Below are 55,163 nucleotides of genomic sequence, written 5' to 3' on the forward strand. Positions count from 1 at the left end.
CGCCAGAACGGCCGGAAGCCGCCCGGGCGGAACTGGACGCCGGAGACCCGGCCGACGCCGTGCAGCGTGATGGCGAACAGGCCGGTGTCGACGCCCGCGATCTCACCGTGTTCGGCCGCGCCGTCCTGCGCCTGGAACACCACGTTCACGGTCGGGTGCGGCACCACCCGTTGCTCGAACGGCTCGTCCAGGTCCCAGTCGATCAGCCAGTAGTGCTCCACCCACCGACGCAACGCCGGGGCGGCCATCCGGCGCCGGAACCGGACCTGCCGGCGCAGCCGGCCCGGATCGAGGATGCCCCGGTTGTCACGCCGCGGTTCGTGTCGCATTTCTTCAATACCACCCTCCTAGGCTGCCCCTATGAGCACGAAGACTAGTGAGCTGCTCGCCGTCGCGGCGCCGCGTACGGTCGCTGTGGTTCGCGGCATCTCCGACGAGCAGCTCGGCCTGCCCACCCCATGCCCCGACTACACGGTGCGTGACCTGCTCGGTCACCTGTTCGACGTGGTGGTCAACTTCCAGGCGCTGGCCCGCCGGGAGACGGTGGACTGGTCCGGCAAGACCGACCACCTGACCGAGGGCTGGCGCGACCGGTTCGCGGCCGAGGCGGCCCGGCTGATCGAGGCATGGTCCGACCCGGCCGCGCTGGACGGCGTTTCACCCGGCATGGGGCTACCCCAGGAGACGGTCGGGTCGATGGCCCTGATCGACCTCACGGTGCACGGGTGGGACCTGGCCCGGGCCACCGGCCAGGAGCTGACAGTGGACCCGGCCGTGGTGTCGGCGGGGCACGAGTTCATGGACCGCATGGGCGACACGGGGCAGAAGATGGGCGCGTTCGGCCCGCCGGTGCCCACCGAGGCGGCGCCGACCAGCATGGGCGCGCTGCTCGGCCGGGCCGGGCGGAACCCGGCCTGGACCCGCTGACCCGAACGGCCCGCGTGGTCCCGCGCGGGCCGTTCGGCCGCGGCGTGCCGGTCCGCGTACCGGATGGCTCGGTGGCCCGTACTTCCGCTGTTGCTCGCCGGCACGGGGCGGCGAGCGGCACGGACGGCCGCGCCCGCCGGGCCGCGACGGCCGGCGTCCGGCCCGGCGGTCAGCGGCCGAGCAGGCCGGCGGAGCCGGCGACCACCAGCCCGATCACCGTCGAGCAGCAGCAGACGACAAGCGCGGCGGCGACCACCACGAGGACCAGCCAGGTGGGTCCCCGTCGCGCCACCGAGGGCTCCTCGTCGCTCATCCCGGCAGTCTAGGTTGATGCGATGGAGCTGATCTCGATCGCCGACGTCCGGGCCGCCGCCGAGGACGTGGCCGGCACCGTGCTGCGGACTCCGTTGATGCCGGTGCTCTGGGACGATCAGCTGTGGCTCAAGCCGGAGAACCTGCAACCGGTGGGGTCGTTCAAGCTGCGCCCTGGCCGCCCGGCTCTTCCACAGTGGCGAGCTGCCGGCCGGCCGTACCGTCGCGGTCGTGACCGGTGGCAACGCCGACCTACACGGCGCGGCCGACGCGGTCCAGGATCCAGGCGTTGACGAACGCCTCCTCGCGCCACGAGTCGTACCGGCCGCTCGGCCCGCCGTGACCCGCGCCCATCTCGGTCTTGAGCAGGTAGTCGCCCTGCGGCGCGGTCGCGCGCAACCGGGCGATCCACTTGGCCGGCTCGTGGTAGAGCACCCGGGTGTCGTTGAGGCTGGTCACCGCCAGGATGGCCGGGTAGTCGGCGGCGGTGACGTTTTCGTACGGCGTGTACGACTTCATGTACGCGTAGACCTCGGGGTCGTCCAGCGGGTTGCCCCACTCCTCCCACTCGGTGACCGTCAGCGGCAGCGACGGGTCGAGGATCGAGGTGAGCGCGTCCACGAACGGCACCTGCGCGACGATCCCGGTGAACGCGTCCGGGGCGAGGTTCGCCACCGCGCCCATCAGCAGGCCACCGGCCGACGCGCCCCGGGCGACCAGCCGGTCGCCGGCCGTCCAGCCCGCCTTGACCAGGTGCCGGGCGCAGGCCACGAAGTCGGTGAACGTGTTCTTCTTGGCCAGCAGCTTGCCCTCGTCGTACCAGCGCCGGCCCAGCTCACCGCCGCCCCTGATGTGCGCCACCGCGAAGATCACGCCGCGGTCGAGCAGGCTCAGCCGGGCGATCGAGAACCACGGGTCCATGCTCGCCTCGTACGACCCATAGCCGTAGATGACGGCGGGCGCCGAGCCGTCACGCGGGGTGTCCCGGCGGCACACGAGCGAGATCGGCACCCGGGTGCCGTCGTCGGCGAGCGCCCAGTCCCGGTGCTGCTCGTAGTCGGCCGGGTCGTACGGCCGCCCGTCCGGCCCGGGGCGTACCGGCTTCTGCCGCCGCAGCGTCAGCTCCCGGGTGACCAGGTCGTAGTCGTAGACCGAGTCCGGCGTGACGAGCGAGGTGTAGCGCAGCCGCACCTCGTTCGTGCGGTACTCCGGGTTGGCGTCCAGCCCGACGCTGTAGATCGGCTCGGGGAAGTCGATGTCCCAGCTGTCGTCGCTGCCGACCGGAAGCACCCGCAGACCGGTCAGCCCGTTGACGCGCAGGGAGACCACGAGGTGGTTCTCGAACGCGTCGACCGCCTCCAGCCGGGTGCCGGGCGTGTGCGGGATCAGCGGCGTCCAGTCGCCCGGCGCGTCCGCCGAGGTGTACGCGAGCGCGAAGTCCTCCGCGCCGTCGTTGTGCAGGATCAGGAAGCGGTGGCCGTGGTGCTCCACCGCGTACTCGATGCCCTGACGCCGCGGGGCCACGACGGCGGGCTCGCCGGTCGGGTTGGCCGCCGGGATCACCCGCACCTCGCTGGTGATCTTGCTGTGGATGTCGATCACCACGAAGCGCTCGGAGCGGGTCAGCTCGACGCCGACCCAGAACCGCTCGTCGTCCTCCTGGTAGACCACCACGTCCTCGGTGGACGACGTGCCGACGGTGTGCCGCCAGACCCGGTTCGGCCGCCACGCCTCGTCCACGGTGACGTAGAACAGCGTCGAGGCGTCGCTCGACCACGCGGTGCCGTAGAACGTGTCCGGCACCTCGTCCGGCAGCGACTCGCCGGTGGTCAGGTCCTTGATCCGCAGCGTGAAGCGCTCGTCGCCGGAGAAGTCGGTGGAGTAGGCCAGCCAGCGGCCGTCCGGGCTGACGTCGAACGCGCCGAGCGAGAAGAAGTCGTGCCCCTCGGCGAGCTGGTTGCCGTCGAGCAGCACCTCCTCGCCGTCGAGCGGCGCGCCGTCCGCGCTGACCGGGGGCGCGGTCTCGCCGGGGCGGACCGCGCGGCGGCAGTGCACGCCGTACTGCTGCCCCTCGACGGTGCGGGTGTAGTACCAGTGACCGTCCTTGCGGGTCGGCACCGACAGGTCGGTCTCCTGGGTGCGCCGGCGCGTCTCCTCGAACAGCTCCGCGCGCAGCTCGGCCAGGTGGGCGGTGCGCGCCTCGGTGTACGCGTTCTCGGCGTCCAGGTAGGCGATCGTGTCCGGGTCGTCCTTGGCGGCGAGCCAGGCGTACTCGTCGAGGACTGTGTCACCGTGATGGACGCGCTCGGTCGGGACGCGCTTGGCGACGGGCAGTGGGGTTTCGGTCACGGCGCCACGTTACCGGGCGCCGGGCCGCCGCCGGGACCGCCCGCCGCGCGAATCCGACGACTCGCCGCCAGGGCTTTCGAACATGTGTACGATGACCGCCATGGCGGATGCAGCTCGTTCCACCAACCGACCCGGAGCCCTCGACATCACCCGGAAGCTGGCGGAGATCTGCGGTTCGCCGTTCGCCCGCTTCGCCGGCCCGGCCGACGAGGTGGCCGGGCGTACCGCCCGTTGGGTGGCCGTGCCCGGCGGCCCGCATGCCGCCGCAGAGGTGTTGCGGCTGGCCGCCGCGTACGACCTGACAGTGGTGCCGCGCGGCGCCGGCACGAAGATCGACTGGGGCGCCGCTCCGGCGCAGGTGGACATCATGCTCGACACCGGCCGCCTCGCCGGGGTCTGGCACGAGCCGCGCGACGCGGCGGTGGCCGAGATCGGCGCCGGTACGCCGATGCGCGCGGTCCAGGCAACGCTGGCGCGCACCAACCGGCGGCTGCCGGTCGACGTGCCCTCGCCGGGGGCGACGCTCGGCGGGGTGCTCGCCGCCGACGAGTCCGGCCCGCTTCGCCACCGGCACGGCAGCCCGTGCGCCCAGCTCATCGGCGTGCGCTACCTCGACGCCGACGGCGAGCTGGTGAGCGTCGGCGAGTCCGGCACGGCGGCGCTCGGCCGGGCCGCCCCGGCGGGCGGAGGCCGGTCGGCTGGTGGCGTTCCGGCGGATGGCGGTGGCCGGGCGGGTGCAGTGGGCGGCGCCTGGTCCGGCGTCGGCGGGCCGGGCGGCGGTGGGTCCACGGGCGATCCCGGTGGCGGTCGGGGCGGGGACGTCGCCTGGGCGCGTGACGCGGACGCGATCCTCGGTCGTGGCGAGGTGCCCGGGCTGGACGTGGCCCGGCTGCTCTGCGGCTCACAGGGCGGGCTCGGCGTGCTGGTCTCGGCCACCATGCGGGTGCAGGCCGTGCCGGCGAGCCGGGTCTGGGTGTCCCGCCCGGTGTGGACGCCGCTGGAGGTGCACGACCTGGTCCGGGCCGTGCTGGCGTCCGGCGTCGGCCCGGCCGCCGTCGAGCTGGACCTGCCGGTGCCGGTGCCGCTGCCCCGTCGCCGGATTCCGGCCACGCACCCGTCGGTGATCAACCGTCCCGATCACCCGGCCGTGACCGGCCGGCCCGCGGCGGGCAGCCTGGTGGTGCTGCTGGAGGGCGGCCCGGCCGACGTGACCGAGCGGGCCGAACGGCTGACCGCAGTCCTCGGCGCCCCGGCGATGGTCGGCCACCACGCGCCGGAGTGGTGGGGGCGCTACCCGTTCGCGCCCGGAGACACCGCGCTGCGCATCGAGGTGCCGATCAACGACCTGCACGCCGCCGTCTACGCGCTGCGTGACGCCGCCGGCGCCCCCGTGCCGGTACGCGGCTCGGCCGGCACGGGCGCGGTGCACGCAGCCCTGCCCGGCGCGCTGCCGCCGGAGCGGGTCGCCTCGATCCTCACCGCTGTCCGCAGCGTTCTGATCGCCCGGCAGGGCCGGTGCGTGGTGGTGGCCGCGCCGACGGCGGTGCGCCGCACCGTCGACCTCTGGGGCGAGCTGCCCGCGTTGCCGCGCCTGCGCAGCGCCAAGGCTCACCTGGACCCGCACCACCGCCTGGCTCCCGGCCGCCTCCCCGGCGGCCTCTGAACACGGTGGCCCAGGCCTGCTCGCCCCGAGGCTCCAGGCTGTCTCCGCACCGGATGCCATTCCAGCGGGCGCGGCAGCAGCAGGCACCAGTTCGGCGTGGTGGTTGTGTCCGCGTGCCCAGGATGCCGCCACTTCGGCGAACTGGTGCCGCCCACCCGCCAGCCCACCGACCGCCCCGCGGACCCGGCCCACCTACCCGCCACCGACAACCCGCACCGCCGCCCGCACTCCCACCACTGTCGTGATCAAGGAGTTTGTGTCACGTTTCGCGCCTCTCCAAGCCCCAAACTCCTTGATCACCGCCGGAGTCGGGGTGGGCGGACGTGAGAGGGGGCGCCGCGGGGAGGGGGTCAGGGGGTGTCGTTTCGGAGGACCAGGATGGCTATGTCGTCACGTGGGGGCTCGACGGAGAAGGCGATGGTGGCGGCGCGCAGCCGGGCAGCCACCACGTCGGCGGAGTACCCGGCCAGCGGCGCCGCCGACTCGCGCAGCCGTTCGGTGCCGAACAGCTCGCGTCCACGCCGCCGTTCGGTGACCCCGTCGGTGTAGAAGATCAGCGCGTCGCCGGGCTTGAGCGCCAGCTCGGCGGTGGGCGTGCTGATGGCGTCGAGCAGGCCCAGCGCCGTACCGCCGGTTCCGATGAACGTGGCGCCGCCCCCGCCGTGCAGCAGCACCGGGCGGTCGTGGCCGGCCAGGTGCAGCGAGACGTCGAGCTGGTCGCCGTCGCCGGGCGAGACCGCCGCCAGCGCCAGCGTGCAGTAGCGCCCGCCGCCGCGCTCGACGAGCGTCTCGTTGAGCCGGCTGAGCACCTCGGGCAGCGGCTTGCCGTCGCCGACGAGAACCCGGATCACGTCCCGGACCAGGCCGGTCACGGCGGCGGCCTGCACGCCCTTGCCCGACACGTCGCCGACCACCACGAGCCAGCGGCCGTCCGGCAACGGGACCACGTCGTAGAAGTCGCCGCCGACCTCCGCGTCGTCGCCGGTGGGGACGTACTCGGCGGCGAAGCCGATGCCCTCGACCACCGGGAGCACGGGCGGCAGCAGCGACTGCTGGAGCGTCTGGGCGACCCGGCGGCGTTCGGCGTGGATGCGGGCGTTCTCGATGGCGAGCGCCGCGCGGCGGGCCACGTCCTCCAGCACGGAGACCTCGTCCGGGTCGTGCCGGTGCCGCTGGTGCCGGCCCACGGCGAGGGTGCCGAGCCGTTGCCCGCGGGCGATCAGCGGTACGGCGAAGCCCTCCATCGGTCCGCCGAACGGCACCTGGGCGGCGCTGCGGGACGCCTCGCGCAGCCGGGACTGGAGCGAGTCCGGGCCGGTCTCCTGGAGGATCCGGTGCAGCTGCGGCAGCATGGCCTCGTCGGCGTGGCTGGACGCGGCGAGGCGCAGCCGTCCCCACTCGTCGGTGGTGTGCACGGCGCACCACTGGCCGAGCCGGGGCACCACGAGCTGCGGGATGAGCGCCATGGTCAACTCGACGTCCAGCGACTGGGCGAGCAGTTCACTCGCCTCGGCCAGGAACGTCAGCCAGGCGGACCGGCGCACGTCGGCGCGGCGCAGGCGGTCGTTCTCCAGGTGCAGCGACAGCCGCTCGGCGGCCAGCACCGCCAGCGGTCGGGCGTACGTCGAGGGCGCCGCGTCCAGTTCCAGCTCACCGGTGTACGGGCGGTGCACGGCGAGCGGTACGCGCAGCAACTCGTTGTCCTCGCGCGGCTGCCGGCCGTACCGGGCGAACATCTGGGTGCCCAACCCGTCGCCCCGGTCCAGCCGGACCGTGCCACCGGCGGCGCCCACCATCTCGCCGACCCGGGTCAGCAGGCCGGTGGCGAACTCGGCCAGCGGCTCGTCCGCGTACGGGTCGGGGGTGATCTGCATCAACTCGCTCATCGCGGCGGCGCTGGGCGCACTGTCGCCGGTCCGTTCCGGCTCGGTCACCGGCGGCGGGCCGGCCGACGGGCGGGCGGGCCCGCCGGGGCCGGGCCGGTCCAGGCGGAACCAGACGCCCTTGCCGGTGGGCAGGTACGTGGTGCCCCATCGGCTGGAGAAGTGGTCGACGAGCAGCAGCCCGCGCCCCCGCGTGGCGACCTCGGCGATGTCGGAGGTGGTGTTGCGCACGCCGACGATCAGCTCGTCGACCGGCCCGGAGGCGAAGTCGGTGACGGTGACGGTGAGGCCGTTCGGGTCGGCTTCGACCTCGATGTCCAGTTCGGTGCGCGCGTGCTCGACGGCGTTCGTGGTCAGCTCGGTGGTGAGCAGCAGCGCCTCGTTCAGCAGTTCGGGCAGCCGGGCTTCGAGCAGCATGGTGCGCACCACGGCGCGGGCCGCCGCCGGGGTGCGGCGGTCGGCGGGGAGGCGGACCCGGCGGACGTGCTCGTCCGCACCGCCGCTCCGAGTGGCCCCCGCCTCTGCTGACACCTCCGTATCCTCCACCGCCCCGACCCCGGGTGCCAAGCGTCCGGCGAACCGGCCAGTCAGGCTGATACGGCGCGTGACGCGGGGTTGCACGCCGTGACCTCGACGGATTACGCGGCAGAATGATGGGATGGCCGCGTGACGGCACGAGCCCGAGCGGAGCGAGGAACCATGACCACGGCAAAACAGTCGGTGACCGCGGACCCGTCCGCGTCCGACCACGAGGTGCTCCTCGGCGAGCTGGTCGACGCGTTGCGCCGGGTGGCGCACGGTGACCTGCGGGTACGCCTGCCGCGCCGGGCCGGACTGCCCGGTGAGGTCGCCGACGCCTTCAACGACGTGGTGTCGTTGCAGGAGCGGCAGCACCTGGACCTGCGCCGGATCAGCCGGATCGTCGGCCGTGACGGCCGGCTCACCGAGCGCCTGGACGACGAGGGCCTGGACGGCTCCTGGGCGGAGGGGCAGCGGGCGGTCAACTCGCTCATCGACGACCTGGGCCGGCCCACCACGGAGATCGCCCGGGTGATCGTGGCGGTGGCCGACGGCGACCTCTCCCAGCACATGGCGCTGGAGATAGACGGTCGTCCGCTCCGCGGTGAGTACCTGCGCATCGGCCGCACGGTGAACACGATGGTGGATCAGCTGTCGTCGTTCGCCGACGAGGTGACGCGGGTGGCCCGCGAGGTGGGCACCGAGGGCAAGCTGGGCGGCCAGGCCGATGTGCGTGGGGTCGCCGGCACCTGGAAGGACCTCACCGACTCGGTGAACACCATGGCGTCGAACCTGACCGGTCAGGTGCGGTCGATCTCGCAGGTGGCCACCGCCGTCGCGAAGGGCGACCTGTCGCAGAAGATCACGGTCGGGGCGCGCGGCGAGGTCGCCGAGCTTGCCGACACGATGAACTCGCTGACCGACACGCTGCGGCTGTTCGCCGAGCAGGTGACCCGGGTGGCCCGCGAGGTGGGCACCGAGGGCAAGTTGGGCGGCCAGGCCGAGGTGCCGGGCGTGGCCGGCACCTGGAAGGACCTGACCGACAACGTCAACTCGATGGCGTCGAACCTGACCGCGCAGGTGCGCAACATCGCGCAGGTGTCGACGGCGGTCGCCAAGGGTGACCTGTCGCAGAAGATCACGGTGGCCGCGCAGGGCGAGATCCTGGAGCTGAAGGACACCGTCAACACGATGGTGGATCAGCTGTCGTCGTTCGCCGACGAGGTGACGCGGGTGGCCCGCGAGGTCGGCATCGAGGGCAAGCTGGGCGGCCAGGCGCAGGTGCGCGGCGTCTCCGGCACCTGGCGCGACCTCACCGAGAACGTCAACCAGCTCGCCGGCAACCTGACCAGCCAGGTCCGCAACATCTCCCAGGTCTCCACGGCTGTGGCCAAGGGCGACCTGGGTCAGAAGATCACCGTGGACGCGCAGGGCGAGATCCTGGAGCTGAAGAACACCGTCAACACGATGGTGGACCAGCTCTCCTCGTTCGCCGACGAGGTGACCCGCGTCGCGCGCGAGGTGGGCACCGAGGGCAAGCTGGGTGGTCAGGCCCAGGTCAAGGGCGTCTCGGGTACGTGGCGGGACCTGACCGACAACGTGAACTCGATGGCGTCGAACCTGACCAGCCAGGTGCGGAACATCGCCTCGGTCACCACGGCCGTGGCGAAGGGTGACCTGTCGCAGAAGATCACCGTGGACGCCCGGGGTGAGATCCTGGAGCTGAAGTCCACTGTCAACACGATGGTGGATCAGCTGTCGTCGTTCGCCGACGAGGTGACGCGGGTGGCCCGCGAGGTGGGCACCGAGGGCAAGCTCGGTGGTCAGGCCCAGGTACGCGGCGTCGCCGGCACCTGGCGGGACCTGACCGACAACGTGAACTCGATGGCGTCGAACCTGACCGCGCAGGTGCGCAACATCGCCCAGGTGTCGACCGCCGTCGCCAAGGGCGACCTGTCGCAGAAGATCACCGTGGACGCCCGGGGTGAGATCCTGGAACTGAAGTCCACTGTCAACACGATGGTGGACCAGCTGTCGTCGTTCGCCGACGAGGTGACGCGGGTGGCCCGTGAGGTCGGTACCGAGGGCAAGCTGGGTGGTCAGGCGCAGGTCAAGGGCGTCTCGGGTACGTGGCGGGACCTGACCGACAACGTGAACTCGATGGCGTCGAACCTGACCAGCCAGGTCCGCAACATCGCCTCGGTCACCACGGCCGTGGCGAACGGTGACCTGGGTCAGAAGATCACCGTGGACGCGCAGGGCGAGATCCTGGAGCTGAAGAACACCGTCAACACGATGGTGGACCAGCTCTCCTCGTTCGCCGACGAGGTGACCCGCGTCGCGCGCGAGGTGGGCACCGAGGGCAAGCTGGGTGGTCAGGCCCAGGTCAAGGGCGTCTCGGGTACGTGGCGCGACCTCACCGAGAACGTCAACCAGCTCGCCTCCACCCTCACCACGCAGTTGCGCGCGATCGCGCAGGTCTCCACGTCGGTGACGCGCGGCGACCTGACCCAGCGGATCAACGTGAAGGCGCAGGGCGAGGTCGCCGAGCTGAAGGACAACATCAACCAGATGATCGTCACCCTCCGGGAGACGACGAAGAAGAACGCCGAGCAGGGCTGGCTCGACTCCAACCTGGCCCGTATCGGCGGTCTGCTCCAGGGCCAGCGCGACCTGGGCGAGGTCTGCCGCATGATCATGATGGAGGTGACCCCGCTGGTGGACGCGCAGCTCGGCGCGTTCTTCCTGGCGGACAGCTCCGAGGGCAGCATGCGGCTGCGGCTCACCGCCTCCTACGGCTACGTGGCCCGCGGCCACGACGTGACGTTCGGTCCGGGTGAGGGGTTGGTCGGGCAGGCCGCGCTGTCCCGCCGGACGATCCGGGTCAAGGCGCAGCCGGACGGGCGCCTCGTGGTGCGTTCCGGGCTGGCCGACACGCCGCCGGCCGACCTGGTGGTGCTCCCCGTCCTGTTCGAGGGCGAGCTGCTCGCCGTGATCGAGTTCGCCGGCGTGGCCACGTTCTCCGACCTGCACCTGGCGTTCCTGGAGCGGCTGGTGCTCACCATCGGCGTCGCGGTCAACACCATCCAGGCCAACCGGCGTACGGAGGAGCTGCTGGCGCAGTCGCAGCGGCTGGCACACGAGATGCAGGACCAGTCGGCCGAGTTGCAGCGCACCAACGCCGAGCTGGAGGACAAGGCGAAGCTGCTGTCCGAGCAGAAGGCGAACATCGAGACGCAGAACCGGGAGATCGAGCTGGCCCGGCTCGGCCTGGAGGAGAAGGCGCAGCAGCTCACCCGGGCGTCGGCGTACAAGTCGGAGTTCCTGGCCAACATGAGCCACGAGCTGCGTACGCCGCTGAACTCGCTGCTCCTGCTGGCCCGGCTGCTGGCCGAGAACCCGGAGCGCAACCTCAGCGCGAAGCAGATCGAGTTCGCCCGGACCATCCACGGCGCCGGGTCGGACCTGCTGTCGCTGATCGACGACATCCTCGACCTGTCCAAGATCGAGGCGGGCCGGATGGACGTGGAGCCCACCGAGATCCAGTTCGCCGAGATCCGGAGCTATGTGGAGCAGGCCTTCGCGCCGCAGGCCGAGGAGAAGGGCCTGGACTTCCAGGTACGGGTCAGCAGCGACCTGCCGCCCGCGCTGGTGACCGACGCCCAGCGGTTGCAGCAGATCCTGCGCAACCTGCTCTCCAACGCGGTGAAGTTCACCGACAACGGCGCGGTGACGCTGCGCATCGGTCCGGCGGCCGAGAACGCCGTCTTCGACGTGCCCGCGCTGACGAACGCGCAGCGGGTGATCGCGTTCACAGTGATAGACACCGGGATCGGGATCTCCGACGACAAGCTGTCGCTGATCTTCGAGGCGTTCCAGCAGGCGGACGGCACTACTAGCCGGCGGTACGGCGGAACCGGCCTCGGGCTGTCCATCAGCCGCGATCTGGCCCGCCTGCTCGGCGGCACGATCACCGTCTCGTCCGCGCCCGGTCAGGGTTCGACGTTCACTCTCTTCGTACCCGATGTGCTGGCGCCGGACGCGGTGGTGGCGCCGGCGCCGCCGTCGCCGAGCCGCGCGGGCCTGCCGTCGTCGCTGCTCATGCCGATGGAGCTGCCGCAGCCGCAGGAGACGCCCGCCACCCGGCGGCTGGACGGCGTGACCGTGCTGATCATCGACGACGACGTGCGGAACGTGTTCGCGCTGACGTCCGCGTTGGAACTGCACGGCATGACCGTGTTGTACTCGGACAACGGGGCGGACGGCGTCCGCCAGCTCGCCGAGCACCCGGAGGTGGACATCGTCCTGATGGACGCCATGATGCCGGACCAGGACGGGTACGAGACGACAGGGCAGATCCGCCGCAACCACCGGTTCGCGGACCTGCCGATCGTCTTCCTGACCGCCAAGGCGATGCCCGGCGACCGGGAGTCGGCGCTCAGCGCCGGCGGCAGCGACTACATCACCAAGCCGGTGGACCTGGACGAGCTGATCGAGCTGATGGCGTCCTGGATCGGCCGCAGCCGAGGCGAGGAGAACCCGTGACGCAGACGGCCAAGGCCCTGCTGGTGGACGACCGGCGGGAGAACCTGATGGCGCTGGAGGCGATCCTCCAGGGCCTCCCGGTGCAGTCGGTCGCGGTGGAGAGCGGCGAGGCCGCGCTCAAGCAGCTCCTCGTGGACGACTTCGCGGTGATCCTGCTGGACGCCCAGATGCCGGACATGGACGGCTTCGAGACGGCCACCCACATCAAGCGGCGCGAGCGCACCCGGCACGTACCGATCATCTTCCTGACCGCCGCGGACAAGGACGCACAGCTCGCGCTGCGCGGCTACGCGGCCGGCGCGGTCGACTACCTGACCAAGCCGTTCGACCCGTGGGTTCTGCGGGCGAAGGTGACAGTCTTCGTCGACCTGTGGGTGAAGACCCGGCAGCTCGCCGCCCAGTCGGACCTGGTGCGGGAGCGGGATCTGCAGTGGCGGCACCTGACCGACGCGGTGGACGAGGCCACAGCGCTGCTGCGCGCCGACGACGACCCGTCTGCCCGGGACCGCGCGGTGGACCTGCTGGAGCAGGCCCGCTGGGGCAACACCCGCTGACGGCTCAGCCGCCGGCCGGGCCACCGTGCCCGGTCGCGGCGCGCCGGGCCCGCCACCGGTCGCCGAGCGATTCCAGTTCCTCCTGTACGAAGAGGAAGAAGTCGCGCATCTCGGCGACCCGTTCCCCGGCCGGGGTGCTCCGGCCGCGCAGCGCGCCGACCCCTCCGGCGGCGATGTCGATGAGAGTCTTGTAGAGCGTGGACTTGGTGATCGTCGCCTCGTACCAGGGGTTGTCCGGCATCCGGTAGCGGTCGCGCCGGGAGCCCTTGACCGGCTCGCGGACCAGCATGGCGAACTGGGTCAGGTAGCGCACCGCGCCGGAGACCGCCGCCGCGCTGACGCCCAGCCGCTCGGCGATCTCGCCTGCGGTGAGCGGCTCGTCGGCGCTCATCACAGTGAACAGGACCCGGGCGGCCATCCGGGGGAAGCCCACGTCGGCGAAGGCCATCGCCATCCGCTCGACGAAGAGGTGGACCTCCTCCTCGTCGCGGTTGGTCGGCACGTTCATGGTCGGCTCCTCGACACTCACCCCGTGACCTTACAGTCTTCACAAGTTTGTGAAACGAGCGTAGCTTCTGAACTATGGAAACGGCAATCGATGTGTCCGGCCTGGTGAAGACCTTCGGCCGCACCCGGGCTCTCGACGGGCTCGACCTGACCGTCCGCACCGGGGAGGTGCACGGCTTCCTGGGCCCGAACGGCTCCGGCAAGTCGACGACCATCCGGGTGCTGCTCGGCCTGCTGCGGGCGGACGCGGGGGCCGTCCGGCTGCTGGGCGGCGACCCCTGGCGGAACGCGGTGGCGCTGCACCGCCGCCTCGCGTACGTGCCAGGAGACGTCACGCTCTGGCCCAACCTCAGCGGCGGCGAGGTCATCGACCTGCTCGGCCGGATGCGCGGCGGGCTCGACCCGAAACGCCGCGCCGAACTGCTGGAGTCGTTCGAGCTGGACCCGCGCAAGAAGGGCCGCACCTACTCCAAGGGCAACCGGCAGAAGGTCGGCCTGGTCGCCGCGCTCGCCTCCGACGTCGAACTGCTCATCCTCGACGAGCCGACCTCCGGGCTCGACCCGCTGATGGAGGAGGTCTTCCAGCACTGGGTCCGCCGGGCCGTCCACGACGGGCGCACCGTGCTGCTGTCAAGCCACATCCTGGCCGAGGTGGAGGCGCTCTGCGACCGGGTGACGATCATCCGGGCCGGGCGGGCCGTGGAGTCCGGCACGCTCGGCGACCTGCGCCACCTGCACCGCACCGCCATCGACGCCGAGGTCGCCGCGCCGCTCGACGGCCTGGCCGACCTGCCGGGCATACACGACCTGCGGGTCGACGGGCGGCGGGTGCGCTTCGACGTCGACACCGCGGCGCTCGACGCCGCGCTGCGCCGGCTCACCGAACTGGGGGTACGCAGCCTGGTCAGCACGCCGCCCACGCTGGAGGAACTGTTCCTGCGGCACTACGAGACGGCGGCCTCCTCCGACGCGGCGTCCTCTTCCGAAGCGGCGCGCCCCGAGACGGCGGACCGGTCATGAGCACGCTCACCGGCACCCGTCACCTGGTCCGGCTGATCCTGCGCCGGGACCGTCTCCTGCTGCCGCTGTGGGTGCTCGTGCTCGCGGTGCTGCCGATGACGTACGCGGCCAGCTTCTTCGAGCTGTTCCCGACCGCCGCCGAGCGGGCCGCGTACCTGGAGGGCACCGCCCGCAACCCGTCCATCGTCGCGCTGCTCGGCCCCGCCTACGGCGACAGCGTCGGCGGGCTGACCGCCCAGCGCAGCGGCTTCCTGCTGCTGATCGTCGCGCTGGCCAGCCTGCTCACAGTCATCCGGCACACCCGCACCGAGGAGGAGGCCGGTCGGCGGGAACTGCTCGGCGGCAACGTGCTCGGGCGGCACGCCGGGCTGACCGCCGCGCTGCTCGTCACGTACGCGGCGGATCTGCTGCTCGGCCTGCTCACCGCCGCCGGGCTGGTCGCGACCGGGCTGCCGGTCGGCGGCTCGGTGGCGTACGCGCTCGTCACCGTGCTGACCGGCGTCGTGTTCGCCACGCTCGGCGGGCTGGCGGCGCAGTTGACCGAGACCGCCGGTGGGGCGCGGGGCATCGGGCTCGCCGGTCTGGGCGCCGCGTTCGGGCTGCGCCTGGCCGGGGACACCGCGAGCAACGACTGGCCGAGCTGGCTCTCCCCGCTGGGCTGGGCCGCCCGGGCCCGCCCGTACCAGGGGGAGCGGTGGTGGGTGCTGCTCCTGCCGCTGGCCGCCACGGCGCTGCTCGCGGCGCTCGCGTACCCGGTCTCGGTCCGTCGTGACCTGGGCGCGGGCGTGCTGCCGCCCCGACTCGGCCCGGCCACCGCCGGTGGTGGCCTGTCCGGCCCGTTCGGCCTGGCCTGGCGGCTGCACCGGGGGCAGATCCTCTGGTGGTCGGTCGGGTTCGGCCTGCTCGGCCTGATTCTCGGGGGCGCGGCCGAGGCGGCCGGCCGGTCCGTCGAGGGGAACCCGCGGATGGAGGAGATCGTGGCCCGGCTCGGCGGGGCGTCCGGCATGGCCGACGCGTACCTGGGCGTGACGCTGAGCCTGGCCGGGCTGGCCGCCGCCGGTTACGGCATCCAGGCCGCGCTGCGGATGCGCGCCGAGGAGTCCGCCGGGCACGCGGAGCCGGTGCTCGCCACCGGCACCCGCCGCTCGACCTGGCTGCTCTCGCACGTGACGTTCGCGCTGCTCGGCCCGGTGGTGGTGCTCGCGGTGACCGGGCTGGCCACCGGCCTGACGTACGGCCTGAGCACCGGCGATGTGCCCCGGCAACTGGGCCGGATGCTCGCCGCGGGCCTGACCCAGGCGCCTGCGGTGTGGGTGCTGGCCGGGCTCGCCGTGCTGCTCTACGGTCTGCTGCCCCGGCTCGCGCCGGCCACCTGGGCGGTGCTGGCGGTCTGCGTGCTGCTCGGGCAGCTCGGCGCGGTGCTGGAGCTGGACCAGTGGCTGCTGGACCTGTCCCCGTTCACGCACACCCCGCAGGTGCTCCGCGACGCCTGGACCCCCACCCCGCTCTACGTCCTGACCGCCCTGGCGGTGACCCTGGCCACAACCGGCCTGCTCACCTTCCGCCGCCGCGACCTCCCCGTCCTCTAGCGGCGTTGATCTTGCACTTGTGGCCCCGACAAAGGGTGTGAATCACCCGAGCGGAGGGCCGCAAGTGCAAGATCGCGAGGTCAGGGGGTGGCTTCGTTGCGGATCATCAGGGCGCTGCGCAGGCCGGTGATGTCCAGGACGCGGATCAGGAAGTCGCCGACGTTGCTGAGCATCAGCAGGCTGCGCGCGTGACTGGCCTTGCGGCTGAGCACCACGAGCGTGCCGAGGCCCTGCGAGTCGCAGAACGTGACCCCGGCGAGGTCGAGCACGATGCGCGGGGGCGGATCCGCCAGCACCTCGTTGACCACCGTCGAGAGCTGGGCGGCCGTGAGCATGTCGATCTCACCGGCCAGACGAAGCACGGCTTCGTCACCGGTCCGCTGTACGGTGATGGACAGTTCGGCACGATCCACCCGGTCAGCCTATCGCGATCTCGACCATCGGGCCTGTCGAGCGGATCGCGGGCGGCCTGCCGCCGCTCACCGGGGTGAGCCTGGTAACCCCCGTCGCGGGGTGCGTGCCAGGCAGTACTCCGACGCTGACACAATGGGCCCATCGTGACCGAGACGCTTTCCGCCGGATCCGGCCGCTACCCGGCCGACGCCCCGGCCTCCGAGGCCCTGTTCGACCGCGCCAAGGCCCTCGTGCCCGGCGGGGTGAACTCCCCCGTGCGCGCGTTCCGTGCCGTCGGCGGCACCCCGCGCTTCATGGTCCGGGGGGAGGGTCCCTGGCTCTTCGACGCCGACGGTCGTCGGTACGTCGACCTGGTCTGCTCCTGGGGCCCGCTCATCCTCGGCCACGCGCACCCGGCAGTGGTGGAGGCGCTACGTGAGGCCGCCGCGCTGGGCACGAGCTTCGGCACGCCCACGCCGGGCGAGGTGGACCTGGCCGAGGAGATCGTCGCGCGGACGCCGGTGGAGCAGGTGCGCCTGGTCAACTCCGGCACCGAGGCGACCATGTCGGCGATCCGGCTGGCCCGCGGCTTCACCGGCCGCGCCAAGATCATCAAGTTCGCCGGCTGCTACCACGGCCACTCGGACGCGCTGCTCGCCGCCGCCGGCTCCGGCGTGGCCACGTTCGGCCTGCCCGACTCGCCCGGCGTGACCGGGGCGGCGGCCGGCGACACGATCGTGCTGCCGTACAACGACCTGCGCGCGGTCGAGGAGGCGTTCGCCGCCCAGGGCCCGCACATCGCCGCGATCATCACCGAGGCCGCCGCCGGCAACATGGGCGTGATCGCGCCCCGGGACGGCTTCAACGCCGAACTGGCCCGGATCGCGCACGCGCACGGCGCGCTGCTCATCGTCGACGAGGTGATGACCGGGTTCCGGGTCTCCCGCGCCGGATGGCACGGCCTCGACCCGTCGGACGCGGACCTGTGGACGTACGGGAAGGTCATGGGTGGGGGCCTGCCCGCCGCGGCGTTCGGCGGGCGCGCGGAGATCATGGCGAAGCTCGCCCCGGCCGGCCCGGTCTACCAGGCCGGGACGCTCTCCGGTAACCCGCTGGCCTGCGCGGCCGGACTGGCCACGCTGCGGCTGGCCGACGACGCGCTCTACCGGCGGCTCGACGAGACCTCCGCCGCGCTGGGCAAGCTCACCACCGAGGCGCTGTCCGCGGCCGGTGTGCCGCACCGCCTCTCCACCGCGGGCAACATGTTCTCGGTCTTCTTCACCGACGCGGACGTGCGTGACTACGACAGCGCCCGCACCCAGGTGGTGCCGGCGTTCAAGGCGTTCTTCCACGCGATGCTCGCCGGTGGCGTCTACCTGCCGCCGAGCGCGTTCGAGTCGTGGTTCGTCTCGACAGCGATCGACGACGCCGCGTGGGAGCAGATCTCCGCCGCCCTGCCGGTGGCGGCGCGGGCGGCGGCAGCGGCAGGACACGGGGGGTAACCAATGGCGGAGACCGTGGTGCACGTGCTGCGGCACGGCGAGGTGCACAACCCGGACGGCATCCTCTACGGCCGTCTGCCCGGGTTCCGCCTCTCCGAGCTGGGCGTGCAGATGGCCAAGGCGGCGGCGCAGGCGCTCGCCGACCGGACCGTGGTGCACGTCGTGGCCAGCCCGCTGGAACGCGCCCAGCAGACCGCCGAGCCGATCGCGGCCCAGTTCGGCCTCTCCGTCGGCGTCGACGAACGGCTGATCGAGAGCGCGAACTGGTTCGAGGGCAAGAAGGTCTCGCCCGGTGACGGCTCGTTCCGTGACCCGCGCAACTGGTGGGTGCTGCGCGACCCGGTGACCCCGTCCTGGGGTGAGGCGTACCGGGTCATCGCCGAGCGCATGTTCGCCGCGCTGCACGCCGCCCGCGTCGCCGCCGAGGGCCGCGAGGCGGTGCTGGTGTCGCACCAGCTCCCGATCTGGACGCTGCGCCGGCACGTCGAGCGCAAGCGGCTCTGGCACGACCCGCGCCGCCGCCAGTGCGGCCTGGCCAGCCTCACCTCGTTCCACTTCGACGGCGCCAAGATCGTCGGTATCGGGTACTCCGAGCCGGCCGCCCACCTCGTCTCGATCTCGCCGACCGCCCGGACGGCCAAGGGGGCCTGATGCTCACCCGGAGGCTCGCCGCCGCCCTGCTCGCCGCCGTCACCGCCGGTACGGCGCTGGTCGGCTGCACCTCCGGCAGCGAGGAGAGCCGTTGCGCGGCCGATGGTTCGGTCGTCACGTGCGAGCCGGGCCAGCGCTCGAAGACGCCGAAGGTCAGCGGTGAGCTGCTCACCGGCGGCGGCTACGACATCTCCCGGGACCGCGGCCAGGTCGTCGTGGTCAACTTCTGGGGCTCCTGGTGCGCGCCCTGCCGCGCCGAGGCCGACGACCTGGAGGACACCTACCAGGCCACCAAGGGCTCCGGCGTGTCGTTCCTCGGCATCAACGTGCAGGACAGCAAGGACAAGGCGCTCGCCTTCGAGGAGGGCCGGGTCACGTACCCGAGCATCTTCGACCCGGCCAGCCGGCAGGCGCTCAACTTCGACATCCCGCCGAACACCACCCCGGCGACTGTCGTGCTCGACCGCGAGGGCCGGATCGCCGTGGTGATCCGCCGGGCCGTCACCCGCGACGAGCTGCGGCCGATCGTCGAGAAGATCGCCGCCGAGTCGCCGGCGCCGAACGGCGCTCGCTGATGGGCGAGACGTTCCGCCAGCTCGCCGAGTCCGGACCGCTGCTCTTCGCGGTCGGCGCGGCGGCCCTGGCCGGTCTGGTCAGCTTCCTGTCCCCGTGCGTGCTCCCGCTCATGCCCGGGTACCTGTCGTACGTGACCGGCCTGGCCGGCGCCGACCTGGAGGGTGTAAGGAAGGGCCCCCTGTTAACGCCTCCGGTAGAGGAAGGGCCCCTTGTTAACAGCGGCGCCGGCGCGAGCGGCACCGCGGGTGGCGGCGGCGGGGGTGGCGTGGGCGTCGCCGAGCGGGCGGCGCCGCAGCGGACCACCGCGGCCGTCAAGGGCCGCGTGCTCGCCGGCACGCTGCTGTTCATCGCCGGCTTCACAGTCGTGTTCGTCGCCACCGCGATCCTCTTCTCCGGCGTCGGCAAGCTCTTCTTCCGGTACGAGCGCACGCTGGAGATCGTCATCGGCGCGCTCGTGGTGGTGCTCGGGCTCGGCTACCTCGGGGTGATTCCCGGAATGCAGCGGGAGTTCCGGATCCGCTGGCTGCCCTCCGCCGGGCTGCTCGGCGCGCCGGTGCTCGGCGCGGTCTTCGCGCTCAGCTGGCTGCCCTGTACCGGCCCCACGCTCGGCGCGGTGCTCGGCATGGCGGCCACCGAGGGCGGGACCGACCGGGCCGTGGTGCTCGCCGTGGCGTACTGCCTGGGGCTGGGGATACCGTTCGTCGTCTTCGGGCTGGGCTTCCAGCGCCTGCTCGGGGTGTTCCGTGCAGTCCGGCGCAACAGTCGCTGGGTCACTCGTATCGGTGGCGCCCTGCTGATCGCGATCGGCCTGGCGCTGATCACCGGCGGCTGGGTGAACGTGGTGATCTGGTTGCAGACGAACGTGGGCGTGGGCGAGGTGAGCATCTGATGACGACCGTTGACGACCGGCCGTCGACCCCTCCGGCGCAGGCGCCCCGGCGGGTCAATCCGGTGCTGGCCCTGCTGCGCAACTCGTGGCGGCAGCTCACCAGCATGCGTACCGCGTTGATCCTGCTGTTCCTGCTCGCCGTCGCGGCCATCCCCGGCTCGGTGCTGCCGCAGCGCGGCGTCAACCCCGAACGAGTCAACCAGTGGTTCGTCGACCACCCCGACCTCGCGCCCCGGCTGGACCAGATCGGCGCGTTCGAGGTCTTCGGGTCGGCCTGGTTCTCCGCGATCTACCTGCTGCTGTTCACCTCGCTGATCGGCTGCATCCTGCCCCGGGCCCGCGACCACGTCCGCGCGCTGCGGATGAAGCCGCCGGCCGCGCCGAAGCGGCTCGAGCGGCTGCCCCAGCACGCGGTGCTGGAGGCCCCGGCCGCCGCCGATCCCGAGGCGATCGCGGCGGTGCTGCGCCGCCGCCGGTGGCGGGTCACCGTGCGCGGCAACGAGGTCTCCGCCGAGAAGGGCTACCTCAAGGAGACCGGCAACCTGCTCTTCCACGTGTCGCTGGTCGCCGTCCTGCTCGGGGTGGCGCTCGGTTCCTGGTACGGCTGGCACGGCAACCGCATCCTGGTCGCCGGCGAGGACAACGCGTTCTGCAACACCCGCCAGCAGTACGCCGAGGCGTCGCTCGGCCCGCGCGTGGACAGCTCCGACCTGCCGCCGTTCTGCCTGACGCTGGAGAAGTTCGAGGCCGACTACCTGCCGTCCGGGCTGGCGTCCCGCTACTGGGCCACCGTCACGGTGGACGAGCCGGGCGGCGCGGAGCGGACCGCCGGTTTCTCGGTCAACTCGCCGCTGCGGCTCGGCTCGGCGAACGTCTACCTGCTCGGCAACGGCTACGCGCCGCTGCTGAAGTACACCGACAAGTACGGCCGTAGCCAGACCAGCGACGCGCCGTTCCTGCGTACCGGCGACTCCAACGCGACCGAGGAGGGCGTGGCGATCTTCCCGGACGCCAACGTCGACCCGAAGACCGGCGCGCGGGCCCCGGACCAGCAGATCGCCTTCGACGGGCTCTACCTGCCCACGGGGCCGGAGAGCGCGCCGTACGTGGCGTCGCAGTATCCGGCCGAGCGGAACCCGATGGTGAACCTGACCGCGTACCGGGGGAACCTCGGCATGGACGCCGGCATCCCCGGCTCGGTCTACGCGCTGGACCGGCGGCAGATCGACGACGGCAAGCTCAAGGAGATCGGCACCAAGCTGCTGCGGCCGGGGGAGAAGTGGACCCTCGACGACGGCAGCACGCTGGAGTTCGTCGGCACCAAGCCGTACATCACGCTCGCGGTCCGGCACGCGCCCGGGCAGACGCTGCTGCTGGTGGCCAGCGGCACGCTGCTGCTGGGCCTGATGGGCTCGCTGTTCGCCCGGCGTCGCCGGGTGTGGTTCCGGGTTTCGCCCCCGGAGGGTGGATCTCCGACGGGCGGTAGTAGTTTGGTGGAGGCCGGTGGGCTGCCGCGCACCGAGCACCCAGGGTTCGCCGACGAGTTCGCGCAGCTCGTCGCCGCGGTGAGCGGCGACGCGCCGGACGCGCGGCGGGCGCGAGAAGGAGACGAGTGATGTCCGCACTCTCCGACCAGCTGGTCGCGTACGCGATCCTGGTGTACCTGATCGCGATGATCAGCCACGCCGTGGAGTTCGCGCTGGGCAACGCGCGGAAGGCTCCCGCGGCCGCACCGGCGAGGGAGCTTGTCGGCGCGGGCGTCGGCGGGGCCGGCGGCACCGTCGACGAGCCGGTCGTCCCGGGCACGCCGCCGCGGCCGGACCGCTCCGCCGCGCGGGCCGTGCTGGCCGGCCGGATCGCCGGCTGGCTCACAGTGCTCGCCGCCGCGCTGCACCTGGGCGCGGTGGTCACGCGGGGCGTCGCCGCCGACCGGATGCCCTGGGGCAACATGTACGAGTTCGTGCTGACCGGCACCTGGATCGGGATGGCGGCCTGGCTCGTCGTGCTCTGGAAGCAGCCGTGGCTGCGCCGGCTCGGGCTGTTCCTGACGCTGGTGATGGTGCTGCTGCTGGCGTTCGCCGAGCTGAAGCTCTACGTGCCGATCGAGCCGCTGATGCCGGCGCTGCAGTCGTGGTGGTTCATCATCCACGTCTCGACGATCATCTTCGCCTCGGGCATCTTCCTGCTGGGCGTGGTGCCCGCTGCCGCGTACCTGATGCGGGCCGGCTGGGAGCAGGGTCGCCGCAGTTTCCCGTACACCCTGGCCCGCCGCCTTCCGGAGGCGGCCGGGCTGGAGCGGTTGACCTTCACCCTGCACGCCTTCTCGTTCCCGATCTTCACCTTCGCGGTGATCGCGGGCGCGATCTGGGCCGAGGCGGCCTGGGGTCGCCCCTGGGCCTGGGACCCCAAGGAGACCTGGGCGTTCATCTCCTGGGTGGTGTACGCGGGCTACCTGCACGCCCGGGCCACGCCGAGCGTGAAGCGCAACGTGGCCACCTGGATCGCCATCGTGGGCTTCCTGACCGTGATGATGAACCTGTTCGGCGTGAACTTCTTCTTCACCGGTCTGCACTCGTACGCCGGGGTGGAGTGACCGGGCGCGCGCTCAGCACCTCGTCCACCCGGCGCGTGACCTGGTAGGCCACCTCCGGCAGGTCGGCCAGTTCGAGGCGGTCGGCCCGGAGCGCGAACTGGGAGTGCAGTTCGCGGGCCACCGCGTCGCGGATCTCTGCTTGGAGCGGGCTGAGGCCGTCCGGGTCACCCACCATGTACGCGTCATCCATCCGCCGATGATGACCCGCCGTCGGCGATCCTGTCAGTGACGAAGAACGTAGGACTACACTTCTTAGAACTGTAGTTATAAGAAGTGTGAGCCTGTATGCCGCTGCTCGGAAAGCCCGCAGAGATCTTCGACCGGGATGTCGAGTGGGCCGAACTCGCCCGGTTCGTGGCCGACGACCGGCCCGGCGCGACTCTCGGCGTGGTCAGCGGCCGCCGGAGGCAGGGCAAGACCCTGCTGCTGTACCAACTGGCGCAGGCGAGCGGCGGCTTCTACTTCGGCGCGACCGAGGCGACGTCGACGGAATCGCTGCGCCGGCTGGGTGAGGCGCTCGGCGCGTACTCCGGGGCGCCGGGACCCGTCCACCTGCCGGACTGGGCCGCGGCGGTCGACGCGTTGCTCGCGCTGGGACGGGACCGTCCCGTCACTGTCGTCCTCGACGAGTTTCCGTACCTGGTGCGGGCGGCGCGTGACCTGCCGTCGATCATCCAGCATGCGCTGACACCGGGGCGTCCGGAACGGACCGGGTCCCGGGCGCGGTTGTTGTTGTGCGGCTCGGCGCTGTCCTTCATGGGAGGACTGCTCGCCGGGTCGGCGCCGCTGCGCGGGCGCGCCGGGCTGGAGCTGCCCGTGCAGCCACTGGACTTCCGCGCCGCGGCGGCCTTCTGGGAGATCGACGACCCGCTGCTCGCGGTGCGCGTCTTCTCCGTCGTCGGCGGCACGCCGGCTTACCGCCGGGAGTATGTGCAGGACGACACTCCGGCCGGGCCGGACGACTTCGACGCGTGGATCGTGCGTACCGTCCTGAACCCGGCCCGGCCGCTCTTCCGCGAGGCCCGATACCTGCTGGCCGAGGACCCGGACCTACGGGACACGGCGCTGTACCACTCGGTTCTCGCCGCCGTCGCGGAAGGGAACGCCAGTCGTGGCGGCATCGCCGGCTACATCGGGCGGAAGGCGACCGACCTCCAGCACCCGCTGACCGTGCTGGAGGATGCCGGACTGCTGCTGCGTGAGCCCGATCCGTTGCGCAGCGGTCGTAGCAGTTACCGGATCACCGAGCCGTTGATCACCTTCTACCAGGCCGTGATGCGCCCGGCGTGGACGGCTCTGGAGCAGCGGCGCGGCCCCGACGTCTGGCGTCGCTCGCAGCGTCGCTACGCCAGCGCGGTTCTCGGGCCCCGGTTCGAGGAGATCGTGCGGCAGTGGTCGCTGCGCTTCGCCGAACCGGAGTTGCTCGGTGGGCACGTCGCCGAGGTGAGCGCCGCGACGCTGACCGATTCGGACACCCGGACGCGTCACGAACTCGACCTGGTCGCGATGGGAGAGCCGCCCTCGGGCGACGGCCCCCGCCCGCTGCTGGCGATCGGTGAGGTGAAGTGGGGCCGTCGGCTTGGTCGGGCCGACCTCCAGCGGCTGGAGCGGATCCGCGCCGTGCTGGTACGGCGACCCGGCTTCGACGCGTCCGGGGCACGGCTGCTGCTGGCGAGCGGCCACGGCTTCGATGACGATCTCGTCGACACCGCCGACGGACGGCCGGACGTGGTGCTTGTCGACCCGGCTCGCCTCTACCGGCGCTGAGCGGGCCTCAGCCGCCGAACCAGCCGGGGACGTCGAGGCGGAACACGTCGGCGGGGACCATCCGGCGCAGGTCGTCCTCGATGGCGGCGACCCGGTCCGCGCCGAGCGTGGCCGCCCAGCGGTCGCGTAGCTCGTCGAAGACCACCGCCGAGCGGTGCAGCCCGTCGCGGCCCTTCGCGGTCGTCCGGACCAGCTTGCGGCGGGCGTCGCCGGGGTCGTCCACGCGTTCCAGGTAGCCGAGCGCGACCAGCCGGTCCACCGTCTTGCCTGCGGCCTGCTTGGAGACGCCGAGGCGCTGGCCGAGGTCGGAGGCGGTGGTGCCGGCCGGGCCGACGGCCTGGAGGACGAAGCCGTGGGCCGGGCGCAGCTCGGGGTGCCCCTGGCGGGCCAGCTCGGCGTGCAGGTCGTCGACGAGCGTACGGAAGCCGGCGAGCAGGAGCAGCGGCAGCGCGAAGCCGGGGCGGTCAGGCGTTGCCATGTTCGACAACCACGTTTACTATTTCGTCAACCACGTTGACCATCTTACGAGAGGGGCACAGTCATGTCCCGCTTCACCGCGTACGAGCCGGACACCGCGCCTGCCGCCGCCCGCCCGGTCATGGCCGGCGTACGCCGCACGCTGGGTCACCTGCCCGCCGCCGTCGGCCTGATGGCCGGCTCGCCCGAACTGCTCAAGGGCTTCCTCGCCGCCAACGCCGCGTTCGAGGCCACCGACCTCGACCCGGTCGCCCGGGAGGTGGTGGTGCTCACCGTCGCCACCCGCAACTGCTGCCACCTCTGCGTGGCGATGCACACCGCGACGCTCGTCCGGCACGCCGCCGCGCCCGAGCTGATCGAGGCGCTGCGGACCGGTACGACGCTGCCCGATCCCCGGCTGGAGGCGCTGCGCCGGTTCACCGTGGCCGTGCTCGACCACCGGGGCGCGGTCCCCGACGCCGACCTGGACGCGCTGCTCGCCGCCGGATGGCAGCCCCGGCACGCGCTGGACGTGGTGCTCGGCGTCGGCACGTACACCATCTCCACGTTCGCGAACCGGCTCACCGAGGCGCCGCTCGACGCGCCGCTGGCCGCGTACGCCTGGACGCCGGCGGCCTGAGCTGCGGGTGTTAAGAAGGGGCCCCTCCTCTACCGGAGGCGTTAAGAGGGGGCCCGTCCTTACCTCCGCAGGAGGGTGCGGGAGGATGGCGGCATGGCGGCTCGCTTCCCGTACACCGATCTCAAGGATTTCCTGGCGGCGCTGGAGCGCGCGGGCGAGCTGCGGCGGGTGAGCACGCCGGTCGACCCCACGCTGGAGATCAGCGAGATCGTCACCCGCACCGTCCGGGCCGACGGGCCGGCGCTGCTGTTCGAGCGTCCCACCCGGGGTGAGATGCCGGTGGCGATCAACCTGTTCGGCACCGAGAAGCGGATGGCGATGGCGCTCGGGGTGGAAGACCTCGACGAGATCGGCGCGCGGATCGGCGACATGCTCAAGCCGGAGCTGCCGCAGGGCTTCTCCGGGATGATGGGCGGCCTCGGCAAGGTCATGCAGCTCAAGTCGATGCCGCCGAAGAAGGTCAAGACCGCTCCCTGCCAGCAGGTCGTCTACCGCGGCGACGACGTCGACCTGAACCGGCTGCCCGGGTTGCAGGTGTGGCCCGGCGACGGCGGGATCTTCCACAACTTCGGGCTGACCCACACCAAGCACCCGGAGACCGGCAAGCGCAACCTCGGGCTCTACCGGCTCCAGCAGCACAGCCACAACACGATCGGCATGCACTGGCAGATCCACAAGAACTCCACGGCGCACCACGCGGTCGCCGAGCGGCTCGGCCAGCGGCTGCCGGTGGCTATCGCGATCGGCGCGGACCCGGTGGTCGCGTACTCGGCCAGCGCGCCGCTTCCGGCCGACATCGACGAGTACCTGTTCGCCGGGTTCCTCGCCGGTGAACGGGTCGAGATGGTCGACTGCCTGACCGTTCCGCTGCAGGTGCCGGCGCACGCGCAGATCGTGCTGGAGGGCTACATCGAGCCGGGCGAGCGGCTTCCCGAGGGCCCGTTCGGCGACCACACCGGCTTCTACACGCCGGTCGAGCCGTTCCCGGTGATGCACATCGAGTGCATGACCATGCAGCGCGACCCGGTCTACCACTCGATCGTCACGTCCCAGCCGCCGCAGGAGGACCACGGCCTCGGCAAGGCCACCGAGCGGATCTTCGCGCCGCTGCTGCGCTTCCTGATCCCGGACATCGTCGACTACGACCTGCCCGCCGCCGGTGTGTTCCACAACTGCGCGATCGTGTCGATCCGCAAGCGCTACCCGAAGCACGCGCAGAAGGTCATGAACGCGATCTGGGGCGCGCACATGATGTCGCTGACCAAGCTGATCGTGATCGTGGACGAGGACTGCGACGTGCACGACTACAACGAGGTCGCGTTCCGCGCCTTCGGCAACGTCGACTACGCCCGCGACCTGCTGCTCACCGAAGGGCCGGTGGACCACCTCGACCACGCCTCGTACCAGCAGTTCTGGGGTGGCAAGGCCGGCATCGACGCGACCCGCAAGCTGCCCGAGGAGGGCTACACCCGGGGCTGGCCGGAGGAGATGCGGATGTCGCCCGAGGTGGTCTCGCTGGTGGACAAGCGCTGGAAGGAATACGGGATCTGATGACGGCGGCGGTACAGGAACGGCCCGGCCGGGTCGCGTCCTTCCTCAAGCTCGTCGCCATCGAGCACTCGGTCTTCGCGCTGCCGTTCGCGTACCTGTCGGCGCTCACCGCCATGCAGCTCAACGGCGGGCGGGTGGACTGGCTCGACCTGCTGCTGATCACGGTGGCGATGGTCGGCGCGCGGACGTTCGCCATGGCCGCGAACCGCATCCTCGACCGGCGGATCGACGCGCGGAACCCGCGTACCGCGAACCGGGAACTGGTCACCGGGGCGGTGAGCGTGCGCACGGCCTGGACCGGCGCGGCCGTCGCGCTCGTGGTGTTCCTGGCCGCCGCCGCCCTGCTCAACCCGCTCTGCCTGGTGCTCGCGCCGCTCGCCGTGGTGCCGCTCATCGTCTACCCGTACGGCAAGCGGTTCACCAACTGGCCGCACGCCATCCTCGCGGTGGCGCAGGCGGTCGGCCCGGTCGGCGCCTGGCTGGCGGTCACCGGCACGCTCGACGGCTCCGGCCCGGCCTGGCTGCTCGGCGCCGCCGTCGGCCTCTGGATCGGCGGCTTCGACCTGATCTACGCCTGCCAGGACGCCGACGTGGACCGGGAGATCGGAGTGCACAGCGTCCCCGCCCGGTACGGGCTGCGCTTCGCGCTGCACGCCTCGACGGTCGCGCACGTGGTGACGTTCGCGTTGTTCGTCTGGTTCGGCGCGTGGGTCGGCTTCGGCTGGCTGTGGTGGATCGGGCTGGCGCTGACCGCTGTCGCCTTCGCCTACCAGCACATGGTGGTCAGCCCCACCGACCTGAGCAAGGTCAACCGGGCGTTCTTCACCGCCAACGGCTTCGTCGGTATCGCGTTGTTCGTCCTCGCGCTGCTCGACCTGGTGGTCCGGCTCGGCCTGCGCCCCTGACCCGGGTCGCCGGTCAGGACGCCGGGGTGACCGGGTAGCGGGCGCTCTCCAGCGTCCAGTCCACGGTGCCGCGAACGGCGGCGGCCAGGCCGTCGAGGTGGATGGCGACGGCGTCGTCGAGCGTCGGCCCGAACGACGGCGCCGCTGCCCGGAGCGCGGTGAAGCGGTCCATCTCGGCCCGCCAGTGCCCGGCCACCAGGTCGACCGCCGCCGGCAGCAGCACGGCCCGCTCGGCGGCCACCGCCAGCACCAGGTTGTGCCCGCCGCCGGTGGCGTGGTCGCGCTCCAGCGAGGCGATGTCGTTGAACCAGGAGAGCAGGTCGTTGGCGAGGTCGGCGAGCCGCCGCAGCGCCGGGTGGTGGTAGACCGCGTCGGGCAGCGGGCGTCCGGACGCGAACTCGATGAGCGGGTACGACACGTACGCCGCCGAGGTGGCCCGGCGCAGCCGCACGTACTCGGCGACGCCCGGTGGACGGCCGGACCCGGTGGCGGCGGCCTCCCGGTGGACGCCGTCGAGGTGGTTGGCGACCGCGTCGGCGAAGCGCAGCCGCCAACGTGCCGGCATCCGGCGGCGGGGCTCGCGCCACGCCTGCACCAGGAGGCGGCGCAGCGGGCCGGAGAAGCCCGGATGGCGGGCTCGCGGCCCCTCGCGCAGCAACGCGAGCGCGCCGTCGCGCAACGCGCGGATCTGCCCCGGCGCCAGCCCGTCCCGCCCGTCGCAGGCGTCGTCGACCAGGAAGAACCAGGTGAACAGCGCGGTCAGCACCCGCAGGTCCGCCTCGGTGGCGTCCGGGTAGAGGCGGCCGGCGTACCGGGCGAACCCGGCCCGCGCCAGCCGCCGCCGGGTGACCGGGTCGGGTGGCAGGCCGAGCCGGTCGACCAGCTCCACCAGCCAGCCCTGCACGTCGTCCGCGTACGGGGAGATGCGGGGCGTGATGGGGCAGTCGGAGCGCAGCGCCCGCAGCACCGCCGCCGTCATCACCGGCCCTTCCCACGGAAGTGGATTTGCCGATCGAAGAATTTCACGTCGAGGGAAGCTCCGTGAACCCACTGGACATCCCGGGCAGGCCGCCCGAACGGGGGTCGTCGCCCGTCGCCCGCGGCGACCAGGCACGCTTGAGGACATGCGCGAACCATGGGTGGTGGGTGTCTCCGGGGCCTCGGGCACGCCGTACGCGGCGGCGGTCGTCCGGGCACTGCTCGACGCCGGCCAGGCGGTGGACCTGATCGTGTCCCGGGCGGCCCGGCTGACAGTGCTGGACGAGACCGGCCGGCCCTTCCGGGACGGGCACTGGGCCGAGGACCTGGCCGCCTGGCTCGACCGCGACCTCACCGGCGCGGACGTGCGGCACTGGCCCGCCGGTGACCTGGCCGCCGGCCCGAGCAGCGGTTCCTACCGGGTACGCGGGATGGCGGTGGTGCCGGCCAGCACCGCCGCGTGCGCCGGCATCGCCATCGGGCTCTCCAAGGATCTGCTCCAGCGTGCCGCCGAGGTGAACCTCAAGGAGCGCCGTCCGGTCGTGGTGGTGCCCCGGGAGACCCCGGTGACCCGCAGCCACCTCGAGCACCTCATCGCGCTGCACGACGCCGGAGCCGTGGTGCTGCCGGCCAGCCCGGGCTTCTACGGCGCCGGGGCGGCGGCCTCCGCCGGGCAACTCGTGGACTTCGTGGCCGGCAAAGTGCTGGACGCGCTGGGCGTCCCGCACACGCTGTTCCGGCGGTGGGCCGGCGAGCTGGCCGCCGGTCGCCGGGAACCCGGCCCGGCCTGACCGGACCCGGCGTACGACGAGCGGGGCGCGGCCTCGATCGGACCGCGCCCCGCCCGTTCAGTACATGCCGGCGTTCGCCGGGCCGGGGCCGGTGGAAGCGGTCGGGCCCATGTTGCGGGCCTTGCCCATGTCCTCCGCCTCGTCCAGCATGCCCTCCCCCTCGAGCAGGGCCCGCACCTCGGATTCCCGAAACCGGCGGTGCCCTCCTGGAGTCCGGATACTGCCGATCCGGCCGGCCGCTGCCCATCTGGTCACGGTTTTCGGGTCAACCCGAAACAGCGCAGCGACCTCACCCGGTGTCAGCAGGCGATCTCCAGTGTCCACAGCCCCCTCCTCGCGTCGACGAAGCCCCCGGCTGAACACACTGCCCCCGGCCGGTGCGAGCCCAGAGCCGTCATGAGGGACGTATGGCAATTACAGCACCGGCTACCGGACGTGTCCGCCAAACGCGAAAAACGCACACACTGGGAAGTTAGGAAATGGTACCGGCGGAGAACCCCCGTGACCGCACGTTTGTGATAGGCGACCGTACCTCACGGGGCATCCGGTGCCCGCCGTGTCAGGTCGCCGTCGAGCGGATAGGGTCACTCTCCGTGGACACGATCGACCTGAGCCTCGTGGAGTTGCTGCGGGGCAACGCCCGCCTGTCGTACGCCGAGCTGGCCCGTCAGGTCGGCCTCTCCGCCCCGGCCGTGCACGAGCGGGTCGGCAAGCTGGAGTCCAGCGGCGTCATCCGGGCGTACCGGGCCGAGGTCGAGCCGGAGTCGATCGGGCTCGGCGTCACCGCGCTGATCGGCATCGTCGAGGACTCCGACGCGGACACCGACGACGTGCTGGAGTCGTTCCGCCGCATCCCCGAGATCGAGTCCTGCTACTTCATGGCCGGTGTCGAGTCGTTCCTGCTCAAGGCGCGGGTCGGCACGATCGCCGAGCTGGAGCAGCTGATCGTCCGGCTGAACCGGACGGCGGGTGTGGCGTCCACCCGTACCAGCATCGCGCTGTCGACCAAGTGGGAGAACCGCCCTCAGCCGCTGGAACTCCCCACCACCTGACGCCTCTGGCCCCGGGGCGGGGGTTGCGGTTACCGTGCGCCGATGACGAGCTCAGGGCGGGGTGCCGCAGTGGTGACCGGCGCGGCCGGTGGGCTGGGCCGGGCGATTGCCGCCGCGCTGCACGCCGACGGGTGGAACGTGCTGCTCACCGACGTCGACGCCGGGGCCGTGCAGACCGCCGCCGCGCCGCTCGGTGGCTGGTCCCGCCCGCTCGACGTACGCGACGAATCCGCCTGCGCGGACGTCGCCGCCGAGGCGGCGGCCGCGCCCGGTGGCCTGGGACTGTGGGTGAACAACGCCGGCGTCCTGGTCACCGGCCCGTCCTGGGAGCACGACGCCGCACGACGCCGCTCGGTGGTCGAGGTGAACGCGCTCGGCGCGATGAACGGCACGCTCGCCGCCGTCGCGGTGATGCGCGAACAGGGCCGCGGCCACGTGCTCAACGTCGTCTCGCTGGCCGGGCTGATCGCCGCGCCCGGCGAGACGGTGTACGCGGCCAGCAAGCACGCCCTGCTCGCGTTCAGCCTCGGCACGTTGAGCGACCTGCGGATGGCCGGCGTCCGGGGCGTACACGTGTCGTGCCTGTGCCCGGACGGGATCTGGACGCCGATGCTGCACGACAAGCTGGACGACCCGGGTGCGCTGGCGTCATTCACCGGCGCGCTGCTGACGCCGGAGCGGGTGGCCGCGCGAGCCGTCCGGCTGGCCCGCCGGCCCCGGCCGGTGGTCAGCCTGCCGCGCTGGCGCGGCGCGCAGGTACGGCTGCTCGACGCCTTCCCCCGGCTCGCCCTGGCCCTCACGCCGGTGATCCGGGCCACCGGCCGGGCCGGTCAGCGGCGGCAGGCTCGCCGGGTCCGGGGAAACCCGAGCCCACCTCGCTTGTAACGTTGCCGACGTGACTCATCTCGACCGGTGCGACGAGGCCAGCCGGCGCTGGGTGACCGAGGCGATCGCCGCTGTCGAGGCGGACGCCAACCGCTCCGCCGACACCCACCTGCTGCCCTTTCCGCTGCCCCGGGACTGGGGGATCGACCTCTACCTCAAGGACGAGTCGGTGCACCCCACCGGGTCGCTCAAGCACCGGCTGGCGCGCTCGCTGTTCCTCTACGGGCTCTGCAACGGCTGGATCGGCCCGGACACCACGATCGTCGAGGCGTCGTCCGGCTCGACGGCGGTCTCCGAGGCGTACTTCGCCCGGATGCTCGGACTGCCGTTCATCGCGGTCATGCCCGCCTCCACCTCGCCGGAGAAGATCGCCCAGATCGAGTTCCAGGGCGGGCGCTGCCACCTCGTCCAGGACCCGGCGAAGGTGGTGGTGGAGGCGCGCTGGCTCGCCGAGGACACCGGCGGCCGGTTCATGGACCAGTTCACGTACGCCGAGCGGGCCACCGACTGGCGGGGCAACAACAACATCGCCGAGTCGATCTACGCCCAGCTCGCGCTCGAACGGCACCCGGTGCCCGCCTGGATCGTGGTCGGCGCCGGCACCGGCGGCACCAGCGCCACCATCGGCCGCTACGCCCGCTACCGCCGGCTGCCCACCAAACTCTGCGTGGTGGACCCGGAGAACTCCGCGTTCTACCCCGCCTGGCAGGCCGGTGACTGGTCGGTGTGCACCGACCGTGGCTCGCGGATCGAGGGCATCGGGCGGCCGACCGTCGAGGCGTCCTTCCTGCCCGGCGTGGTGGACCGGATGGTCCAGGTGCCGGACGCCGCGTCGCTCGCCGCGATGCGGGCCGGCTCGGCGGTGCTCGGCCGCCGCGTGGGCGGCTCCACCGGCACCAACCTGTGGGGCGCGTTCGGGCTGATCGCCCAGATGCTGGCGGACGGACGTACCGGCTCGGTGGTCACGCTGATCTGCGACCCGGGCGACCGGTACAGCGACACCTACTACTCCGACGAGTGGGTGGTCGCGCAGGGCCTCGACCTCGCCCCGCACCTGGCCACCGTCGACCGGTTCCTGACCGACGGCGCCTGGCCCGCCTGAGCGGAGCCCTGGCTTTTCGGCGGCGGGCGGTCAGCGCGGGTCGACCCGCTCGGCCAGCCCCGGGTAGCGCACCACGAAACCCTCCGGGTCGACCTCCAGGTCGGCCGTGAACGTGCCGCTGGCGTACCGGACCCGGCCCGGGCCGAGCGAGGTGTAGACCTGCTCGGCCGGAATCACCGCCAGGCCGGGCAGCAGCACCCAGGCCACAGTCACCGCCGTCGCCATGTCGGCGGGCAGCCGCCCCAGCCCGATCCGGCGGATCGGCATCGTGTTCGTCAGCGGCGACCCGCCCAGGTCGATGTCGAGCGCGTCGTCCAGCCGGCCCGGGTCGTCGGTGCCCGGCAGCCCCGCCGGTGGGTGGCCCGCCGCGCTCAGCGCCGCGTCCAGGTCACCCTCCTCGCCGGTACGCACGCGCCAGCCGTCCTGACCCCGCTCCAGGCGTACGCTCCGCGACCAGCCGGCGCCCTCGGCCTCGACCTCCAGCCGGCTCGTCGACCAGTCGGGCGCGAGCGCCAGGCGGTAACGGCAGGTGTACGGGATCGGGTCCACGGCGAGTGCCACGCCCTGCGCGGTCAGCCCCTGCCCGCCGTCGAGCACGACGTGCTCGGAGCCGGCGGTGTCGGTCCGGGCCCAGAAGAGCGACTTCGGCATGGTCCGGACGTTACGCGACCCGGCGGCCAGCGGCAGCGGATGCGCGAACGCCGCCGCCGCCCGGAGGGCCACCGACTACCCCTGCTCGTCGCCCTCGGTGGGGCGGGGCGGCCGGTTGTGGCGGGCCCACTCGTCGACCTCGTCCGCGTCCCAGACGTTCATGCCGATCAGCCGGGCGAGCGGCTCGGGGAACCCGGGGCGACGGGTGATCTGCAGGACCCGCTGACGCGATACGCCGAACAGGGCGGCCAGCTCGCCGGGCCCGTACAGGCGTGGTCGTCTCACACGCCGAAAGGAGGCACGAGACGTCCTGATCATGCCTCGTCGTGCTACTCGTCGTCGTCCGCCGGCCGGGGCGGCCGGTGCTCTCGGATGTACCGCTCCACGTCCCGCTTCAGCCAGATCGCGCCGACCGACAGCTCTTGATACGGCGCGGGGAATGCGGGATGCCGCCGGATCTCGCGAAACCTCGATCTGCCCACGCCGAGCATCGTCAAGATCTCACCGGCCGCGACAAGTTCGCCCGGTCCCGTCTCCTTGGTCACGACTTCGAAGGTAGGAGCGGGCTATCCCGTCTATGGTGACGCGAACAAATAACCCCACCCACGTGGGCCCGTCAATGTTGCCAGGGGGGCAGGTGGGCGATCTGATGGATTAGGCCCCCGTCCGGTGGCGAGTTCGCGGCGGACCGGGGTGCCACCTGGAAGTCGACCCATGCAGGAGGCCCCGAGTGACCCAGCGCCACGCTCCGCTGAAACCCCTTTGGGTCTGTACGGCAGACCTGCTCAACTGGCCGTGCGAGAACGCCAAGGTCGAGTTGGTCGCTGACTACAAGCACGACCGGCGTAACCTCGCCGTCGATCTGGCCGCCCTCATGCGGCAGGCGACCGATGACCTGGCCAGGCTCTACTCCAAGCCGCCGGATCCCGCCGAGATGCACATCCGGTTCATCGGCTGGCTGCGGTCGGTGCGCAATGTCTGACCCGATCGGCACCGGTTTGCTGTTGGCCGCCGTCATCGCCCAGGCGTTCGGCTGCTGGGTCGCCTGGTCGTGGGGCCGGTCCGCTCGGCGCAGCCTCCGGCAGACCATCGACAAGGCCATCCCGACGCCGCCGCCCGACTGGCAGCCTCGTCACCGGCTGTCGATGTTGAATGAGCCGACCCGGCGGTATCCCGTTCTCGCACCGCGCGGCTAGAACGCCACCGGGCCCTTGACCTGCAGACGCACTGCCGCCGCCGAGCAGGTGCTCGGCGGCGGCAGTGGGTGCGCTCAGATCAGTGGGTACGTGCCGGCGGGCGCCCGCCGAAGCCGCGCCGGTCGTCCCGGCCCCGCCCCTCGGCCCGGAAACCGCCGCTCCGGCGCTCGGCCGGGCGCGCGTCGCCCCGGTCACCGAAACGCCGCTCGGCGTGCGGGCGGTCCTCCTGGCGACGGTCGCCGAAGCCGCGCGAACCGCTCGGCCGGTCGTCGTTCCGCCGCTCGTCGCGGTCGTACCCGCCCCCGGTCGCCGGCCGGTGCCGGTCCCCGAACGGGCGGTCGGCGCGCTCGCCGAAGCGCTCGCCGCGGTCACCGAAGCTCCGGTCGTCGCGCCGCTCCGGCCGCCCGAAGCGGCGCTCGCCGCCGCCGGACCGCTCGCCCGAGTAGCGCTCGCCCGCCGGCCGGTCGCCGAACCGGCGGTCACCGCCGCGGTCCGCGGGCCGGTCGCCGGACCGCTCGCCCGCGGGCCGGTCGCCGTAGCGGCGCTCGCCCCGGCCGTCACGATCGCCGAACCGGCGCTCGCCACGGTCGGAGAAGCCGCCCCGGCCGCCCCGGTCGAAGCCCCGGCCGTCACGGTCGCCGAAGCGGCGCGGGCCGCCGCGTCGCGGCTCCGGCTCGTCCCGCACCGGTACGCCGCTGGGCTCGCGCGCGCCGGTCAACTCGGCCAGCGTCTCGTCGCCCGCCCGGACCCGGGCCTCGGCCGGCTCGACGCCCGCCTTCTCCATCATGGCCAGTGTGGTGCGGCGCTGCTTGGGCAGCACCAGGGTCGCCACCGCGCCCGACTCGCCGGCCCGGGCGGTACGGCCGGCCCGGTGCAGGTAGTCCTTCGGGTCCTTCGGCGGGTCCACGTGCAGCACCAGCGAGACGCCGTCGACGTGGATGCCCCGGGCCGCCACGTCGGTCGCGACCAGCACGGGCGTGCGGCCCTCGCGGAACTCGGCGAGCGTCTTGGTACGCATGCGCTGCGTCTTGCCGCCGTGCAGCCCACCGGCCCGCACGCCGACGGCGGCGAGCTGCTCGACCAGCCGGTCCACGCCGAGCTGCGTACGGGCGAACAGCATGGTGCGGCCCTCACGGGCGGCGATGGACGCCGCGACCGCGAACTTGTCGTGCGGCGGGATCAGCAGCATGTGGTGATCCATGGTGGACACGGCGGCGGTGGCCGGTGCGGTCGAGTGGGTGACCGGGTCGGTCATGAACCGCTTGACGAGCGAGTCGACGTCGTTGTCCAGAGTGGCCGAAAACAGCAGGCGCTGCGCGTCCGCCGGGGTCTTCGCCAGGAGCTTGGTGACCTCGGGCAGGAAGCCCATGTCGGCCATCTGGTCGGCCTCGTCCAGAACGGTGATCTCGACGTCGTCGAGCCGGCAGACGCCGCGCTCGATCAGGTCGCCGAGCCGTCCCGGCGTCGCCACGACGATCTCCACGCCCCGGCGCAGCGCGTCGATCTGCCGGTCGTACGGCACGCCGCCGACGGCGGTCTTCAGGAACACGCCCACCGACTTGCCGAGCGGCACCAGCGCGTCGTTGACCTGCATGGCCAGTTCGCGGGTGGGGACCATGACGAGGGCGCGGGGGTGCAGCGGCCGGGCCCGGTTGCGGTCGGCGAGCCGGGCGATCACCGGCAGGCCGAAGGCGAGCGTCTTGCCGGAGCCGGTCTGGCCCCGGCCGAGTACGTCGCGTCCCGCGAGCGAGTCGGGCAGGGTGGCCCGCTGGATCTCGAACGGGGCGGTGATGCCCTGCCGGGCGAGCACCTCGACGAGCTGCCGGGGCAGGCCGAGCGACGCGAAGTCGACGGCGTCGGAGTTCAGGTCGACGGACGGGGACGTGCTGGATTCAGCGAACGTGGTCAAGAAATGCCTCTCGAGCGGGGCGCATCTTCGCGATGGCCCGCCGCGGCCTGTCACGCCGCCGAATCACCAGCAAGATCGCCCATGGGCGCACACTCTGGGCGCGCCGGGTCAGTAATCAGAGACAAGTGTACGGCGCATCGCCGACTCCGCCAGGGCAACGCGATGCGGTAGTGGGCGGGCTCACCCCTGTCACTCGATCAGCATCGTCCCGGTCAGGCCGCTGAGCGCGTCGTTGGCCAGGAAGACCACGAGCAGGCTGATCGCGATGAGCATGGTCAGCGCGACCGCCAGCACGATGATCACCTTGGTGTTGCCGCCCCGGGCGGCCGGGCTGTCCTCGGACCAGCCCTGAGCCAGGATGTGCCCGGTCAGCGATCCGGAGTTCTCCAGCGGGTTGCCCTGCGGGAACGACACGGTGGCGAACCCCGGGCCGTCCGTCCCGCCGCCGTACGTGGTGCCGGCGAGGTCCGTGCTGCCGGCCTGCGGGCGTACCGGACGGGTCGTGTCGGCGTCGCGGGCCGGCGTGGCCGGCGGCGGCCAGGTCGGCAGCGCCGGCGCCGGCACCGCGGGCGGCGGCGGGGCGGAGACGGGCGCGGCCGCCCACGCCGGACGCGACTCGGCGGAGGGCGCCGGAGTGCCGGGCCCGGACAGCGGGCCTGGCGTGGACGGGAAGGGCGTGGTGGGCGCGGGCGGCGGCACCGCCGAGCCGGCCGACGGCGTGGCGAACGACGGCGGGCCCGCGGTGGCCGGCGGCGTCGCGAACGACGGCCGGCCCGTGGTGGCCGGCGGCGCGGGGAACAGCGGCGCGGGCAGCGGGTTCGCCGCGGCGGTCATCGCCGGTGGCGGCGGGAACGGGGGCGCGGGCATCGGACCCGGTGGGGGCGGCGGCGGGGGCACCGCGGGTCCGGGCGGCGGCACCGGCGGCCCGGGTACCGGCGGAACCGGCCCCGGTGGGGCGGGCGCCGGTGCGGGCGGCGCGGGCACGGGTGGCGTCGGCCGGAACGGCGGCTCCGGCTCCGGCTCCGGCGGCGCGGGCGACGGCGGGGTCGGGCCCGGTACCGGGGTCGGCGCCGGCTCGGGCTCCGGACCGTGCGGGGCAGGGGGCTGCGCGGGCTCCGGCGGCTGGGCGGGCTCCGGCGGCTCCGGGTTCACCGGACCCGCCCGGTAGACCGTCGCGGCGGCGGGAGCGGACACCACCGAGGCGGCGATCTCGTCCGCGGACACCCGGCTCAGGCCGGGTACCGCGGCGCTGGCCCGGGCGTGCCCCACGCTGCCTGGCGCGGCGGGCTTCGCGGACGGCGCGGCACCGAGCCCGGCGGGCTTCGCGGACGGCGCCGCGACCGGCTCGGCGGGTTGCTCGACGAGGGCGGGGGCGGGGGACGCGGTGCCGGAGTCGGCAGACCCGGCTGCCGGGGTGCCGCCCCGTGAGCCGGTGGAGGTGTTCCCGGCCGCGCTCTCCGGACGGCCCGGCGCGGCGTCGCGGTCCGGCCGGTCGTCCGTCGCGACCGCATCCCCGTTGGCGGCGTCCTCGACCGGCGTCTCGCCGCCTGCGGATGCGGGCGCGCCCGGCGGAGTGGACTCGCCAGCCAGAGGCGGGGCGGCCGGAGCGGCCGCGGCAGGCGGAACGGCCGGGGCAGGCGAGCCGTTGGGGGCCGCCGGAGCGGGCGCGGGCACCCGGGCGGAACCGGAGACGCGGGGGGCCGGGATTCCAGCCGCTGGGCCGCCCGGGGAGGGTGCGCTCGTGGCGGCGGGGGCCTCCGGCGTGGCGGCCGGCTCGGGCGTCGCCGGGCGTTCGGCCACGGCGAAGGCGGACCAGGTCGACGGGGGCACTGTCGCGCCGGGGAGACGCCGGTCCAGCGGCGGCACGGCGTCGGCCGGTGCGCCCGCGCGGTACGTGGTGGGGCTGGACGGCGGCGCCGGCCGCTCGTCACCGGCGGGTGGCGGCACGGCCGAACCGGCGACGGTCACCCGTGCCCGCGCGACGGCCACCGGCCCGGGGCGGGACGCTGCCGGGCTGTCGTCGGCCGGGCCGGCGGCGTCGGGCGTCGGTCCCGGGTGGACCTTCTCCGCCGGAACCTCGTGCTCGCCCATCTCGCCCCTCCGCACCCACGCTCGCCCCCGACCGTGGCGCCGGCCGAAAGTGCCTGGATCTCACCGTGCCATATTCCGGCCCGGGAGCACAGCCGGAGTGCGGGTTGGGTCAGTCGGCGCTGCTGCTCGGGCTGGCGGAGGCGCTGCCGGACGTGCTGCGCGACGGGGCGACGCTGCTGCTGCTCGGGGCGGCGCTGGTGCTCGGCGCGGAGCTCTCGCTGTCGCTCGGCTCCGGCTCCGGCTCTTCGGACGGGCTGGGCGGCGTGCTGGGCGTCGGGCTGGACGTCGTCGGATCCGGCGTGGGCGTCGTCGGCCTCGGGGTGGTCGGCGTCGGCCTGGGGGTCGTCGGCGTCGGCTTCGGCGTGGTGGGCGTCGGCTTCGGCGTCGGGGACGACGTCGGCGGGGTGGTCGGCACGGGCGGCGGGGGAGCCGGAGTGGCCGGGGCGGCGACGGCTCCGATCACCCGGGTCGCGGCGTAGAGCCGGGACCAGCGGACCACCGAGATCTTGACGACGTCGCCGGTCCGGGGCGCCTCCACCATCTTGCCGTTGCCGATGTACATGGCGACGTGGTGGATGCTCGTCCAGCTGCTGCTGGAGGCGAAGAAGAGCAGGTCGCCCGGGAGCAGCGCGTTCGGGGAGACGGTGCGGGAGCGGGTGGCGTAGTACTGGTCCTTGGCGACCCGCGGCAGGCCCTTGTAGCCGGCCGCCCGGTAGGAGGCGAGCACCAGGCCGGAGCAGTCGAACCGGTCCGGGCCCTCGGCGGCCCACAGGTAGGGGTCGCCGAGCTGGGCGAGGGCGTAGCGGACCGCGGCGAGCGCCTTGGGGTCCGCCGCCAGGCCGTCGATGCTCTGGTTGACGACGTACGAGCTGCCGAGCTGCTGCTCGGCGGCGTCGGCCAGGCGCTCGATCTCGAGCAGCTTGGCGGCGTTCTCCTTGCGCAGCGCGACAAGCGTCGTCTCCTGCTTACGCAGGTCGGTCTCGGCGCGGGTGAACTCGGCGGCCTTCTCGGTCGCCCGGCGCTGGGCCGACTCGCGCGCCTCCCGGGCGATCCGCTCGGCGTTCGTGGCGCGGAGGAGTTCGCCGGTCACCGACGTGGTGGCGCCCTCGGCCTTGTCGCCCCGGGTGATGCGCTGGAGGTTGGCGAAGTCACGCAGGCTGGCGCCGAACTCGCCGGGCGGCAGCGCCGCGTCGGCCTTGACCGCGTCGGCGGCGGCGCTCTTGGCGTTCTCCTGGGCCCGGGTGAGCGCGTCCTGGGCCTCCTTGAGCCGGGCGGCGGACTGGGTCAGCTCGGCCTGTGCGGCGTCCCGCTCGCCCTTGATCCGCAGCATTTCCTCGCCGAGCAGCCCGACCTGGGCGTCGAGCTGGTTGATCTGCGCGATCAGCGGGCCGTCGGCCGGGTTGGTGACGCCGGTGGTGCCGCCCGGCAACCCCGGGACGGTGACCCCGGGCAGGCCGGGAACGGTGCCGGGCAGGCCGGGAACGGTGCCGGGCACGCCGGGGACGCTGCCGGGCAGTTGCAGTGGGCCGGTGACCTGGGGCCGGGAGCCGGTGCTCGGCACGGTGTCGGGCAGCGGGTCGGCCCAGGCCGGGGTGGCGAGCGCCGCCGCCGCTACCGCACCCAGGAGCGCGGACCAGAGGGCCGGGCGCAGAACCGGTGAGATCACCGGCTGCCGGCCTCGTCGCCGTCGGGCCTTGGTGCTGTCGGACATTCCGCTCCCCGTCCGGTCTGGTGCCCGCCACGCGAGGTGGGGCGTGTCAGGACAGGACGGCACTGGTGTGTGTTCCGCCCCACCCTGTCTTACCTCACCGTCGCAGCGATGTCGATGTGCGGAGAGTGACGGCGGACGAACTGGCTCGACCACGTCGGCGGCAGGTCGGACCCGCGACGTACGCTCGATCGGGAACCCAGGGGGAAGGACGTGGCTTTCGGATGGACGCCGGACTCAAGCGCGAACTCGAAGCGAAGGTGTACGCCGGGGAGCGGCTGACCCGCGAGGACGGCATCGCCCTCTACGCCAGCGACGACCTGACCTGGCTGGGCCGGCTGGCCCACCACAGGCGTACCGAGCTCAACGGCGACCGGGTGATGTTCAACGTCAACCGGCACCTGAACCTGACGAACGTCTGCTCGGCGTCGTGCGCGTACTGCTCGTTCCAGCGCAAGCCGGGCGAGAAGGACGCGTACACGATGCGCATCGACGAGGCGGTCCGTAAGGCCAAGGAGATGGAGGACGAGCAGCTCACCGAGCTGCACATCGTCAACGGCCTGCACCCGACGCTGCCCTGGCGCTACTACCCGAAGGTGCTGCGGGAGCTGAAGGCCGCGCTGCCGAAGATCAAGCTCAAGGCGTTCACCGCGACCGAGGTGCAGTGGTTCGAGAAGATCAGCGGGCTCACCGCCGACGAGATCCTGGACGAGCTGATGGACGCCGGTCTGGAGTCGCTGACCGGCGGCGGCGCGGAGATCTTCGACTGGGAGGTCCGGCAGCACATCGTCGACCACAACTGCCACTGGGAGGACTGGTCGCGCATCCACCGGCTGGCCCACTCGAAGGGCATGAAGACGCCCTCGACCATGCTCTACGGCCACATCGAGGAGCCCCGGCACCGGGTCGACCACGTGCTGCGGCTGCGCGAGCTGCAGGACGAGACCGGCGGCTTCCAGGTCTTCATCCCGCTGCGCTACCAGCACGACTTCGTCGACTCGGCGGACGGCAAGATCCGTAACCGGATCCAGGCCCGGACCACGATGGCGTCGCCGGCCGAGTCGCTGAAGACGTTCGCGGTCTCCCGGCTGCTGTTCGACAACGTGCCGCACGTCAAGTGCTTCTGGGTCATGCACGGCCTGTCGGTGGCGCAGCTCTCGCTGAACTTCGGCGTCGACGACCTGGACGGCTCGGTCGTGGAATACAAGATCACCCACGACGCCGACTCGTACGGCACGCCGAACACCATGCACCGCGACGACCTGCTGCACATGATCTGGGACGCGGGTTTCCGCCCGGTCGAGCGGAACACCCGCTACGAGATCGTCCGCGAGTACGACGCGCCCCCGTCGATGGCGGAGCGCCGGTCCGAGCCGCAGCAGGTCTGGGCCTGACCTGGCGATGAGCGGCGAGGAAGAGCAGCGCGCCTTCCCCCGGCGTGACGCCGAGGGGCGCATCCTGACCCTCGGCGACCTGCTCGGCGTGAGCCTCGCCGGCCTGGTCATCGGGGTGCTGGCGTTGCTGGTCTTCGAATGGGCGTTCGCCACACTGGGCGACAGCGGCTTCGGGGGCACGAACGGCTGGCTGGCGGTGATCCTGCCGCTCTGGTTGTTCTGGGACGAGTTCCGGGCCTGGGAGTTCGGCGCCGCCCGGGTGGTGGCCGCGCTGGTCGGCATCGCGCTCGGCGTGCTGGCCGGGCTGCTGGCCGCCGGGCTGGCCTCGGGGCTGCCCGCGCTGTTCACGGGAGCGTTGGCCGCGGCGGTGTTCACCGTGGTCTACGCGGTTGTCTGGTTTCATGGCGTGCACTGGCTGGCCCGGCGTACGGGCTGAGGCACGAAGAGAGTGGGAATGCGGGAATGAGCGCGGCGCTCAAGTACACGCTGGGCCGGATCGGGCTGTTCGTCGTCGTGCTGGCGGCCCTCTGGTTCGTCGACATGAACATGTTCCTGCGGCTGATGCTGGCGCTGATCTTCTCTGCCACGCTGTCGTTCTTCCTGCTCAAGGGCCTGCGGGACCAGATGGCCGGGGAGATGGCGGAGGCGGCGGAGCGGCGTCGCGTGGAGAAGGACCGGCTGCGCTCCGCGCTCGCCGGTGAGGACCAGGCCGAGCCGGACGGCGAGCGCCGCGACGGCTGAGCGGACCGGCGGGGGCCCGGCACGCGACGTCGCGCCGGGCCCCTCGCCGCTCACCAGTTGGTCGAGCCCGGGACGACCGGCCACGGCCGGTCGACCGGCTTGATCAGGTACGCGATGCCGCCGGAGCCGGAGGCCACGGTGCCGTTCGCCCGGTAGCGCTTGGTGCGCAGCCAGATCTGCTCGAACTGCTCCCGCTTGTAGACGTTGCGCACCGCCTCGTTCGAGGAGGACGCGGGGTCGTTGACGATCACGTCGCCCTCGGCGGTGAAGCCGACGATCACGAACAGGTGCCCGGCGGTGCCGTAGTTGGCCCCGTCGAGTTCGCTGGCGAGGAACGACTGCGAGGTCACCACCGGGATGCCGGCCTTGATGAACCGTTCCGCCTCGTCCAGCGAGTGCAGCCGGGTGACCCGGCCCTCCAGGCCGGGGAAGCTCGCCGCGTACGCGGTGTTGAACGGCCAGTTGCCGGCGCCCTCGTACTCGTAGTCGTAGGTCATCCGGGCGGCGTGGTCGACAGTCGGGTCGGGGTAGGCGGGGTCGACCCAGGAGACGTCCTCGGCCGAGGGCTTGCGGCCCCAGTACTCGACCACCATCTCCGTCGAGGTGGGGGAGCACCACGCCTCGCCGCCGCCGTTGTACTCCGGGTACTCGCCGATGTGGACGTTCTGCGAGTAGCGCGGCACGGCCAGCTCGGTGCCCCAGGCGATGCCGCCCCGGCTCGGGGTGACGGTGAACCGGTCCGGCACGTTCGACGCCATCGCGCCGAGCATCCGGACCTGCGGCGCGGCGGCCTGGCCGGGGGCGCGGTAGAGGGTCAGCCGCAGCTGGTACGAGCGCAGCAGCACCCCGGCGTCGGCGTCGTCGATCGAGAACGTGTCGGTCCAGATGCTCGACCACGGGTCGCCCTGGCCGTCCAGCGTGGACCGCTTGATGTCCTGGTCGCCGGAGGCCCAGCGGCCCATGACGAACCACGGGGTCTGTGCCCCGGTGTTGTACGTGCCGTGCAGCTCGACCTGGATCCAGGTGCCGGCCGGGGTGGCGGCGTTCCAGGACGCGACAAGCTCGGTGGCGTCGAACCCGATCCGCCGTTCGGGCGAGGTCCAGGTGGCGTACTCCCAGGTGCGGGTCGTGCCGGTGTGCTCGTCGGTGAACTCGGTGGTGCCCGCCGGGCGGTCGATGGTCAGCGCGGGGTGGCGACCCGGCACGGCGCGGGTGCCCTGGTGGGAGCCGCTGCGCCAGTCGGGGAAGCGGGAGAACTCCTGGAACGTGATCTGTTCGTCGTGCGTGACGCCCGGCCGCGAGGCGTGTGCCTGGGCCGGTGCGGTGGTGCCGAGGAGGGTGAGCGCGGTGAGGCCGGCGAGGGCGACCGCGCGTAGGGATCTTCCGAACATGGCAGCTCCACAGGGAGACGGCATCGTTGCCGTTCACTGTCGCGCCTGGCGGGAAGTTTCGCCAGATGTTCAGGCATGGAAAATCATTGCCGAAGTGACGATCAGGTCGGGATGGTCAAAGGGAAAGACAGATATTGATATGACCATGTGTCTCCTGGTGGAGTGTGCGGACAACGGGAGCTCTCCCGTACCCCCAGGAGGTTGTCCATGGCCTTCCGCGCCTCTCCGTTCCGCCGTCGGCTGGCGCTCGCCGCCGCCATCGGCCTGACCATCGTCAGCGCGGCCGCCGCGCCAGCCGTCGCCCGGCCCGCACCGGAAGGCTCCGGCGAGCCGTCCACAGTCGCCTACCGGGTGCTCGGCCCACGCACCGCCGCGGACCGCACCGCGGTCGCCGGCACCGGCGCCGCCATCGACTACTCCGAACACGGTGTGTTGCACGTCACGGCCACCAAGGCCGAGGCGAACGCGATCACCCGGCTCGGGTTCCGGCTCGAGAAGGACGTCGTGCCGGAGCACAACCACGCCGACGGGGGCATGACCGCGAACGCGTTCCCGCCCGCCGACTCGAACTACCACGACTACGCCGAGCTGACCACTGTGGTGAACAAGGTGGTCGCCGACCACCCGACGATCGCCCGCAAGCTGAGCATCGGCACGTCGTACCAGGGCCGGGACCTGATGGCCGTGAAGATCTCCGACAACGTCGCCACCGACGAGGCGGAGCCGGAGATCCTGTTCAACTCCCAGCAGCACGCCCGTGAGCACCTGACCGTCGAGATGGCGATCTACCTGCTCAACCTCTTCACCGACAACTACGGCAGCGACTCCCGGATCACGAACATCGTCAACTCCCGGGAGATCTGGATCGTCCCCACCGTCAACCCGGACGGCAGCGAGTACGACATCGCCACCGGCTCCTACCGCTCCTGGCGCAAGAACCGGCAGCCCAACAGCGGCTCGACCGCCATCGGCACCGACCTGAACCGCAACTGGGGCTACCAGTGGGGCTGCTGCGGCGGCTCGTCCAGCTCGAAGTCGTCGGACACCTACCGGGGGCCGTCCGCGTTCTCTGCGCCGGAAACCGCGGCGCTGCGCAACTTCGTCAACAGCCGGGTCGTCGGCGGGGTGCAGCAGATCAAGGCGAACATCGACTTCCACACGTACTCGCAGCTGGTGCTCTGGCCGTACGGCTACACGTACAGCAACACCGCCACCGGCATGACCGCCGACCAGTACAACACCTTCGCCACCATCGGCCAGCAGATGGCGGCGACGAACAACTACACCCCGGAACAGTCGAGCGACCTCTACATCGCCGACGGCACCAGCATCGACTGGATGTGGGGAGCCCACAAGATCTGGGCGTACACCTTCGAGATGTACCCCGGCTCGGCCTCGGGCGGCGGCTTCTACCCGCCGGACGAGGTGATCCCGGCGCAGACCTCGCGTAACCGCAACGCGGTGCTGATGCTGGCCGAGTACGCCGACTGCCCGTACCGGGCGATCGGGAAGCAGAGCCAGTACTGCTGACCTCACTACCGGGTGGGAACCCCGGTTCCACCCCCGCCGGGGTTCCCACCCACCCCCACCGTCCGGACGATCTCCGCTGGTCGTGCGCTACGGTGGCACCGACCGTGCCACAGCGAAGCCGGTGCGAAACCGGCGCTGTCCCGCAACTGTGATGCCCCGTACGCGCGGCGTCGGCCTCCCGCCGGCGCCGACGGACGTGGGACGAGCCAGGTCGCCTGCGGCCCGGTCGCGACACGCGCTCTCGAGGAAGGGCGCCTCGCGGGCGGGCCTTTTCTCCTGTCGGCGAAGCACCACACTCCTCGACCGACAGGAGGCTTCATGTCCAGACGTACCCCCCGGCTCTTCGCCACCGCGCTCGCGGCCGGCGTGCTGCTCCTCGGCGGCTGCGCCGAGAACACCTCGACCGACACCCCCGCCGCCGGCGCCTCCGGCGGCGCGTTCCCGGCCACCGTCGGCAAGCTGACGCTGGAGAAGCGGCCCGAGAAGATCGTCTCGCTCTCGCCGACCTCGACCGAGATGCTCTTCGCCATCGGAGCCGGCAAGCAGGTCACCGCCGTTGACGACCAGTCGAACTACCCGGCCGAGGCACCCCGCACCGACCTGTCCGGCTACCAGCCGAACGCCGAGGCGGTCGCCTCCCGTAACCCCGACCTGGTGGTGATCTCGGACAACCTCAACAAGATCGCCGACCAGCTCGTCGCGCTGAAGATCCCGGTCCTGCAGATCCCCGCCGCGGCCACGCTCGACGACACGTACCGGCAGCTCACCGACCTGGGCACGCTCACCGGCCACCGGTCCGAGGCCGAGGCCGTGGTGCAGAAGATGAAGGACGACATCACCGCGCTGACCAAGGACCTGCCCAAGCGCGCGGAGAAGCTGACCTACTTCCACGAGCTTGGCCCGGAGCTGTACACAGCGACCAGCAAGACCTTCATCGGCACCATCTACGCGCTCGCCGGGCTGGAGAACATCGCCGACCCGTCCGACGCCGACGGGAAGAACGGCGGCTACCCGCAGCTCTCCCAGGAGATCATCGTCAAGGCGAACCCCGACTTCGTCTTCCTGTCCGACACCAAGTGCTGCAAGCAGAGCGCCGACACGGTGAAGGCGCGCAGCGGGTGGGCCGGCATCAACGCTGTGAAGAACAACCAGATCGTGGGTCTGGACGACGACATCGCCTCGCGCTGGGGTCCGCGCGTGGTCGACCTGCTGAAGGTCATCGTCGACGCCACCGCCAAGGTCCCGGCCTGACCGTGGCCGTGCGACCGGCGGAATCCGCCCCCCGCCCGGCCGGGACGCCCGAGGTGTCCCGGCCGGGCGGCCGGCTGCTGCCCCGGCCCGGGCGGCGGGGCACACCCGCCGCCCCGGTCCAGCCCGCCGGACTGCGCAAGCGCTGGTTGCTCGCCGGAGTGGTGGCGGTGCTCGTCGCGCTGGTGGCCGGTGTCTCGCTCGGCCCGGTCAGCCTGCCGCCCGGCAGCGTCGCGGCCGAACTGCTCAACCTGCTACCCGGGGTACGCCTCGACAGCGGGCTCACCGAGCGGGAGATCGCGATCATCACCGAACTGCGGCTGCCCCGGGTCGTGCTCGGGCTGCTGGTGGGCGCGCTCCTCGCCCTGGCCGGCGGCTGCTACCAGGGCGTCTTCCGCAACCCGCTGGCCGACCCGTACCTGCTCGGCGTGGCCGCCGGCGCCGGCTTCGCGGTCACCACGGCGATCGTGCTCGGCGCCGGAGCCGGCGGGGCGCTGACCGGGCTGCCGATCACCATCCCGCTCGCCGCGTTCGTCGGCTCGCTCGGCGCGGTCGTGCTGACGTACCTGCTCGGCGCGGCCGGCGGACGGGACCGGTCACCGGCCACCCTGATCCTGGCCGGGGTGGCGGTCTCGGCGTTCTTCGGCGCCGGGCAGACGTACCTGCTGCAACAGCACTCCGACAACATCCAGCAGGTCTACTCCTGGCTGCTCGGGCGGCTGGCCACCGCCGGCTGGCACGACGTGTGGCTGGTCCTGCCGTACTTCGTGCTCACCGCCGTTGTGGTGCTGCTGCACCGGCGCGAGCTGGACGTGCTCTCCGTCGGCGACGACGAGGCCACCGGCCTGGGGCTGCACCCGCAGCGGTCCCGCTACCTGCTGATCGCCGCCGCGTCGCTCGGTACCGCCGCCGCGGTGTCCGCGTCCGGCCTGATCGGCTTCGTCGGCATCATCGTGCCGCACACCATGCGGCTGCTCTTCGGTTCCAGCCACCGGGTGATCCTGCCGCTGTCGATGCTGTTCGGCGGCGCGTTCCTCGCGCTCACCGACGTGGTCGCCCGTACCGCCGCCGCGCCCGCCGAGATCCCGATCGGCGTGGTCACCGCGCTGCTCGGCGGCCCGTTCTTCGTCCTCGTCCTGCGTACCGCCCGCCGGGTGGCGATGTGAACGCCCCCGCCGTGCGCGTCCACGACCTGCGGGTCGCCCTCGGCGGCAACCCGATCCTGGCCGGCGTCGACCTGACCGTCGCCGCCGGCGAGTGGGTCACCGTGATCGGCCCCAACGGCGCCGGCAAGTCGACCCTGTTGCGCGCCGTCGGCGGCCTGCTGACCGGCCCGGGCGAGGTGGCCCTCTTCGGTACGCCGATCGGCGCGCTCCGCCGCCGCGAACGAGCCCGGGTGGTGGCCACAGTGGCCCAGTCCCCGGTGGTGCCGGCCGGCATGTCGGTCTTCGACTACACGCTGCTCGGGCGCACCCCGTACATCCCGGCGCTGGGCCGTGAGTCGGCAGCCGACCTGGCCGCCGTGCACGAGGTGCTGGACCGGCTCGACCTCGGCCCGTTCGCCCACCGTGAGCTGGCCACGCTCTCCGGCGGCGAGCGGCAGCGCGTCTTCCTGGCCCGGGCGCTGGCCCAGGGCGCCACCCTGCTGCTGCTGGACGAGCCGACGAGCGCGCTGGACATCGGGCACCAGCAGGAGGTGCTGGAACTGGTCGACCAGCTCCGCCGCGCGCACGGCCTGACCGTGCTGGCCACCATGCACGACCTCTCCATCGCCGGCGAGTACGCCGACCGCCTGGTGCTGCTCGCCGACGGCCGGGTGGCCGCCGCCGGCCCACCGGAGCAGGTGCTGACCGAGGACCTGCTGGCCCGCCACTACCGAGCCCACATCCGGGTGATCCCCGGCGAACACGGCCCCCTGGTGGTCCCCGTCCGCCCAACCTGACCCCCGTCCTCGCCCCTCGTCCCCGTCCCGCCCTCGCCCGCCCTGCCCTCACCCGGTCGATCTTGGACTTTGGGCCCCGGCAAAAGGTGCGAATATGGCGCCGCGAGGGCCGAAACTGCAAGATCGACGGACGGGTTGGCGGCCGTCCCGGCCTCGCGCGAGGGAGGGGGGTCAGCGGAGGGTGGAGATGGAGAAGAGGGCGCCGGACGGGTCGCGCAGGGCGGCGCTGCGGCCGGCCGGGTTGTCGCGCGGCGGGACGAGGATGGTGCCGCCCAGTTCGGCGGCCCGCGCGGCGGTGGCGTCGGCGTCCTCCACCGCGAAGTAGACGGCCCAGTACGCGGGCAGGTCCGCCGGCAGCGGCTCGGCCCGGGGCACCATGCCGGCGACGATGCGGGCACCGCAGCGCCACCCGATGTACGCCACCGGCCCGGCGGGACGCTCCTCCGGGTGCCAGCCGAAGACCAGCGCGTAGAACTCCTTGGCGCTCTCCGGATCGGGGGTGACCAGTTCGTTCCAGCACATCGCGCCGGGTGCGTTGAACAGTTCGGCCCCGCGCATCGCCATCGGCTGCCAGACGCTGAACACGGCGCCCGCCGGGTCGGCGAGGACCGCCATCCGGCCCTGCGTGGAGACGTCGAACGGGGAGACCACCACCTGCCCGCCGGCCGCCTCCACCCGGGTCGCGACCAGGTCGGCGTCGTCGGTCGCCACGTACATCGACCAGACCGGCACCTGCTCCGGCGTGGCGGGCGGACCGGCCCCGGCGACGGCCTTGCCGTCCTTCTGGAAGACGGTGTAGCCGCCCGCGTCCGGCTCGGGGGAGATCCGTCCGGTCCAGCCGAACAGCTCGGGGTAGAACTGTCGCGCGTCCTCCAGCCCCGGCGTGGCCAGGTCGGTCCAGCAGGGCGTGCCGGGCTCGACGCCGTTCACGGTGACCCCTCTCGCCGGGGACGGTCCCGCTGGCCCGCCCTGTCGGCATCGTGGCACCGCCGGGTCGGCCGCCGGGCCGGAACCGGACAAAAGGTCAGGTGAAGCGGCGACCCTCGTCCCGCCGGTACGCCCAGCCGGCGGCCGCGGCGAGCACCAGCACCCAGACTCCCAGCATCACCAGCGACAGGGTGCCGGGCCGGAAGTCCGTGCCGGCCGCCCAGATCAGTTCCACGGCGCCCCGGGTCGGCAGGTAGGGGGCGATCGCCTTGATGAAGCCGGGCGCGTCGTCCGGCCCGGAGAGCAGGCCGCCGCCGAACGCCAGCGGGAAGAAGATCACCTGCGCCACCACGATCGCCGCCTTGCTCGGCAGCGCGTAGCCGATCGTCAGGCCGAGCAGCGTGAACGGCACCGAGATCACCGCGACCGCGCCGAGCCCGAGCAGGAACTGCAGCGCGCTGACCCGGGCCTCGGTGGCCACCGCCGCGATCACCACCACCGGGATCATCGACACGTAGGTCAGCACCAGCCCGGCCAGGATCCGCCCGGTCAACCGCGGCGCTGGCCCGGTCGGCAGCGTCCGGGTGTACGGGTTCCAGGGCTGGTCGCGGTCCTCGGCGACGCCCACGCCGTACTGGAAGATGTTCGCGGTCATCACCGCGAACGTGACCATGGCGGCGGTCGCGTAGGTGGCCCCGGTGGGGTCGTCGCCGGCGAACGGCACCACGAAGAAGAGCATCGAGGCGGCGGGGAAGAAGGCGCTGCCCACCACCGCCACCGGCACCCGGATGATCTCCAGGAGGTGGTAGCGGGCGTGGACGAGGGCGAGCGGCACGACGGTCTCCTAGGCGGGGGTGGGCGCGGGCCGGTCGCCGGCCGTGATGGCGAGGAACGCCTCCTCCAGCGAGGTGGGCCGGACCTCCAGGTCGCGGAACGCCACCCCGGCGGTGACCAGGTCACGGACGAGCTGGTCGGCGTCGGTGGTGAGCAGGTGCACCCGCCCGTCGGCGCGTTCGGTGGCGACCACCCCGGGCAGCGTCGGCAGGTCGTCGGCGACCAGGCTGACCCGGCGTACGCCGACGATCCCGCGGATCGCCGCCACCGAGTCGTCGGCCAGCACCCGCCCGTGGCCGATCACCACCACCCGCTGGGCGAGCGCCTCCACCTCTTCCAGGTAGTGGCTGCTCAGCAGCACTGTGCCGCCGTCGGTGTGGAAGCCGCGGATCGCGTCCCAGAGCGCGTGCCGCGCCTCCACGTCGAGCCCGGTGGTCGGCTCGTCGAGCACCACCAGCCGGGGACGGCCGACGAACGCCAGCGCCACCGCGAGCCGGCGACGTTGCCCACCGGAGAGGCCGCCGGTCTGCCGGCGTACCTGGTCGGCCAGGCCGAACCGGTCGAGCAGCTCGCCCCGGGGCACCGGGTCGGGGAAGTGCGCGGAGACGAAGTCGACCACCTCGCCGACCCGCAGCGTGCCGGGCAGGCCGGTCTCCTGCGGCGTGACGCCGAGCTGCCGCCGGCTCGCCGGGTCGCGCGGGTCGCCGCCGCACAGCTCGACCCGGCCGGTGGTCGGCCGGCGCAGCCCGACCAGCAGGTTGATCAGGGTGCTCTTGCCGGCGCCGTTCGGGCCGAGCAGGCCGACCAGCTCCCCGGCCCGGACGGTCAGGTCGACCCGGTCCAGGGCCAGCACGTCGCCGTAGCGGCGGCTGACCTGTTCGGCGCGGGCCAGGATCATCCGGGGCTCCTCGGGCGGCGGAAGGGGTGCATGTGCCTTCCCTGTCTACCGTGCCGGGGCAAACGTCGCCGCCCCCTGTGGAACTGCGCACATCCCCTAGGCTGGTGGCGCCGTCGAGGACGGTGGAAGTTCCGACCGGACACTGGGGAGGGTCCGTGACCAGTCCGAGCAGGAATCTCGAGGTGCAGCCGGAGGCGTTGACGGCGTTCGCCGCCGCCTCCCGGGACCGGGCCGGCCAGTTCCGTGAGCTGCACCGCCTGTTCCGCGACGGCCACGTGGCCCGGCACGCGTTCGGCGTGATGCCGGCGTCGTTCAGCCTCGCCGCCGCCTACGAGCAGCAGTTCGAGGCGTGCCTGGAAGGGCTGGAGGACGGCGCCGAGGTGATGGCGACGATCGCCGAAGGGCTCCGCGACACGGCCGAGGCCTACACCGGCACGGACGTGGCGAACACCGACATGTTCAATCCGGGCGCCTGAGGGGGCGGGATGAGCACCGAGGCGCTGCAGCGCAACAAGACCTACTTCGAACAGATCGTGTCGGGCACGCCCGACCCGTTCAAGCCGCTGTCCAACGCCGTGCTGTGGCCGTTCGAGCAGCTGCTGGAACTGGTCGCCGGCGAGCCGGACGACCTCATGCGGGCGGCCCAGCTCGCGCTGACCACCGGCGACGTGGTCCGGCAGATCGCGGGCGACCAGGTCGCCGACCGGGCCCGGCTGCGCGGCGGCTGGGAGGGCGACGCGGCGGACAAGTTCCACGCCTCGATGGAGTCGATCGAGGAGGCGATGGAGGAGCTGGCCAAAGGGCTGGACGGCACCAAGGAGGTGCTCGTCGACGCCGCGAACGCCGCTGTCGACGCGTTCAACCTGCTGGTCGAGCTGATCCTGGAGTTCCTGCTCTGGTTCCTGACCGAGGTCATCATCGCCGCGGTGGCGGCAGTGCTCAGCGCCGGCGTCAGCCTGGCCGCCACAGTGGTGCGGGTGCTGGCCCGTCTGGCCACCGTGGTGGGTCGCATGGTCAAGATCGTCGCCCGGTTCGCGGAGATCCTCACCAAGCTGGCCACCAAGCTGCAGAAGGTCGCCGAGCTGCTCATGCGCTACCGCAAGGTGGTGCTGGAACTCCGCGAGGCCAAGAAGGCGTACGGCGTGTTCAAGAAGGCCGGCTACACCAGGGAGGCGGTGCTGTTCAAGGCCAAACGCGCCGCCATCCTGTTCCCGGGCAAATTCGCCATCAACCAGACGTCACCGGTGAACATCCCCGGCGTCGGCGGCGCCCTGCTCGACACCGGCATGGGGTTGCACGACATCTCCGACGGGCGCAAGGACCGCAACTACCTGGTGGACGGCACCTACCGCGAGGACCTCGGCCCGTACACCAAGGGCGTGCAGAACGTGTTCGACTCGATCGTGAACTGAGAGGCAGCCATGACGTTCCCGGCCCTGGACCGGATCGAGGCGCTGGCCCGCAACCTGGACGGGTGGCAGCGCGAACTCGGCGCGCGGATGGCCGAGCTGGAGCAGAGCAACGCCACGGGCGTGAGCGACTCGGGCCTGGTCACCGTGGTGGCCGCCGCCGACGGCAAGATCCTCTCCACCGACATCAACGCGCGGGCCATGCGGTTCGACTCCTACACGCTGGCCGAGGAGATCACCGCCGCGGCGAACCGGGCGCAGGAGGCCGCCGCCGCCCGGGTACGCGAGATCGTCGGCGAGGTGATGGGCAACGCCCCGGCGGCGGAGCGCCGTACCGACGACGGCTACGGCGACGGCCGATACTGAGCCGATGGACGAGACCAGATACCGCGATCCGATCGACCGGCTCGTCGAGCCGGGCGAGCGCGTGCTGGCCCACGCCAAGGCCGAGGTCGGCCAGGGGCTCGCTCCGGCGCCGCCGCCCGAGCCGGAGTCCACCGGCGAACCTGGGCGGCGGACCGTCGGCTCGGTGCTGCTGAACGTCCTCCTGCCGCTTGCCACCTGGGACCGCGGTGACCGGCTGGTCGACCTGATCGGCTGGGGGATCGCCGGCCGTGGCGAGCCCGGCTCGGCCGCCTCCCGCCTGCACCGCGCGCTCCGGCCACCACGGCCCGACCTCCAGGTCCGGGAGACGCTGCTCGCCGTCACCGACCGGCGGCTGCTGGTCTGCCGTACCGGAGGGGTCAAGCTGCTCGCCGGGCGCGAGGCCGAGGAACGCGCGCTGGCCGAGACGTCGGTGGCGTGGTCGGCCGCGCGCGCCGAGGTCGCCTCGGCCCGGGTCGGGTGGCACCGCCTCAACCCGAAGCGGCTGCGGATCAACTTCACCGACGGCTCCTGGCTGTCGTTCACAGTGCCGATCGCCGAGTCGGGCCGTCCGCTGCGCGAGGTCGCCGCCGCACTGTCCGCGTGACCGATCCCGCACGCCGGGACCGCGGCCGGCCCGCCGGTCAGGCGGCCAGCGGCGCGGGCAGCGGCTCGCGGTGCAGCACGGCCAGGCGGGAGACCGCCCGGGTCAGCACCACGTAGAGGCGGTGCAGCCCACGCGGCTCGGCGGCCACGATCGCGGCCGGCTCGACGACCACCACGTGGTCGTACTCCAGGCCCTTGACCAGCGTCGCCGGGACCACAGTGACGCGCGCCGCGGCCTCGACGTCGTCGGCGGTCGCGGTCTCGACGCCCGCTTCGGCGAGCGCCGCGCGCAGCCGGTCCACCGCGTCGTCGGCGGCGATCACACCGACCGAGCCGTCGTGCGCGAGCGCCGCCCGCACCTCGGCCACCGTCGCGGCCGTCAGGTCCTCGGCGGTACGCACGTCGAGCGCGCCGTCGTGGCGAAGCGACCGGGCCGCCGGTACGTCGACGGCGAGCGCCGGCAGCAGCCGGTTCGCGAACGCCACCACGGCGGCCGGCACCCGGAAACCCACGCTCAGCGGCACCACTGCGGCGTCCGGCTTGCCCAGGTGGGCCAGGGACTCCCGCCAGTCGGTCGCCGCCCACGGCGCGGTGCCCTGGGCGAGGTCCCCGAGGAGCGTGATCGAGCCGTGCTCGCTGCGCCGGGCGATGGCGCGGCACTGCATCGGGGAGAGGTCCTGCGCCTCGTCGACCACCACGTGCCCGAAGCCGGCGGGCCGTTCGAGCAGCCCGGCCACCTCGTCGACGAGCACCGCGTCGGCGGCGGTCCACCGGGTCGCCTTCGCGGTACGCGCGATCTTGCCGGAGCGGAACAGCTCCTGCTCCTCGGGCGTGAGCAGGCCGTCCGCGGCGGCGGCGAGCGCGTCGGCGTCGGTGCGCAGCCGGTGCAGCAGGCCGTCCGGGGTGAGCGCCGGCCAGACCGCGTCGAGCAGGTCGGTGACCGGCTTGATCCGGCTCATCCGGCGCAGCCAGGCGTCGCTCGGCGACTCCGCCCGGCGCGCCTCGGCCTGACGTTGCAGCAGCCCCACCACCCGCGCCCGCACCCGCTCCCGGCCGGTGGCATACGGCAGCCCTTCCGCCCGGGTCTCGGTGACCAGCCGGTGCAGCGGGTCGAGCCCGATCCGCCACCGGTACGAGCCGTCCGAGACCATGATCGGCTCGGTGGGCGTACCGATGTGGGCCTCGACGGCCCGGCGCAGGACCTCGGCCATCCGGACGTCGTGCTTGAGCGCGGCGGCGGCCGGGTCGTCGACCGCGCGGACCGGGACCCGCGTGACCAGGTCCTCCACGGTGGCCTGTTCGACCTCGACCTCGCCGAGCGCCGGCAGCACCGCCGCGATGTAGGACAGGAACGCCCGGTTCGGCCCGACGATGAGCACGCCCGAGCGGCGCAGCCGTTCCCGGTGCAGGTAGAGCAGGTACGCGGCGCGGTGTAGCCCGACCGCCGTCTTGCCGGTGCCCGGCGCGCCCTGGACGCAGATCGAGTCGGCCAGGTCGGCCCGGACCAGTTCGTCCTGCTCCGGCTGGATGGTGGCGACGATGTCGCGCATCGGGCCGACGCGGGGGCGTTCGATCTCGGCGGTGAGGATGCGGCTGGCGGTGCCGAGTTCCTCGCCCCGGTCCAGGTGCTCGTCCTCGAAGCTGGTCAGCACGCCCGCGCTGAACCCGAACCGGCGGCGTACCGCGACACCCTGCGGGTCGCTCGCGCTGGCCCGGTAGAACGACC

53 protein-coding genes, 1 pseudogene and 1 riboswitch (2 of these 55 running past the window's edge) are annotated in these 55,163 nt (G+C 72.7%); of the genes and pseudogenes, 33 read left to right on the plus strand and 21 right to left on the minus strand.

Annotated elements, in window-relative coordinates:
- Positions 1-329, minus strand: partial view of a helix-turn-helix domain-containing protein gene (locus FHU28_RS04380; protein WP_184681138.1) — the beginning only. It extends 460 nt beyond the left edge of the window; only the first 329 of its 789 coding nucleotides appear in the window; it begins with the start codon at positions 327-329; the stop codon falls past the left edge of the window.
- 31 nt (positions 330-360) lie between these two features.
- On the opposite strand from FHU28_RS04380, the gene FHU28_RS04385 reads away from it, so the two are divergent.
- Positions 361-927 carry a TIGR03086 family metal-binding protein gene (locus tag FHU28_RS04385; protein WP_184681140.1) on the plus strand — a complete coding sequence of 189 codons (567 nt, stop codon included), beginning with the start codon at positions 361-363 and terminating at the stop codon, positions 925-927.
- 169 nt (positions 928-1,096) lie between these two features.
- Here FHU28_RS04385 and FHU28_RS04390 read toward each other — a convergent pair whose 3' ends face one another.
- Together FHU28_RS04390 and FHU28_RS04395 are read right to left on the minus strand one after the other, a co-directional pair.
- Positions 1,097-1,240, minus strand: coding sequence for a hypothetical protein (locus tag FHU28_RS04390; protein ID WP_184681142.1), 144 nt, complete (start codon positions 1,238-1,240; stop codon positions 1,097-1,099).
- A 251-nt stretch (positions 1,241-1,491) separates the two neighbouring features.
- Positions 1,492-3,588, minus strand: coding sequence for a S9 family peptidase (locus tag FHU28_RS04395; RefSeq protein ID WP_184681144.1), 2,097 nt, complete (start codon positions 3,586-3,588; stop codon positions 1,492-1,494).
- A 100-nt stretch (positions 3,589-3,688) separates the two neighbouring features.
- Here FHU28_RS04395 and FHU28_RS04400 point away from each other — a divergent pair, with 100 nt between their 5' ends.
- Positions 3,689-5,251, plus strand: a complete 1,563-nt coding sequence (locus FHU28_RS04400) for an FAD-binding oxidoreductase (protein ID WP_260412842.1) — start codon at positions 3,689-3,691, stop codon at positions 5,249-5,251.
- Positions 5,252-5,601: 350 nt separating this feature from the next.
- Here FHU28_RS04400 and FHU28_RS04405 read toward each other — a convergent pair whose 3' ends face one another.
- Positions 5,602-7,665, minus strand: coding sequence for a SpoIIE family protein phosphatase (locus tag FHU28_RS04405; RefSeq protein ID WP_184681148.1), 2,064 nt, complete (start codon positions 7,663-7,665; stop codon positions 5,602-5,604).
- Positions 7,666-7,833: 168 nt separating this feature from the next.
- Between FHU28_RS04405 and FHU28_RS04410 the strand changes: the two genes are divergently transcribed.
- Together FHU28_RS04410 and FHU28_RS04415 are read left to right on the plus strand one after the other, a co-directional pair.
- Positions 7,834-12,198, plus strand: a complete 4,365-nt coding sequence (locus FHU28_RS04410) for a HAMP domain-containing protein (protein WP_184681150.1) — start codon at positions 7,834-7,836, stop codon at positions 12,196-12,198.
- On the plus strand, positions 12,195-12,752 hold the full coding sequence (locus FHU28_RS04415; protein ID WP_073826503.1) for a response regulator: 558 nt from the start codon (positions 12,195-12,197) through the stop codon (positions 12,750-12,752). Before FHU28_RS04410 ends, FHU28_RS04415 begins: the two co-directional genes overlap by 4 nt.
- A 4-nt stretch (positions 12,753-12,756) precedes the next feature.
- Here the strand turns inward: FHU28_RS04415 and FHU28_RS04420 are convergent, their stop codons facing one another.
- On the minus strand, positions 12,757-13,281 hold the full coding sequence (locus tag FHU28_RS04420) for a GbsR/MarR family transcriptional regulator (RefSeq protein WP_311773512.1): 525 nt from the start codon (positions 13,279-13,281) through the stop codon (positions 12,757-12,759).
- Positions 13,282-13,334: 53 nt separating this feature from the next.
- Between FHU28_RS04420 and FHU28_RS04425 the strand changes: the two genes are divergently transcribed.
- Both FHU28_RS04425 and FHU28_RS04430 read left to right on the plus strand, forming a co-directional pair.
- A complete protein-coding gene (locus FHU28_RS04425; RefSeq protein ID WP_184681152.1) occupies positions 13,335-14,279 on the plus strand; it encodes an ABC transporter ATP-binding protein in 945 nt (314 codons plus the stop codon).
- Positions 14,276-15,868, plus strand: a complete 1,593-nt coding sequence (locus tag FHU28_RS04430) for an ABC transporter permease (RefSeq protein WP_184681154.1) — start codon at positions 14,276-14,278, stop codon at positions 15,866-15,868. Before FHU28_RS04425 ends, FHU28_RS04430 begins: the two co-directional genes overlap by 4 nt.
- Positions 15,869-15,948: 80 nt before the next feature.
- Here the strand turns inward: FHU28_RS04430 and FHU28_RS04435 are convergent, their stop codons facing one another.
- On the minus strand, positions 15,949-16,281 hold the full coding sequence (locus FHU28_RS04435) for an STAS domain-containing protein (RefSeq protein WP_174536628.1): 333 nt from the start codon (positions 16,279-16,281) through the stop codon (positions 15,949-15,951).
- A gap of 144 nt (positions 16,282-16,425) precedes the next feature.
- On the opposite strand from FHU28_RS04435, the gene hemL reads away from it, so the two are divergent.
- Genes hemL through ccsB form a run of 6 tightly spaced genes read left to right on the plus strand, consistent with a single transcriptional unit; the run spans position 16,426 to position 22,472 of the window.
- Positions 16,426-17,763 (plus strand): glutamate-1-semialdehyde 2,1-aminomutase, encoded by a 1,338-nt coding sequence (gene hemL, locus FHU28_RS04440; RefSeq protein WP_184681156.1) that lies wholly within the window; start codon positions 16,426-16,428, stop codon positions 17,761-17,763.
- Positions 17,764-17,766: 3 nt separating this feature from the next.
- Positions 17,767-18,414: a histidine phosphatase family protein gene (locus tag FHU28_RS04445; protein ID WP_184681158.1), complete on the plus strand. Its 648-nt coding sequence runs from the start codon at positions 17,767-17,769 to the stop codon at positions 18,412-18,414.
- Positions 18,414-18,989 carry a TlpA family protein disulfide reductase gene (locus tag FHU28_RS04450; RefSeq protein WP_184681160.1) on the plus strand — a complete coding sequence of 192 codons (576 nt, stop codon included), beginning with the start codon at positions 18,414-18,416 and terminating at the stop codon, positions 18,987-18,989. Before FHU28_RS04445 ends, FHU28_RS04450 begins: the two co-directional genes overlap by 1 nt.
- Positions 18,989-19,879 carry a cytochrome c biogenesis CcdA family protein gene (locus FHU28_RS04455; protein WP_184681162.1) on the plus strand — a complete coding sequence of 297 codons (891 nt, stop codon included), beginning with the start codon at positions 18,989-18,991 and terminating at the stop codon, positions 19,877-19,879. Before FHU28_RS04450 ends, FHU28_RS04455 begins: the two co-directional genes overlap by 1 nt.
- Positions 19,879-21,495 carry a cytochrome c biogenesis protein ResB gene (resB, locus tag FHU28_RS04460; RefSeq protein WP_184681164.1) on the plus strand — a complete coding sequence of 539 codons (1,617 nt, stop codon included), beginning with the start codon at positions 19,879-19,881 and terminating at the stop codon, positions 21,493-21,495. Before FHU28_RS04455 ends, resB begins: the two co-directional genes overlap by 1 nt.
- Positions 21,495-22,472, plus strand: a complete 978-nt coding sequence (gene ccsB, locus FHU28_RS04465) for a c-type cytochrome biogenesis protein CcsB (protein WP_184681167.1) — start codon at positions 21,495-21,497, stop codon at positions 22,470-22,472. Before resB ends, ccsB begins: the two co-directional genes overlap by 1 nt.
- Here the strand turns inward: ccsB and FHU28_RS04470 are convergent.
- Entirely contained in the window at positions 22,438-22,662 is a 225-nt protein-coding gene (locus FHU28_RS04470) for a hypothetical protein (RefSeq protein ID WP_184681169.1), read from the minus strand. The two genes, ccsB and FHU28_RS04470, sit on opposite strands and share 35 nt — an antisense overlap.
- Before the next feature lie 95 nt (positions 22,663-22,757).
- Here FHU28_RS04470 and FHU28_RS04475 point away from each other — a divergent pair, with 95 nt between their 5' ends.
- Positions 22,758-24,239, plus strand: coding sequence for an ATP-binding protein (locus FHU28_RS04475; RefSeq protein ID WP_184681171.1), 1,482 nt, complete (start codon positions 22,758-22,760; stop codon positions 24,237-24,239).
- A 7-nt stretch (positions 24,240-24,246) separates the two neighbouring features.
- Here the strand turns inward: FHU28_RS04475 and FHU28_RS04480 are convergent, their stop codons facing one another.
- Positions 24,247-24,717 carry a MarR family winged helix-turn-helix transcriptional regulator gene (locus tag FHU28_RS04480; RefSeq protein ID WP_184681173.1) on the minus strand — a complete coding sequence of 157 codons (471 nt, stop codon included), beginning with the start codon at positions 24,715-24,717 and terminating at the stop codon, positions 24,247-24,249.
- A gap of 63 nt (positions 24,718-24,780) precedes the next feature.
- On the opposite strand from FHU28_RS04480, the gene FHU28_RS04485 reads away from it, so the two are divergent.
- From FHU28_RS04485 to mqnP, 3 genes are all read left to right on the plus strand, one after another.
- Positions 24,781-25,335: a carboxymuconolactone decarboxylase family protein gene (locus FHU28_RS04485; protein ID WP_184681175.1), complete on the plus strand. Its 555-nt coding sequence runs from the start codon at positions 24,781-24,783 to the stop codon at positions 25,333-25,335.
- Positions 25,336-25,428: 93 nt separating this feature from the next.
- Positions 25,429-26,886, plus strand: coding sequence for a menaquinone biosynthesis decarboxylase (locus FHU28_RS04490; protein WP_184681177.1), 1,458 nt, complete (start codon positions 25,429-25,431; stop codon positions 26,884-26,886).
- Complete coding sequence (gene mqnP / locus FHU28_RS04495; RefSeq protein ID WP_184681179.1) at positions 26,886-27,791, plus strand: menaquinone biosynthesis prenyltransferase MqnP; 906 nt, start codon at positions 26,886-26,888, stop codon at positions 27,789-27,791. Before FHU28_RS04490 ends, mqnP begins: the two co-directional genes overlap by 1 nt.
- A 13-nt stretch (positions 27,792-27,804) precedes the next feature.
- Here the strand turns inward: mqnP and FHU28_RS04500 are convergent, their stop codons facing one another.
- Positions 27,805-28,770 (minus strand): terpene synthase family protein, encoded by a 966-nt coding sequence (locus FHU28_RS04500; protein ID WP_184681181.1) that lies wholly within the window; start codon positions 28,768-28,770, stop codon positions 27,805-27,807.
- Between the two features lie 145 nt (positions 28,771-28,915).
- Here FHU28_RS04500 and FHU28_RS04505 point away from each other — a divergent pair, with 145 nt between their 5' ends.
- Complete coding sequence (locus tag FHU28_RS04505; protein ID WP_073826460.1) at positions 28,916-29,560, plus strand: UbiX family flavin prenyltransferase; 645 nt, start codon at positions 28,916-28,918, stop codon at positions 29,558-29,560.
- A gap of 57 nt (positions 29,561-29,617) precedes the next feature.
- Here FHU28_RS04505 and FHU28_RS04510 read toward each other — a convergent pair whose 3' ends face one another.
- Positions 29,618-29,884 (minus strand): BldC family transcriptional regulator, encoded by a 267-nt coding sequence (locus FHU28_RS04510; protein ID WP_013473529.1) that lies wholly within the window; start codon positions 29,882-29,884, stop codon positions 29,618-29,620.
- A 269-nt stretch (positions 29,885-30,153) separates the two neighbouring features.
- On the opposite strand from FHU28_RS04510, the gene FHU28_RS04515 reads away from it, so the two are divergent.
- Genes FHU28_RS04515 through cds1 form a run of 3 tightly spaced genes read left to right on the plus strand, consistent with a single transcriptional unit; the run spans position 30,154 to position 32,599 of the window.
- Positions 30,154-30,612 carry an Lrp/AsnC family transcriptional regulator gene (locus tag FHU28_RS04515; protein ID WP_073826456.1) on the plus strand — a complete coding sequence of 153 codons (459 nt, stop codon included), beginning with the start codon at positions 30,154-30,156 and terminating at the stop codon, positions 30,610-30,612.
- 42 nt (positions 30,613-30,654) lie between these two features.
- On the plus strand, positions 30,655-31,497 hold the full coding sequence (locus FHU28_RS04520) for an SDR family NAD(P)-dependent oxidoreductase (RefSeq protein ID WP_184681182.1): 843 nt from the start codon (positions 30,655-30,657) through the stop codon (positions 31,495-31,497).
- Between the two features lie 10 nt (positions 31,498-31,507).
- The gene (gene cds1, locus FHU28_RS04525; protein ID WP_184681184.1) at positions 31,508-32,599 is read left to right on the plus strand and encodes an L-cysteine desulfhydrase Cds1; all 1,092 of its coding nucleotides are present in this window, start codon (positions 31,508-31,510) and stop codon (positions 32,597-32,599) included.
- Positions 32,600-32,629: 30 nt separating this feature from the next.
- Here cds1 and FHU28_RS04530 read toward each other — a convergent pair whose 3' ends face one another.
- From FHU28_RS04530 to FHU28_RS04540, 3 genes are all read right to left on the minus strand, one after another.
- Positions 32,630-33,250, minus strand: coding sequence for a putative glycolipid-binding domain-containing protein (locus FHU28_RS04530; RefSeq protein WP_116511077.1), 621 nt, complete (start codon positions 33,248-33,250; stop codon positions 32,630-32,632).
- A 75-nt stretch (positions 33,251-33,325) separates the two neighbouring features.
- Positions 33,326-33,535: a helix-turn-helix transcriptional regulator gene (locus FHU28_RS04535; protein ID WP_041798756.1), complete on the minus strand. Its 210-nt coding sequence runs from the start codon at positions 33,533-33,535 to the stop codon at positions 33,326-33,328.
- A 44-nt stretch (positions 33,536-33,579) separates the two neighbouring features.
- Positions 33,580-33,795 carry a hypothetical protein gene (locus FHU28_RS04540; protein WP_116503418.1) on the minus strand — a complete coding sequence of 72 codons (216 nt, stop codon included), beginning with the start codon at positions 33,793-33,795 and terminating at the stop codon, positions 33,580-33,582.
- A gap of 185 nt (positions 33,796-33,980) precedes the next feature.
- On the opposite strand from FHU28_RS04540, the gene FHU28_RS04545 reads away from it, so the two are divergent.
- Together FHU28_RS04545 and FHU28_RS04550 are read left to right on the plus strand one after the other, a co-directional pair.
- Positions 33,981-34,232, plus strand: coding sequence for a flavin reductase (locus FHU28_RS04545; protein WP_184681186.1), 252 nt, complete (start codon positions 33,981-33,983; stop codon positions 34,230-34,232).
- The gene (locus FHU28_RS04550; protein WP_184681188.1) at positions 34,225-34,446 is read left to right on the plus strand and encodes a hypothetical protein; all 222 of its coding nucleotides are present in this window, start codon (positions 34,225-34,227) and stop codon (positions 34,444-34,446) included. The genes FHU28_RS04545 and FHU28_RS04550 overlap by 8 nt, the downstream gene beginning before the upstream one ends.
- A gap of 79 nt (positions 34,447-34,525) precedes the next feature.
- On the opposite strand, the gene FHU28_RS04555 is transcribed toward FHU28_RS04550, so the two are convergent.
- The 3 genes from FHU28_RS04555 to FHU28_RS04565 all read right to left on the minus strand — a co-directional run bounded on the left by FHU28_RS04555 (position 34,526) and on the right by FHU28_RS04565 (position 40,157).
- The gene (locus FHU28_RS04555; protein ID WP_184681190.1) at positions 34,526-36,355 is read right to left on the minus strand and encodes a DEAD/DEAH box helicase; all 1,830 of its coding nucleotides are present in this window, start codon (positions 36,353-36,355) and stop codon (positions 34,526-34,528) included.
- Between the two features lie 189 nt (positions 36,356-36,544).
- Positions 36,545-38,446, minus strand: a complete 1,902-nt coding sequence (locus FHU28_RS04560; RefSeq protein ID WP_184681192.1) for a hypothetical protein — start codon at positions 38,444-38,446, stop codon at positions 36,545-36,547.
- A 109-nt stretch (positions 38,447-38,555) separates the two neighbouring features.
- Entirely contained in the window at positions 38,556-40,157 is a 1,602-nt protein-coding gene (locus FHU28_RS04565; protein ID WP_184681193.1) for a C40 family peptidase, read from the minus strand.
- A 221-nt stretch (positions 40,158-40,378) separates the two neighbouring features.
- On the opposite strand from FHU28_RS04565, the gene mqnE reads away from it, so the two are divergent.
- The 3 genes from mqnE to FHU28_RS04580 are packed head-to-tail and all read left to right on the plus strand — an operon-like array spanning position 40,379 to position 42,289.
- A complete protein-coding gene (gene mqnE / locus FHU28_RS04570; RefSeq protein ID WP_184681196.1) occupies positions 40,379-41,548 on the plus strand; it encodes an aminofutalosine synthase MqnE in 1,170 nt (389 codons plus the stop codon).
- A 7-nt stretch (positions 41,549-41,555) separates the two neighbouring features.
- Positions 41,556-41,984 carry a hypothetical protein gene (locus FHU28_RS04575; protein WP_184681199.1) on the plus strand — a complete coding sequence of 143 codons (429 nt, stop codon included), beginning with the start codon at positions 41,556-41,558 and terminating at the stop codon, positions 41,982-41,984.
- Between the two features lie 26 nt (positions 41,985-42,010).
- A complete protein-coding gene (locus FHU28_RS04580) occupies positions 42,011-42,289 on the plus strand; it encodes a DUF4229 domain-containing protein (protein ID WP_184681201.1) in 279 nt (92 codons plus the stop codon).
- A 50-nt stretch (positions 42,290-42,339) separates the two neighbouring features.
- Here the strand turns inward: FHU28_RS04580 and FHU28_RS04585 are convergent, their stop codons facing one another.
- Positions 42,340-43,680: a C39 family peptidase gene (locus tag FHU28_RS04585; protein ID WP_184681204.1), complete on the minus strand. Its 1,341-nt coding sequence runs from the start codon at positions 43,678-43,680 to the stop codon at positions 42,340-42,342.
- 207 nt (positions 43,681-43,887) lie between these two features.
- Here FHU28_RS04585 and FHU28_RS04590 point away from each other — a divergent pair.
- From FHU28_RS04590 to FHU28_RS04605, 4 genes and pseudogenes are all read left to right on the plus strand, one after another.
- Positions 43,888-45,207, plus strand: a pseudogene (locus FHU28_RS04590) (M14 family metallopeptidase); the annotation flags it as partial.
- A gap of 120 nt (positions 45,208-45,327) precedes the next feature.
- Positions 45,328-45,421: riboswitch (cobalamin riboswitch) on the plus strand.
- A gap of 107 nt (positions 45,422-45,528) precedes the next feature.
- A complete protein-coding gene (locus FHU28_RS04595) occupies positions 45,529-46,461 on the plus strand; it encodes an ABC transporter substrate-binding protein (RefSeq protein WP_184681208.1) in 933 nt (310 codons plus the stop codon).
- Between the two features lie 74 nt (positions 46,462-46,535).
- Positions 46,536-47,624 (plus strand): FecCD family ABC transporter permease, encoded by a 1,089-nt coding sequence (locus FHU28_RS04600; RefSeq protein WP_184689217.1) that lies wholly within the window; start codon positions 46,536-46,538, stop codon positions 47,622-47,624.
- On the plus strand, positions 47,621-48,400 hold the full coding sequence (locus FHU28_RS04605; RefSeq protein WP_184681211.1) for an ABC transporter ATP-binding protein: 780 nt from the start codon (positions 47,621-47,623) through the stop codon (positions 48,398-48,400). Before FHU28_RS04600 ends, FHU28_RS04605 begins: the two co-directional genes overlap by 4 nt.
- A 171-nt stretch (positions 48,401-48,571) precedes the next feature.
- On the opposite strand, the gene FHU28_RS04610 is transcribed toward FHU28_RS04605, so the two are convergent.
- The 3 genes from FHU28_RS04610 to FHU28_RS04620 all read right to left on the minus strand — a co-directional run bounded on the left by FHU28_RS04610 (position 48,572) and on the right by FHU28_RS04620 (position 51,059).
- Positions 48,572-49,330 (minus strand): VOC family protein, encoded by a 759-nt coding sequence (locus FHU28_RS04610; protein ID WP_184681213.1) that lies wholly within the window; start codon positions 49,328-49,330, stop codon positions 48,572-48,574.
- A gap of 94 nt (positions 49,331-49,424) precedes the next feature.
- Entirely contained in the window at positions 49,425-50,162 is a 738-nt protein-coding gene (locus tag FHU28_RS04615) for an ABC transporter permease (RefSeq protein WP_184681217.1), read from the minus strand.
- Positions 50,163-50,171: 9 nt separating this feature from the next.
- On the minus strand, positions 50,172-51,059 hold the full coding sequence (locus FHU28_RS04620; RefSeq protein ID WP_184681220.1) for an ABC transporter ATP-binding protein: 888 nt from the start codon (positions 51,057-51,059) through the stop codon (positions 50,172-50,174).
- 155 nt (positions 51,060-51,214) lie between these two features.
- On the opposite strand from FHU28_RS04620, the gene FHU28_RS04625 reads away from it, so the two are divergent.
- Genes FHU28_RS04625 through FHU28_RS04640 form a run of 4 tightly spaced genes read left to right on the plus strand, consistent with a single transcriptional unit; the run spans position 51,215 to position 53,438 of the window.
- On the plus strand, positions 51,215-51,535 hold the full coding sequence (locus FHU28_RS04625; protein WP_073826399.1) for a type VII secretion target: 321 nt from the start codon (positions 51,215-51,217) through the stop codon (positions 51,533-51,535).
- Positions 51,536-51,544: 9 nt separating this feature from the next.
- Positions 51,545-52,471 carry a WXG100 family type VII secretion target gene (locus FHU28_RS04630; protein WP_184681223.1) on the plus strand — a complete coding sequence of 309 codons (927 nt, stop codon included), beginning with the start codon at positions 51,545-51,547 and terminating at the stop codon, positions 52,469-52,471.
- 9 nt (positions 52,472-52,480) lie between these two features.
- Positions 52,481-52,834 carry a YbaB/EbfC family nucleoid-associated protein gene (locus tag FHU28_RS04635; RefSeq protein ID WP_116503440.1) on the plus strand — a complete coding sequence of 118 codons (354 nt, stop codon included), beginning with the start codon at positions 52,481-52,483 and terminating at the stop codon, positions 52,832-52,834.
- 4 nt (positions 52,835-52,838) lie between these two features.
- Positions 52,839-53,438 carry a hypothetical protein gene (locus FHU28_RS04640; RefSeq protein ID WP_184681225.1) on the plus strand — a complete coding sequence of 200 codons (600 nt, stop codon included), beginning with the start codon at positions 52,839-52,841 and terminating at the stop codon, positions 53,436-53,438.
- A 37-nt stretch (positions 53,439-53,475) separates the two neighbouring features.
- Here the strand turns inward: FHU28_RS04640 and FHU28_RS04645 are convergent, their stop codons facing one another.
- Positions 53,476-55,163, minus strand: the 3' portion of a protein-coding gene (locus tag FHU28_RS04645; RefSeq protein WP_184681228.1) for a HelD family protein. 358 nt of this gene lie beyond the right edge of the window; the window shows 1,688 of its 2,046 coding nt (coding positions 359-2,046); the start codon falls outside the window, past its right edge — the gene reads right to left on this strand; its stop codon occupies positions 53,476-53,478.

This window comes from Micromonospora echinospora (assembly GCF_014203425.1).
In the GTDB taxonomy this organism is placed as follows: domain Bacteria; phylum Actinomycetota; class Actinomycetes; order Mycobacteriales; family Micromonosporaceae; genus Micromonospora; species Micromonospora echinospora_A.

Excerpts from the sequence above, each read along its gene's own strand:
- FHU28_RS04430 (WP_184681154.1), top strand. The coding sequence starts at position 14,276 with ATGAGCACGCTCACCGGCACCCGTCACCTGGTCCGGCTGATCCTGCGC.
- FHU28_RS04630 (WP_184681223.1), top strand. The coding sequence starts at position 51,545 with ATGAGCACCGAGGCGCTGCAGCGCAACAAGACCTACTTCGAACAGATC.
- FHU28_RS04560 (WP_184681192.1), bottom strand. The coding sequence starts at position 38,446 with ATGGGCGAGCACGAGGTTCCGGCGGAGAAGGTCCACCCGGGACCGACG.
- FHU28_RS04550 (WP_184681188.1), top strand. The coding sequence starts at position 34,225 with ATGTCTGACCCGATCGGCACCGGTTTGCTGTTGGCCGCCGTCATCGCC.
- FHU28_RS04480 (WP_184681173.1), bottom strand. The coding sequence starts at position 24,717 with ATGGCAACGCCTGACCGCCCCGGCTTCGCGCTGCCGCTGCTCCTGCTC.
- FHU28_RS04635 (WP_116503440.1), top strand. The coding sequence starts at position 52,481 with ATGACGTTCCCGGCCCTGGACCGGATCGAGGCGCTGGCCCGCAACCTG.
- FHU28_RS04620 (WP_184681220.1), bottom strand. The coding sequence starts at position 51,059 with ATGATCCTGGCCCGCGCCGAACAGGTCAGCCGCCGCTACGGCGACGTG.
- FHU28_RS04470 (WP_184681169.1), bottom strand. The coding sequence starts at position 22,662 with ATGGATGACGCGTACATGGTGGGTGACCCGGACGGCCTCAGCCCGCTC.
- FHU28_RS04445 (WP_184681158.1), top strand. The coding sequence starts at position 17,767 with ATGGCGGAGACCGTGGTGCACGTGCTGCGGCACGGCGAGGTGCACAAC.
- FHU28_RS04385 (WP_184681140.1), top strand. The coding sequence starts at position 361 with ATGAGCACGAAGACTAGTGAGCTGCTCGCCGTCGCGGCGCCGCGTACG.
- ccsB (WP_184681167.1), top strand. The coding sequence starts at position 21,495 with ATGTCCGCACTCTCCGACCAGCTGGTCGCGTACGCGATCCTGGTGTAC.
- FHU28_RS04390 (WP_184681142.1), bottom strand. The coding sequence starts at position 1,240 with ATGAGCGACGAGGAGCCCTCGGTGGCGCGACGGGGACCCACCTGGCTG.
- FHU28_RS04450 (WP_184681160.1), top strand. The coding sequence starts at position 18,414 with ATGCTCACCCGGAGGCTCGCCGCCGCCCTGCTCGCCGCCGTCACCGCC.
- FHU28_RS04475 (WP_184681171.1), top strand. The coding sequence starts at position 22,758 with ATGCCGCTGCTCGGAAAGCCCGCAGAGATCTTCGACCGGGATGTCGAG.
- FHU28_RS04565 (WP_184681193.1), bottom strand. The coding sequence starts at position 40,157 with ATGTCCGACAGCACCAAGGCCCGACGGCGACGAGGCCGGCAGCCGGTG.
- FHU28_RS04490 (WP_184681177.1), top strand. The coding sequence starts at position 25,429 with ATGGCGGCTCGCTTCCCGTACACCGATCTCAAGGATTTCCTGGCGGCG.
- FHU28_RS04640 (WP_184681225.1), top strand. The coding sequence starts at position 52,839 with ATGGACGAGACCAGATACCGCGATCCGATCGACCGGCTCGTCGAGCCG.
- FHU28_RS04585 (WP_184681204.1), bottom strand. The coding sequence starts at position 43,680 with ATGTTCGGAAGATCCCTACGCGCGGTCGCCCTCGCCGGCCTCACCGCG.
- mqnP (WP_184681179.1), top strand. The coding sequence starts at position 26,886 with ATGACGGCGGCGGTACAGGAACGGCCCGGCCGGGTCGCGTCCTTCCTC.
- FHU28_RS04400 (WP_260412842.1), top strand. The coding sequence starts at position 3,689 with ATGGCGGATGCAGCTCGTTCCACCAACCGACCCGGAGCCCTCGACATC.
- FHU28_RS04595 (WP_184681208.1), top strand. The coding sequence starts at position 45,529 with ATGTCCAGACGTACCCCCCGGCTCTTCGCCACCGCGCTCGCGGCCGGC.
- FHU28_RS04580 (WP_184681201.1), top strand. The coding sequence starts at position 42,011 with ATGAGCGCGGCGCTCAAGTACACGCTGGGCCGGATCGGGCTGTTCGTC.
- FHU28_RS04520 (WP_184681182.1), top strand. The coding sequence starts at position 30,655 with ATGACGAGCTCAGGGCGGGGTGCCGCAGTGGTGACCGGCGCGGCCGGT.
- FHU28_RS04485 (WP_184681175.1), top strand. The coding sequence starts at position 24,781 with ATGTCCCGCTTCACCGCGTACGAGCCGGACACCGCGCCTGCCGCCGCC.
- FHU28_RS04410 (WP_184681150.1), top strand. The coding sequence starts at position 7,834 with ATGACCACGGCAAAACAGTCGGTGACCGCGGACCCGTCCGCGTCCGAC.
- FHU28_RS04500 (WP_184681181.1), bottom strand. The coding sequence starts at position 28,770 with ATGACGGCGGCGGTGCTGCGGGCGCTGCGCTCCGACTGCCCCATCACG.
- FHU28_RS04455 (WP_184681162.1), top strand. The coding sequence starts at position 18,989 with ATGGGCGAGACGTTCCGCCAGCTCGCCGAGTCCGGACCGCTGCTCTTC.
- resB (WP_184681164.1), top strand. The coding sequence starts at position 19,879 with ATGACGACCGTTGACGACCGGCCGTCGACCCCTCCGGCGCAGGCGCCC.
- mqnE (WP_184681196.1), top strand. The coding sequence starts at position 40,379 with ATGGACGCCGGACTCAAGCGCGAACTCGAAGCGAAGGTGTACGCCGGG.
- FHU28_RS04530 (WP_116511077.1), bottom strand. The coding sequence starts at position 33,250 with ATGCCGAAGTCGCTCTTCTGGGCCCGGACCGACACCGCCGGCTCCGAG.
- FHU28_RS04425 (WP_184681152.1), top strand. The coding sequence starts at position 13,335 with ATGGAAACGGCAATCGATGTGTCCGGCCTGGTGAAGACCTTCGGCCGC.
- FHU28_RS04575 (WP_184681199.1), top strand. The coding sequence starts at position 41,556 with ATGAGCGGCGAGGAAGAGCAGCGCGCCTTCCCCCGGCGTGACGCCGAG.
- FHU28_RS04505 (WP_073826460.1), top strand. The coding sequence starts at position 28,916 with ATGCGCGAACCATGGGTGGTGGGTGTCTCCGGGGCCTCGGGCACGCCG.